We start from the raw sequence: 57,671 nt of genomic DNA, 5'->3' as shown, positions 1-57,671 counted from the left end.
CGCCGATGCCGTTAACTGTCGCCTGCGCGTCGCCGGAAATGGCGTCTGGTAAAGTCTGGATCCGCTATCCGATTGTGCGTCCTCAGGAAACGCAAGTTGAAGAGCAGCGCGAACCGGAGCTGGCGCTACCACAACCTGTCGTCGCTGAGCCGCAGGTTATTGCGGCGGCCGAGGCGTTCGAACCAGAAACGCCGGTACAGGAAGTAGAAAACGAAAGCGTTGCCGTTGAGCCGCAGGTCGCCGCCGAATCTCAGGCACCTGAGGCCGTCGACTTCGAGACAACGCATCCGGAAGTGATTGCCGCACCGGTTGATGAACAGCCGCAACTGATTGCCGAAAGCGATACGCCGATCGCGCAAGCGGTTATTGCTGATGCAGAACCGGTAGCAGAAACCGCCGATACGTCTATCACGGTTACTGAAAGCGTGGCTGATGTTGTCGTTGTCGAACCAGAAGAAGAGACAAAAACGGAAGCGACTGTTGTGGAGCACACGGCAGAAGAAACCGTTATCGCACCAGTCCAGGCAGATGAAAAGACGGAGGACGTTGTCTGCGTTGACGATCATAACCACGCCAGCGCGCCGATGACGCGTGCGCCAGCGCCGGAATATGTGCCTGAAGCCCCGCACCATAGCGACTGGCAGCGTCCTACCTTCCACTTTGAAGGTAAAGGCGCCGCAGGCGGACACAGCGCCACACGTCACGCCAGCGCCCCGGCGGCACGACCACAGCCGGTAGAATGATGTAACCGCTGATAAAAAGCCGACCGCCAGGTCGGCTTTTTTTATCCCCCCCACAGGGCGGCGCATCACTCCCATGGTGTTTTTGAGTAACCTCAGAGCGCTTATGAAATCGGCTGGATAATAAACCTTACGGATGGCATCGCTACGGGCGCGACAATACGACGACTAAAAAAATGCCCGCGCCGGGGTGGATGGCGCGGGCAGACAAAACATATCCAGTTTCATGATATGTTTCAAAAAGAGACATTACCGGTTCAACTGGAAAAGCGACATTCCCTGCATATCGGTAAACGTTTTATAGGAAGCCTGTAATGCCGCCTGTTGCATTACGTAGGAGGAGATGACCGAGTTCCAGTCAACATCCACCAGATTGCTCATCTGTAGCTTCTGTCCCAGCGCGCGGTCGCTTCCCAGCGCATCCAGCGTACTGAGTTCGCCCAGTTGCGTCCCCAGTTCCGCACGAACGGTCAGGACATTATTAAGCGAGTTTTTTAAGCCGCGATTCGTCTTATCAATGGCGGCGGCAGCTTTTTCTTTTTCCACATCATTGCCTTCCACCGGGGTGTTGAGCGCTGCAATCGCCGTATCGAGCATGACAAACAAATTCTTTTCAGAGTCCGTGCCATCAGGTTCCGGCACTGCATTGCTGGTAAGGCTATTAAAAATTTGCGCTCCCGTATGGCCAATCACCATCGTGCGTGCGGAATCCACCTGCTGGGTAACACTTTTCTCACCACCATGGTAATTCCCCGTCGCCTGATCGAAAGGTGCCGCTTCCGTTTTATACCCGGCGAAGATATAACGGCCATTTCCGTCAGTACTGTTTGCCAGGTTCATCAACTGATCGCGGATACCCTGTAAGTCCGTCGCCAGCGAAGCACGGTCATCATCGCTTAACGTGCCGTTTCCGGCATAGACGATTTTTTCCTGCGCGGTTTGAATCGCTGTCGTCACCTGACTGAGTACGCTTTCTTCCAGCGACACTTTTTGGGTGGCAAAAGTACGCGCCAGGGCGTACTGGCTATTCTGCGCCTGCGCCTGGGAGAGCACCACCGCCTGCGACGCGGCGATCGGATCGTCAGATGGGTTGGTAACGCGCTTACCGCTGGACATCTGCTCGCCCAGCTTCATCCATTCAGCCTGAGAGTTAGTGATGCCGCTCATATTTTGTTCATACATCATCTGGGTACTGATACGCATGTTATTCTTCTCCCTTAGCGAATACTCAGTAACGCATCAAACAGCGTGTTCGCGGTCTGTAATACTTGCGCATTCGCCAGATAATACTGCTGATAACGCTGCAAATTGCCGTACTCTTCGTCGAGGTTAACGCCGGAAACCGACTGTTGCTGCTTATAAAGCTGTTTCACCACATTCGCCTGCGTGGTGCTGCTGGTTTTCAGCGTTGAAGTTTTATTACCCACATCGCTGACCAGCGTGGCGTAGGCATCGTTAAAGGTTTTGTTGCCACCCACTACGTTGCTGTTTTGTAAGTCCAACAGCGCCTGGCCGTTGCGGTTATCGCTGTCGCCGGTATCCACATCAGGATCGAGTTTTGACTCGGCAGCCATCGCAATCTCAGCTTCATTCGTCACTTTAACTTTCATGTCGACGATAGCATTACTGACCGGCTTCAGAAGGAAACTGTCGTTCTTCTGTGCGCCGGTGCCCACCGTCACTTTCAGACCGTCAATCTCCAGTTTTCCGTCAACATCTTTTGTCGCCGTGAAGGTGGTGTTATCCGCCAGGCGAGTAACCTGCCAGTCTGTACCGTCAAAAACAATCTGATAATCCGTCGCCTGAACCTTTGTGCTGTCGACCACCTCAGCGGTTAACGATACCGTTTTATCCGCATTATTACTGTTGCTATAGACCACCGGCGAGCCAATGCCAAAGAAGTCTTTCCCTTTATTGCCGTCAGCGTCATAACCTTTTGTATGCTGCGCGTTGAATGCATCGGCAAACGCCAGCGCCAACTGGCCCAGTGTATTACGCGTCTGATCCAGATCCTGAGAACGGAAGGTCAGTAGCCCGCCGAGCGAGCCAGTATTCAGCAACTTTTCCGGAATTTCGATGTTACCTGCGGCCTCATCGACATAAGCGACAGTCGTTCGCGTCGGATCGGCGCTGGAGGGTACCGCCGCCAACTGACGCGCCGTCGCCCCTTGCACCAGCGTATAGCCATTGGCCATCGTCAGGTTATAGGTGCCGCCATCCTGTACGCTCACCTCGACGCCAACGATCTTGTTAAGCTCGCTGACCAACTGGTCACGTTGATCGAGCAGGTCGTTCGGCGATGCGCCCGCGCCTACGCCTGTCAAACGGGAGATTTGGTCGTTCAGGTTAGCGATCTGCTTAGCGTAATTGTTGATTTGCGCCACACTGGAGCCAATCGCGATATTAACCTGCTTATCCTGATCGCGCAGATACTGATCGGTGGTTTTGAACTGGTTTACCAGCCCTTCCGCTTTACCAATCAACGCCTGACGCGCCGCAGGATCTTCCGCGTTACTGACTAACGTTTGCAGACTGGTAAAAAAGCTCTGCAACGAGCCAGACAGCGAGCTGGATTTATCGGCCAGCAGGTTATCGATTTTCGACATTTGTTCATAGCGAGTGGTCAATCCACTGCTCTGGTTTTGCGCGCCACGTAGCTGATTGGTGATAAACGCATCATATTCGCGCTGTACGCCTGAAACGTAAACGCCATTACCTATCCAGCCGCCGGCCCCTAACGTACTGTTTGCCTGCGCCAGAATAGTTGTCTGCCGGGTATAACCCGCAACGTTATAATTGTTGATGTTATTACTGACCGTATTTAACGCGGACTGCGCGGCGTTAAGTCCGCTCATGGCGTGATTAATCAAGCTGGACATGATGGTTCCTTTTAATCCTTCAATACTCGTTGTTATCGGCAGCTACGACGTGGACTTGAGCAATTTAAAAGAGATTATCAAGATTCGCGCTGTAGGTTTTGCTGACCTTTTCACTCATCGCTTTCAGTTGCTGGATCATGCTGGTTAATTTACGCGCATAGTGGGGGTCGGTGGCGTATCCGGCGTTTTGCAGGGCGACGGCGCCCTGCTCCGCCGTGGCGGCGGTGGTCACGGCGGCGTAGCGTGGGTTACGCGTTAGCAGCTCGACATAATCCGATAACGCCTCCAGATACGAGTTATAAACGCGGAATTTCGCTTTCACTTTTTTCGCTTCGCCGTTTTCGTATTCGGTGGTGGTGATTTCCGTCACCGGTCCTTTCCAACTGGCGGTGGCTTTCACGCCAAACACGTTATAACTAGGTTCGCCATTTTCCCGCAGGATTTGCCGCTGTCCCCAGCCGGACTCCAGCGCCGCCTGCGCCAGAATAAGATGATGCGGCACCCCGCTTTGTTCGCTGGCCAGCCGCGCCGGGAGCGAAAGCCGGGCCAGAAAATCTTTACTGTCGCCGGAGAGCGGTTCGTCGCTGCTGTCCGGCGTTTTCGGCATCGCCTTACGCACCAATTGGGTCAGCGCCTGATTTTGATAGCTGTTTACCGTTTCCAGTGAGAATTTGAGCGGTACTTGCGGCGCGTCATCCGCAGGCATCGACTGCCCGCTGGTCATCTGTTTAACCATCATATCCGCCAGCCCCAGCCCCTTGCCGGCAGTCATCTGCTGGGCGATCTGCTGGTCATACATGCTGGTATAAAGACGCGTCTGATCGCTACTGAATAAGCCATCTTTGGGTAAAGCCTCGCGCATACTTTTCAGCATCATCTGGACAAACATCCCTTCCACCTGACGAGCCACCGGTCGGATATTCGCCGCCGGGTCCTGGCCCGCTTTCGCTTTCAGTTCGTTCAGAGATTGCGCATCCCAGGCCGCGCTGGCCAGCAATTTACCGTCACCGATCATCAGATAATTTCCAGTTTGGCGCGTAAACAGCCTGCGCTTTGCATGGACTGCAAAATCGACATCAGATCCATCGGCGTCGCGCCGAGCGCATTAAGCGCGCGCACTACGCTGTTCAGATTGGCGCTGGAACGAACGCTTTGTAGCGATCCGCCGCTCTGGCGCAAATCTATCTGAGTCTGTGGCGTCACCACGGTCTGGCCACCGCCAAATGGCGTATTAGGCTGATTAACGTTGAGCTGACGGTTGACCGTCACTGACAAATTGCCCTGTGCCACCGCGCAGCTATCCAGCGTCACCTCCCGATTCATGACTACCGAACCGGTACGCGAGTTGATCACGACTTTTGCATCCTGCGGCGTCACGTTGACTTCCATATTTTGAATGTCCGCCAGAAAACGCACCTGCGAGCTGTTGCCGCTGGGCACGCGTACTTGTACCGTTCGCGCATCAAGCGCAGTGGCGCTGCCGTAACCACGGGCGCGGTTGATGGCGTCGGTAATTTGCTGCGCCATCGTAAAATCTTCGTCGTTCAATTGCAGATTAATAGTGTTGCCAGCGCCGAACTGGCTTGGCAGTTCACGTTCGATAATCGCGCCATTAGTGATACGTCCGCCGTTAAGCTGGTTAACCTGCACACTACTGCCGCCTGCGGAAGCGCCCGCGCCGCCGACCAGAATATTTCCCTGCGCCAGAGCATATACCTGGCTGTCCACCCCTTTTAATGGCGTCATTAACAACGTTCCGCCACGCAGACTTTTGGCGTTCCCCATGGAGGAAACGACGACATCGATCGTTTGTCCCTGTCGCGCAAAAGGCGGATACGACGCCGTCACCATCACCGCCGCCACGTTTTTCAACTGCATGTTGGTGCCGGTGGGGACCGTAATCCCCAGTTGTGACAGCATGTTATTCAGCGTCTGGGTAGTAAATGGCGTCTGAGTCGTCTGGTCGCCCGTACCGTCCAGCCCAACCACCAGCCCATAGCCGATCAGCGAGTTTTCCCGCACGCCCTGGACACTGGTCAGATCCCGGATACGTTCGGCATGCGCCAGAGTGGCAACCAGTGCCAGAACGATTCCTGCAAGAGCTTTAAACACATACACCTCGCTTACATCGGCGACAAGTTAAGGAAGAAACGTTGCAGCCAGCCCATATTTTGCGCTTCGTTTATATAGCCGTTCCCGACATATTCAATCCGCGCATCCGCTACCTGTGTCGAGGGTACGGAGTTGCTGCCGCTGATAGTGCGTGGATTGACCACGCCGGAGAAGCGGATGAATTCCGTTCCCTGATTAATCGCGATCTGTTTTTCACCCACGACGTGTAAATTACCATTGGCCAGAACCTGATCGACGGTCACGGTCAGCGTGCCGCTAAAGGTATTGCTGGCATTCGCGCCGCCTTTACCGTTAAACGAGTTGCCGCCGGAGGCCTCCATATCCGCGCGGGAATTGCCGAATAGTCCCTGCAGATAACGCGGTACCGTATCAAACCCAAAGCTGGTTTTGCCGTCGCGGCTGGCGTTTGCCGACGAACTTTTACTGGCGCTGACATTTTCCTGTAACACAATCGTTAGCGTATCGCCGATATTACGTGGTCGACGATCTTCAAAAAGCGGCTGATAGCCATAATTAATCGGCTGTGCTGACTGAAATATGGAGCCATTCGCTACCGGCACCGGACCCGGTATCGGCTGCGCTGTGGTCGCTCCCTGCACAAGCGGTTTGGAGGGTATCCAGGCACATCCTGTCAGCGTCGCGACCACCAGGGCCATTAATGGGTAAGCGTGAAGCGCGTATTTTTGCATTACCTTCATCTTCAAAATCAGGGAGCCGGTGGCGACTTCACCCCACCGGCAGCCCCTTAGAGTTGCGTCAGTTTCTGCAGCATCTGATCGGTCGTCGACACTGCTTTACTGTTAATTTCATAGGCGCGTTGAACCTGAATCATATTCACCAGCTCTTCCGCCACGTTAACGTTAGACGTTTCGACATACCCTTGATACAACAGCCCCGCGCCGTTGAGCCCCGGCGTGCTTTCGTTCGGCGCGCCGGATGATTGCGTTTCGATATAAAGGTTCTCGCCAATGCTTTCCAGCCCGGTGTCGTTCATAAAGGTGGTCAGATTGAGCTGCCCGACCTGAACCGGCGCGGCCTGCCCCTGCTGGGTCACGCTTACCACGCCGTCGCGGCCAATCGTAATGCTTAACGCGTTGGCCGGAATGGTGATCGCAGGCTGAACCTGAAAACCGCCCGCCGTCACCAGTTGGCCGTTCTGGTCCACTTGGAAAGAGCCATCGCGGGTATAGGCTGACGTACCGTCCGGCAGCATAACCTGGAAAAAGCCCTGCCCTTTAATCGCCACATCTTTACTGTTGTTGGTCTGCGACAGATTACCCTGACTGTGCAGACGCTCCGTGGCGACCGGACGCACACCAGTACCGATTTGCAGCCCGGAAGGCAGTGTCGTCTGCTCGGACGACTGCGCGCCCGGCTGGCGGATGGTCTGATACAACAGATCTTCAAATACCGCGCGCTGACGCTTAAAACCATTGGTGCTGACGTTTGCCAGGTTATTGGCAATCACATCCATATTGGTTTGCTGCGCGTCCAGGCCGGTTTTGGCGATCCATAATGAACTGATCATAAAATGTCCTGTATTAACTCATCGACAGCAGTTGGTTAGCTCGCCCTTCGTTTTCATCAACGCTGGTGATAACCTTCATCTGCATTTCAAAACGGCGCGCGTTAGCGATCATGTCGGTCATGGCTTCGACCGGCTTGACGTTACTGCCTTCCAGCACGCCCGACATAATGCGAATCGACGGATCGGCGGCCAGTACCGCGCCGCGCGAAGCCTGTGCGTCGGCGGTGAGGCGGAATAAACCGTCATCGCCGCGCTGTACCTCATGGCCTTCCGCTTTAACCAGCTTCAGTTGCCCAACGGGCGCCACCGTATTCGGCGGGTCGCCTGGGTTGAGCGCAGAGATCGTGCCGTCTGCCGCAATGGTGATTACCGCCCCTTCAGGAACGGTAATCGGGCCGCCTTCGCCGATAACCGGATGCCCCTGAATGGTTAACTGTCCGGTCGGGCCCACCTGGATATTCCCGTTACGGGTATATCCTTCAGCGCCATCCGCAGCTTGCACTACCAGCCAGCCATCCTGCTGTAGAGCTACATCCAGCGGGCGGGAGGTATAGTCCAACTGGCCAGGGGTCATATCCGCCCCTGGCGTCGATGCCGTAACCAGCGTGCGCGTCGCTAAAGAGAGACCATCAACGGGCACCGCGCGTAGCGCATTGAGCTGCGCGCGAAAGCCTGGAGTCGAGGCGTTAGCCAGGTTGCTGGCCGTTACCGCCTGCTGGTTAAGCGTCTGGCTGGCCGCCCCCATGGCGGTATAAATTGCGTGATCCATTAAGCTATCCCGTCAGGCGCTTAGCGCAGGTTAACCAGTGTATTGAGGATCTGGTCCTGAGTTTTGATAGTCTGCGCATTCGACTGATAGTTACGCTGCGCGACGATCATATTCACCAGCTCTTTACTCAAATCCACGTTAGAAGCTTCCAGAGCGCCGTTCGTCAGCTTACCGAAGTTGCCGGAACCGGCGGTTCCCAGCAGCGCTACCCCGGAGGCCTGCGTCGCCGCCCAGACGTTATCGCCCTGGGATGCCAGACCTTCGTTATTGGCGAAGTTAGCCAGCACAATCTGCCCCAGCACCTGTTCCTGCTCGTTGGAGTAGTTACCTACCACAGTGCCGTCATTGTTAATCTGGTAGCTCACCAGGTCGCCAGGCTTATAGCCGTTCTGATTGGTGGCGACGATATTGTTAGCTCCGGTATTCTGCTGCATGGAGTTAAGGAAGTTCAGCGAGAACGTGGCCGCCGTCGCGCCATTAATCGTACCGGTGGTGATGTTCACCGTACCACCAGACTCCAGAATCCCGTTTTCATTGAATTTCAGCGTAGTGGACGCCGCCGTTGGCGCCGTGGCTGTCGGATCGCTGCTATCATGGGTGTACACGGCCCATTCATTATCTTTGGTTTTAACAAAATAGACGTTCATGTCATGGGCATTACCCTGGCTGTCATAAACAGTAACTGTCCCTTTTTTGTTGTACGAATCGGCATCCGCAGGGTTAAAGGCTTTCGTCGGCACAGGGTCCGTCGAATTTAGGTTTACCTGCATTGACGCGGTGGTGGTCGATTTTGCCGCCATCAGCGTGTTCGGAATGGTGATCGGCGCGGGATTCGCACCCTGCTGAATGGTCGGCGGTGTACCGGTGGCTGGATAGCCTGTCAACTGCATCCCCTGCATATTGACCAGATTACGGTTCTCGTCCAGTTTGAACTGGCCGTTGCGGCTATAGAAAACGGAACCGTTGCTGTCTACCAGGCGGAAAAAACCGTTCTGGCTAATCGCAACGTCCAGCCCGCGACCGGTGTTCGTTGTCGTACCGTCGGTAAAATCCTGGGTAATCCCCGCCACTTTTACGCCCAGCCCCACTTTTGAACCGGCGAACATATCGGCAAACGATGCCGTGCCAGATTTAAAGCCATAGGTGGCGGAGTTGGCGATGTTATTACCGATAACATCAAGGTTGGTGGCCGCAGCGTTCAGGCCGCTAACCGCTTGAGAAAAAGACATGACTGACTCCTGATAAGTGTAAGGGCTTAGATTATTTGCCGAACTTCGTCGAGTGTGGTGGTGCCGTAGGTACCGAGATCCAACAGATTACCGTTGCTGCCTTTCGTCACGCCCTGCACCAGGGCGAATTGCAGCGGCTGCGCCACCAGTTGCGTCCCGCCATTGCTGGCGGTAATTGCAATGTTGTAAGAACCATTAGGTACCGACGTTCCATCCGTTTGCTTACCATCCCAGGTAAAGGTATGTACCCCGGCTTTCAACTCGCCGATCTCCAGCGTGCGAACCACCCGGCCATCTTTATCGGTAATGGTTGCCGTCACTTTGTCCGCTGGTTGTTGCAATTCCACGCCAAACGGCGTTGTGGACGTAACGGCCCCTTCTTCCGCGCCTTTACCCGCCAGAATTGTGGTGCCAGGCACCATAACGCCATGTCCAATCAGCGTGGTCGCCTGTAGCGACTGACTATTGTCGATTTGCCCGGAAATAGCCCCCAGCGTCGTATTCAGTTTTTCAATGCCGCTCACGGTACTGATTTGCGCCAACTGCGTTGTTAACTCATTATTTTGTAATGGGTTAGTCGGGTCCTGATTCTTTAATTGCGCAACCAGCAAGGTCAGGAAACTGCTTTGCAGATCGGCAGCGTTGTTCCCGGTCATCGAACCGCTGCCGGTCGTCGTTTTGACGCCCGTGTTGGTCGGGTCATTCATATTTACGGCAATAGACATACGCGTCTCCTTTACTGGCCTAATGTCAGCGTTTTAAGCATCATGCTTTTTACGGTATTCAGGACTTCGACATTTGCCTGGTAACTGCGCGAGGCTGACATCGTATTAACCATTTCGCCGACCACATCGACGTTGGGCATTTTGACGTAACCGTTAGCGTCCGCCAGCGGGTTGCCTGGCTCATAGACCAGCTTTTCCGGCGCCTGGCTTTCAATCACGCTGGCTACCTTTACCCCGCCAGTGGCCTGCCCCGGCGCGGCATCCACCTGAAAAACCACCTGTTTGGCGCGATAAGGCTGCCCGTCAGGCCCGGTGACGCTGTCCGCATTCGCCAGATTACTGGCGGCAACGTTCAACCGTTTGGACTGTGCGGTAAGCGCCGATCCGGCAATATCAAAAATGTTTAACAGCGCCACGAATTAGTTTCCTCCCTGTAGTACATTCATCATGCCTTTGAGTTGGCTACCCAGAACGGTAAGCCCCATCTGATATTTGAGACTGTTATCCGCAAACTGCGCACGTTCCCTGTCCATGTCCACGGTGTTGCCATCCAGAGAAGGTTGATCGGGTACGCGGTAAAGCAGATCCACTGCGGGAGAAGAGACCGCCTGGGCAGGAATATGGTGAGAGGACGTCAACGTCAACGAGACGCCGCCGGTTTCTTCCCGTCCGCGCACCATCACTTTTTTTAACTCACTGGCAAAATCAATATCGCGCGCCTGATACCCCGGCGTATCGGCATTGGCGATATTCGCCGCTAATATTTCCTGACGTTGCGCGCGCAGATTTAGCGCTTCCTGCTGAAATCGTAAGGCGGCATCGAGCCTGTCGAGCATATCTCCTCCGCAAATGGCAAAATTCAGCCGACAGCTTAAATCCCTTCACGCGCGCGTTATCGCCGGAATAAGCGCAAAATGCGTCGCTATTTATTGCGTTGATGCTTGCCTCACACGAGTAGAATCCTGTCATTACAACAACCAGGGGGAAGTCACCATGCAAACGTTAAAACGAGGATTCGCCGTGGCGGCTTTGCTGTTCAGCCCCCTGACAATGGCGCAGGACATCAATGCCCAGTTGACGACGTGGTTTTCCCAGCGTCTGGCTGGCTTTAGCGATGAGGTTGTTGTGACGCTCCGTTCACCGCCCACTCTACTGCCGGGCTGCGAGCAGCCGGCCTTCAGCATGACAGGTAGCGCGAAGCTATGGGGCAACGTGAATGTGGTAGCGCGCTGCGCCAATGAAAAACGTTATTTGCAGGTGAATGTGCAGGCAACCGGCAATTATGTCGCCGTTGCCGCGCCCGTCGCGCGCGGCGGAAAGTTGACGCCGGCCAACGTCACGTTAAAACGTGGCAGGCTGGATCAGTTACCGCCGCGAACAGTACTGGATATTCGTCAGATTCAGGACGCCATCAGTTTGCGCGATCTCGCTCCCGGTCAGCCGGTGCAACTTACGATGATACGCCAGGCCTGGCGCGTCAAAGCGGGTCAACGAGTACAGGTCATCGCTAATGGCGAGGGTTTTAGCGTCAATGCGGAAGGTCAGGCTATGAATAATGCCGCCGTCGCGCAGAATGCGCGCGTGCGCATGACATCGGGTCAAATCGTAAGTGGGACCGTCGATCCTGATGGGAATATTCTTATTAACCTATAATTGTATAAAGATTTTGTCGCGACTGCCGATGAGATATTCAACCATGATGGTAGCTGGCCGCTACAACGTAACCCTCGATGAGGATAAATAAATGAGCATTGACCGTACCTCACCTTTGAAACCCGTTAGCACTGTCCAGACGCGTGAAACCAGCGACACGTCGGTACAAAAAACGCGTCAGGAAAAAACGTCCGCCGCGACGAGCGCCAGCGTAACGTTAAGCGACGCGCAAGCGAAGCTTATGCAACCAGGCGCCAGCGACATTAATATGGAACGCGTCGAAGCATTAAAAACGGCTATCCGTAACGGCGAGTTAAAAATGGATACTGGAAAAATAGCAGACTCGCTCATTCGCGAGGCACAGAGCTACTTACAGAGTAAATAAGCGTATGACTCGTTTGTCAGAAATACTTGACCAGATGACCGCCGTCCTGAATGACCTGAAGACGGTGATGGATGCAGAACAACAGCAGCTTTCCGTAGGCCAGATTAACGGCAGCCAACTGCAGCGAATTACAGAAGAAAAAAGCTCGTTGCTGGCGACGCTGGATTATCTGGAACAACAGCGCCGTCTGGAGCAGAACGCGCAGCGCAGCGCAAACGATAACATCGCGGAGCGCTGGCAGGAGATCACCGAAAAAACGCAGCATCTGCGCGACCTCAACCAGCACAACGGCTGGCTGCTGGAAGGGCAAATCGAACGTAATCAACAAGCGCTGGAAGTACTGAAACCTCACCACGAGCCTACCCTGTACGGGGCTAACGGCCAGACTGCCGTCTCTCACCGCGGCGGTAAAAAAATTTCTATCTAAGGATTGCCGGATGGCGGCGCTCCGCCTTTCCGGCCTGAATGCTTTATAGGCCTGATAAACGCAGCGCCATCAGGGACTGAATTTACGCTGTGCGGCGTACAAACTCTTTCACTTTAAAGCCCAGCACGGCAAGCGCGGCGAAATAGGCCGCGATACCCGCAATCACTACCGCCATCAAACGCAGCAAACGCCATAACATCGCCCCTTGCGACCACTCCGGCATAATATGCAGCACGCCGAACAGCACGGCGGCCATTACCAGTACGGAAATGATCAGACGCGCCAGGAACCACATCCAACCCGGTTGTGGCGTAAAAATATTCTGTTTACGTAACTGCCAGTACAGCAGCGACGCATTGAGACATGCCGCCAGACCAATAGAGAGCGACAGCCCGGCGTGTTTCAGCGGCCCGATAAACGCCAGGTTCATTAACTGGGTCATGATTAACGTCACTATGGCGATTTTCACCGGCGTTTTAATATCCTGGCGAGAATAGAAACCCGGGGCCAGCACTTTTACGACGATCAAGCCAATCAGTCCCACTGAATAGGCGATTAACGCCCGCTGCGTCATTGCCGCGTCAAAGGCGGTGAATTTACCGTACTGAAACAGCGAGACCGTCAGCGGCTTCGCCAGAACGCCTAACGCAACCGCGCTCGGCAACGCCAGTAGAAAGCACAGACGCAGCCCCCAGTCCATCAGGCGGCAGTATTCATCATGATTGCCGCTGGCAAAGCTTTTCGACAATGACGGCAACAGAATGGTCCCCAACGCCACGCCCAGCACGCCGGACGGGAACTCCATCAACCGGTCGGCATAGTACATCCATGAGACCGAGCCGGAGGCCAGAAACGAGGCAAAAATCGTATTGATGATAAGGGAGATCTGACTGACAGAGACACCTAAAATCGCCGGTCCCATCTGTTTGACAACCCGCATCGCCCCGGTATCGCGAAAGTTAATGCGCGGCAGCACCAGCATACCGATCTTTTTTAAATACGGAAGTTGATATACCAGTTGCAGCACGCCGCCAACGGTGACCGCCCAGGCTAACGCCAGCACGGGCGGATTAAAGTATGGCGCGGCGAACAACGCAAAACCGATCATACTGATATTGAGAAACGTCGGCGCAAAGGCGGGAATAGAGAAACGATTCCAGGTGTTGAGAATGGCGCCAACCAGCGAAGCCAGGGAGATCAGCAAAATATAGGGAAAAGTAATCCGCAGCAGTTGCGTCGTCAGCGCGAATTTATCAGCGGTATCGGCAAAACCCGGCGCGGTCACCATAATCACCCACGGGGCGGCCAGCATACCGGCTACCGTCACGACGGCTAACGCCAGCGTCAACAGGCCGGAAACGTAAGCGACAAAGACCCGCGTCGCCTCTTCCCCCTGCTTGCTCTTATATTCCGCCAGGATAGGTACAAAGGCCTGAGAAAAAGCGCCTTCAGCAAAGATTCGGCGTAGCAGATTAGGGAGTTTAAACGCCACAAAAAAGGCGTCGGTCGCCATCCCTGCGCCAAAAATTCTGGCGACAATCGCATCACGGGCAAAACCCAGCACGCGTGAAAACATAGTCATCGAGCTGACGGCTGCCAGCGATTTTAATAAATTCATTTCTTTTGTATTCCAGACCCTGGCGCAAAACTCCTGTATGGCCGATCCCCAGACCGGATAACGCATTTACGCCGCCATCCGGCTGTATCACCGCGCCTGACGGCGACGTCAGAACGTCTTGTCAGGCCTACAGACTCCCCACGGTTTGCCATTATTCACTGTGAAAAAGAGGTGTTATGTAGAGTGGGCATATATACCCTCATACTTCAAGTTGCATGTGCGTTGGCTTTCCTCGCTCACCCCAGGAGCTTATTTAAATACGCTCCTGGGAATTCACTACGTCGCCGCCTTCCTGCGACTCGAATTATTTAGGGTATAGTACCTGGATTACGATGAATTACTACCGCCAGATGTTACAGAGGGTTATTCGCTCATGGCGTCCCGCCACAGCGCCTCTACGACGCGCTGGGCCAGAATCGCCTGCTCCCCTGCCGTTTCCGGAACCGTCTGATTTTGCACGCAGTCAATGAAATGCCGCGCACATCCGACAAAACCACGCTGTTCAAGCGTCGTTTGCCAGCCCGGAATGGGTTTGATGAGAATACCCTGCCCGCGCTCTTCGCGCCATTCACGCATATCCGTCACGTCATACAGCCCGCCGTCGGTGACGGCCTGGACCGATTCACGCTGACTTCCGGCGCGCCGGTGCATACTGGTGGTAATTTGTAGTTTGTCGGCTGAAAAATGATGTTCCGCATAGCGCATTTCGCCAACCTCGCCGGTGAGCAACGTGCCACTGGCAAGATACGCCTCGCCGCCTGCCAGCCACAGCGCGGTATCCACGACGTGCAGATAGTCATCGAGCAAAGTAAAACGTAGGTCGTGCGGCCCGACGCTATCAGTACGATGTTTATCCATACGCAGTGACGCCGCGGCGCCGAGGCGCGTTTTCAGTTCGCGGTACAGCGGCGCGAAACGGCGATTAAAGCCAACCATCAGCGTCAATTTTTTTTGCGCCGCCAGCGCCACCAGCCGTTCGGCATCACGTAGATTTTCCGCCAGCGGTTTATCCACGCAGACATGGACGCCGGCGTTGAGAAGTTCGCTGACCACGGCATAATGGCTTGCGGTACTGGAGTGGACGAAGACCGCATCGCAGCCGGACGCTAAATTCGCCAGCGAATCCACATACGGTATGCGCCAGCTTTCGCAGATACGTAAGGCTTTATCCCGCGAAGGAGACCAGGCGCCCTGTAGCGTCCATCCGGCGGTGTGGGTTAATACCGGCAGCCAGGCCTTCTGCGCAATACCGCCTAACCCGACAATGCCAATCCGTAATGTTCTCACATTACTCTCCCAGGTGAGCTAACAAAGAATCCAGCCGCTGCTTTAACTCCGCCACTTCGCTTTCCAGCGCTTCGACGCGCGACTGAAGATCGCCCGACGCGCTGTCCGGCACAGACGTCTGGAGAGACAGTTCATCGACGTCGCCGCAAAAAAGGTGCATATAGCGGCTTTCGCGCTTACCCGGTTCACGCGCCAGACGGATGACATAGGGGCCGTCCTCACGGCTGGCAAGCCGCTCCAGCGTGGATTCAACTTCCGCCATATCGCTGAATTCATACATCCGCGACGCCCGGCTACGCAACTCACCGGGCGTTTGCGCGCCGCGCAACAGCAATGTGGTGACAATCGCCACTTCCGCCGCGCTAAGTTTCAGGTCGCCAAACTCGGAATTACAGAAACGCTGTTCATATTTTGTGACGCGATTGCCAAACCCGCTGACCGTACGTAAAAAGTGGCGTTTCACCAAATTATCGAGCTGTTCCTGCACCGCCTGTTCCGTCAGGTTCATCACCGGTTCACGGTTCGTTTTCTGGTTGCAGGCCGTCACCACGCCGTGAACGGAGAGCGGATATTGTTCCGGCGTTGTGACCTGCTTTTCCAGCAGACAGCCAATCACTCGCGCTTCAGTGGCGGTTAATTCATATTTCATCGTTTTCTCCCTTTGCCTCTCACTCCGTAAGCCGCTCAACGCCCCGGCGTCCATGACGGCGTGGTTAACGCCGTCAGTACATGGTCACGCCATTGTCCATCAATCAACAGGTAATCTTTCGCATAGCCTTCTTTCTCAAAGCCGAGCCGTGCCAGCAGCGCGCCGCTACGTTTATTGTGCGGCATATAGTTCGCCATGATACGGTGGATATGCTGAGTGCGCTGCATATAACGAATCGCAGCGGTTAAGGCTTCAAACATCAGCCCCTGCCCCTGCCACTTCTGCGCAATGGAATAGCCCAGATAGCAGGCATGAAAAGAACCGCGCACCACATTGGAAAAATTCGCCACGCCGATAATTTCTTTTTCTTCCGGATCAAGCAGCGCGAAATAGAAGGCGGAGCCCTGTTTGTGAAATTCACCGATCATTCCCAGACGCGCCTGCCACCCTGAAGGATAACAATGACTTTCATCACGGACCGGCTCCCAGGGTTTTAAAAAATGACGATTTTCCGCGTAATAATCGGCCAGACGCCAGGCATCACGCTCATGCACTAAACGCACCACCAGACGGTCGGTGGTTAAGCGCACTTTTGGCACGTTACTGCGATAGCCAAACATTCTATACCTACTCCTTCCTGTAACGTCTTCAGCACGCCAGTAACATTACTATACCTGCGCAACCAGGCTCTGTGAAAAGCGCAAATCGTCATTTTTTGAATTGCTGCCACATTTTGATGAAAACTCTCGATTAAAAAGGACTTTTGATAAAAAAATATTGTCCCGCTAACGGTAGGAAAAAACGAAACGCCACCGCAGAATAGAAGACGCTCATCTTTTATTTCCCGGGAGGGGAAATGTCGCGCGTCTCGCAGGCGAGGAACCTGGGTAAATATTTTCTTCTCATCGATAACATGTTAGTGGTGCTGGGTTTTTTCGTCGTCTTCCCGCTCATCTCGATTCGCTTTGTCGATCAAATGGGATGGGCTGCCGTAATGGTAGGGATCGCGCTCGGCCTGCGCCAGTTTATTCAACAAGGGCTGGGCATTTTTGGCGGCGCCATCGCCGATCGCTTTGGCGCGAAACCGATGATCGTCACCGGTATGCTGATGCGCGCCGCAGGCTTTGCCACCATGGGCATCGCGCATGAGCCCTGGCTGTTGTGGTTTTCCTGCTTTCTTTCCGGTCTTGGCGGTACGCTTTTCGACCCGCCGCGCTCAGCGCTGGTGGTCAAATTAATCCGTCCGGAGCAACGGGGCCGCTTCTTTTCTCTGTTGATGATGCAGGATAGCGCGGGCGCGGTGATTGGCGCGCTGCTGGGAAGCTGGTTGCTACAATACGATTTTCGCCTGGTCTGCGCGATGGGCGCTATTTTGTTCATATTATGCGCCATATTCAACGCCTGGCTGCTTCCGGCCTGGAAGCTATCAACGGTCAGAACACCAGTGCGTGAAGGAATGCGCCGCGTCATAAGCGATAAACGGTTTGTCACCTACGTGCTAACGCTGGCGGGCTACTACATGCTGGCAGTACAGGTCATGTTAATGCTGCCGATTATGGTAAACGACGTCGCCGGTTCGCCTGCCGCCGTGAAGTGGATGTATGCTATCGAAGCCTGTCTCTCGCTGACGTTGCTCTACCCGATTGCCCGCTGGAGTGAAAAACGCTTTCGGCTGGAGCATCGGCTGATGGCCGGTTTGCTCGTCATGTCGTTGAGCATGATCCCCATCGGGATGGTGGGCAATTTACAGCAGCTTTTTACGCTTATTTGCGCTTTCTACATCGGCTCGGTTATCGCCGAACCGGCGCGCGAAACGCTCAGCGCGTCGCTGGCGGACGCGCGGGCGCGGGGAAGCTATATGGGCTTTAGCCGTCTGGGATTAGCCATTGGCGGCGCGATTGGTTATATCGGCGGCGGCTGGTTGTTTGATATGGGTAAAGCGCTTGCGCAGCCTGAACTACCGTGGATGATGCTCGGTATTATCGGCTTCATCACCTTTTTGGCTTTAGGCTGGCAATTTAGTCACAAACGCACGCCGCGCCAGTATACTGGAGCCCGGCGCCTGATTTGATACCTGTCGCTATCTCCTCCATACTGGTCAGGAACCGACAGTCAAATGGAGGAGAAACGTGAAGCTTTATATTTACGATCATTGCCCTTTCTGCGTTAAAGCCCGCATGATTTTTGGCCTGAAGAACATCCCCGTTGAACTTAACGTGTTACAGAATGACGACGAGGCGACGCCCACCCGGATGATTGGTCAAAAGATGGTGCCCATCCTGCAAAAAGATGATAGCCGTTATCTTCCTGAAAGTATGGATATTGTACATTATGTCGACAACTCCGACGGCACACCGCTGTTAACCGGGAAACGCAGTCCTGCCATTGAAGAGTGGTTGCGCAAAGTTAACGGTTACGTTAATCAGTTACTGCTGCCGCGATTTGCAAAATCCGCTTTCGATGAATTTTCTACCCCTGCGGCGCGCCAGTATTTTATCCGCAAAAAAGAAGCCTCATCCGGCAGTTTTGACAACCATCTGGCGCACTCTGCCGGACTGATTAAAAAGATCGGCGATGATTTACGCTCGCTGGATAAACTTATCGTACAGCCTAACGCGGTTAACGGCGAATTATCAGAAGATGATATTCATCTGTTTCCGCTTCTGCGTAATCTGACGCTGGTCGCCGGTATCCACTGGCCGACGAAAGTCGCAGACTATCGCGATAATATGGCGAAGCAGACGCAAATTAATTTACTCTCCTCAATGGCTATCTAACGCCCGCCTGGCGGCAACCCTCTCTTGCCGCCTTTTTCAGCTTTTTCTACTGGCGTCATGTCCACTGGCGCGACATGCTGCTTTATGTCAGGATTAGGGCACAGGCAACATGTTGAGGAACGCCATGAAAAAGTTTTTTTTTGCCGCTGCGCTGGTAGTTAGCGGCCTGTTAGTGGGTTGTAATCAACTTACGCAATACACCATTAGTGAACAAGAAATCAATCAAGCGCTTGAAAAACGGAATAATTTCTCAAAAGATATTGGTCTGCCCGGCATTGCCGATGCGCATATCGTACTGACTAACCTTGCCAGTCAGATTGGTCGGGAAGAGCCGAATAAAGTCACCCTCACTGGCGATGCCAGGCTGGATATGAATTCTCTCTTCGGCAGCCAAAAAGCGACAATGAAGCTCAAGCTAAAAGCTCTGCCGGTCTTTAATAAAGAAAAAGGCGCCATCTATCTTCAGGAGATGGAGGTGGTAGACGCTACCGTAACGCCGGAGAAGATGCAATCTGTCCTACAAACGCTCCTGCCCTATTTAAATCAGTCTTTACGTAATTACTTTAACCAGCAACCGGCTTACGTGTTGCGCGAAGATAGCAGTAAAGGCGAAGCCTTAGCGAAGAGATTCGCGAAAGGCATTGAAGTTAAACCCGGTGAAATCGTTATTCCTTTCACCAATTAATATTTGAGGGCGCACTCGCGCCTTTTTTACGTGCAAACGAAAACGTTTCCGCTTATCCTTTGTTTCCGGCAAAAGATTATCCCTCAGCCGGAGCTTATTAATGACTGCACCATCCCAGGTTTTAAAGATCCACCGCCCGGACGACTGGCACGTTCACCTTCGCGATGGCGACATGTTAAAAACGGTCGTACCCTATACTAGCGAAATTTATGGCCGCGCCATCGTGATGCCGAACCTGGCGTCCCCCATCACGACTGTTGATGCGGCGATCGCCTACCGCCAGCGTATTCTCGATGCGGTGCCCGCCGGGCATGATTTCACGCCGTTAATGACCTGCTATTTAACGGATTCGCTTGATGCCGATGAACTGGAGCGCGGTTTTCATGAAGGCGTGTTTACTGCGGCTAAGCTTTATCCAGCCAACGCCACCACTAACTCCAGTCATGGCGTAACGTCAATCGACGCTATCATGCCAGTGCTGGAGCGGATGGAAAAACTCGGAATGCCATTGCTGGTCCACGGTGAGGTGACCCATGCGGATGTTGATATCTTCGATCGTGAAGCGCGTTTTATCGACACCGTAATGGAACCGCTACGCCAGCGTCTGACCGCGCTTAAAGTGGTCTTTGAACATATCACGACCAAAGATGCCGCGCAGTATGTACGTGACGGCAACGACTACCTGGCGGCTACCATTACGCCTCAACATTTAATGTTTAACCGTAATCATATGCTGGTCGGCGGCATTCGTCCTCACCTGTACTGCCTGCCGATTCTGAAACGCAATATTCACCAGCAGGCGTTACGCGAACTGGTCGCCAGCGGTTTTACGCGCGCCTTCCTGGGGACGGATTCAGCGCCGCATTCGCGTCATCGTAAAGAGACCAGTTGCGGATGCGCCGGTTGTTTCAACGCCCCCTCCGCCCTTGGCAGTTATGCCGTCGTGTTTGAGGAAATGAACGCGCTGGCGCACTTTGAGGCGTTCTGTTCACTGAATGGCCCGCAATTCTATGGTCTGCCGGTGAATAAGGGGTGGGTGGAACTGGTTCGCGATGAACAACAGATACCGGAAAATATCGCGCTGGCTGATGATTCACTGGTACCTTTTTTAGCGGGTGAAACAGTACGCTGGTCAGTAAAAAAATAAAAAATGCGCTTACCTGTTGCTATATACTGGATTTAACTGTATATATATACAGTATATTCAACAGGGGGCCATTATGCGTATTGAAGTCACTATAGCCAAAACGTCACCTCTGCCTGCTGGCGCGATTGATGCGCTGGCGGGCGAACTCTCTCGCCGTATTAGCCATCATTTTCCTGAGAATTTAGATAACGTCACTGTGCGTTACGCTGCCGCCAACAACCTGTCCGTTATTGGCGCGTCAAAAGAGGATAAAGAACGCGTTAGCGAAATTCTCCAGGAGACCTGGGAGAGCGCTGATGACTGGTTCATCAATGAATAAAAAACGATATGCAGTGATGTAAGTTTTGCCGGGTCGCCCCGGCTTTTTTATTTGCGCAACTGATGAATATTCCGCCTGATCCGCAAAATAATTGCACAACATCCTGAAAATCATGAATGAACTGCCGCTTTATTGCTCACATAATTCTTAAAAAGAGAAATTTATCCTCCTGTCCCTTTAAAAATGCAGTGAATGGCCTTATTAATTGGTATACTAAAGTTGCTTCAGAAGAAAAACACGCATTGAACCTCGAGAACCGTTGTCTTATAACACGTACCAGGGGGGCATGATGGAAAAGAATAATGAAGTCATTCAGCCCCATCCGCTTGTAGGATGGGACATCAGTACTGTCGATAGCTATGATGCGCTGATGCTGCGTTTACACTACCAGACCCCAAATCGTCCGGAACCGGAAGGGACTGAAGTTGGACAAACGCTCTGGTTAACGACAGATGTAGCCAGGCAATTTATTTCAATATTAGAAGCCGGCATCGCCAAAATAGAATCAGGCGATTACCAGGAAAACGAGTATCGTCGCCATTAACGTGACGCGCTCCCCTCTCTCAGGCACCGTAAGGTGCCTCATTTATTTCTGGCTTGTATATCTCAGCGCAGTTATTTACCCTGAAATCATCGCGATAGCAGAGAGAAGCTGATGAAATACGACCTTATTATTATCGGCAGCGGTTCGGTTGGCGCCGCCGCTGGTTATTACGCTACCCGCGCCGGGCTAAAGGTACTGATGACCGATGCGCATATGCCGCCTCACCAACAGGGTAGCCATCACGGCGATACCCGTCTTATCCGACACGCTTATGGTGAAGGCGAAAAATATGTCCCACTGGTGCTTCGCGCCCAGGCGCTTTGGGATGAACTATCCGCGCACAATGAAGAGCCTATTTTTGTCCGCTCCGGCGTCGTTAACCTCGGTCCGGCCGATTCTGCGTTCTTAGCCAACGTCGCGCGAAGCGCGCAACAGCGGCAATTGAACGTCGAGCGCCTGGACGCGACTGCCCTAATGACGCGCTGGCCGGAAATTCGCGTACCCGATAATTATATCGGGCTGTTTGAAGCTGATTCCGGTTTCCTGCGCAGCGAATTAGCCATTACCACATGGCTTCGTCTGGCCAGAGAGGCAGGCTGCGCGCAGTTGTTCAACTGCCCGGTAACCCGTATTCACCATGATGATAACGGTGTGACAATAGAAACGGGTGAAGGCCGCTACCACGCCAGCAGAGCGCTGCTTAGCGCAGGCACATGGGTAAAAGCGCTGGTGCCGGAACTGCCAGTTCAGCCCATACGCAAAGTCTTTACCTGGTTTCAGGCCGATGGACGTTACAGCGTAAAAAATCGCTTTCCGGCCTTTACTGGCGAAATGCCCAACGGCGATCAATATTACGGTTTCCCGGCGGAGAACAACGAGTTAAAAATCGGCAAACACAATGGCGGACAGCTAATACAGTCTCAGGAGGAGCGCAAACCCTTTGCCGCCGTCGCCAGCGATGGCGCGGAAGCATTTCCTTTCCTGCGTAACGTACTGCCGGGTATCGGCGGTTGTTTACATGGGGCGGCATGTACCTATGATAATTCGCCGGACGAGGATTTTATTATCGATACGCTGCCTGGTCATGAGAATACGCTTGTCATCACTGGACTCAGCGGACATGGTTTTAAATTCGCCCCGGTGTTAGGAGAAATCGCCGCAGATTTTGCGTTGGAAAAAACGCCCTCCTTTGATCTGACACCGTTCCGGCTTTCCCGTTTTAGCCAATAATTTGTCGGCCCCGTAAAGGGGTCATTGATTAAGGTAAGCTATGCGTCGTCTCTTTCTTTTTCTGGTTAATAATATTCGCGAACATTTCATGCTTTACGTTATTCTTTAGTCGATACTGGCGATTATGGATATCGTTTATCTCTTTTTCTTCTAATCTCTTTGCGTTGACATTAACTGACATTTCCTGAAACTTCCTCACTTTTTATTTCATAAAGTAAAGCATAAAAATGATAACAATCCCCCCTTAGTGCGGTTATCGGGTCGAAACATTTCGAAACTTCTGAAGCTGAATCGCAAACAACATCAAAATTATTGAAATAAAAATAAATATCATTCAAATTCTTATTTATCAGTTGCATTCAGCGCTTTTCCACGCCATTTTCATTCTTTCGTGAAATATTCATTGGTGTGTTTATGCAATTTAAAAATACTCCACAACGTTATGGCATGGTTTCCGCCGCGCTCCACTGGCTGACCGCCCTGGTGGTCTATGGCATGTTTGCGTTGGGTTTATGGATGGTCACGCTCAGTTATTACGACGGCTGGTATCACCAGGCGCCGGAATTACATAAAAGCATTGGCATTTTACTGATGATGGCGTTGATCTTACGTATTATCTGGCGGCTTTATTCTCCACCGCCCGTTGCGTTGACCAGCTATTCCCGCTTAACGCGCGCTGCCGCCGCCGCAGGTCATTTCCTCCTGTATCTCCTGCTTTTTGCGATCGTCATTAGCGGCTACCTGATTTCCACCGCCGATGGTAAACCGATTAGCGTCTTTGGCTGGTTTGAGGTTCCTGCAACACTTGCAGATGCGGGCACGCAGGCTGATGTCGCCGGAACACTACATCGGTGGTTTGCGTGGTCACTGGTTATTATCTCGCTCTCTCATGGCGTAATGGCGCTAAAACACCATTTCATCGATAAAGACGACACTCTGAAACGTATGACAGGAACGTCGTCATCTGACTATGGAGCTCAAAAATGAAAAAAAGCCTGCTGGGATTCACCCTCGCATCCTTGCTGTTCACGACTGGTTCCGCCGTGGCGGCGGAGTATAAAATTGATAAAGAAGGCCAACATGCGTTCGTCAATTTCCGCATCCAGCATCTGGGCTACAGCTGGCTGTACGGCACCTTTAAAGATTTCGACGGCACGTTCACTTTTGATGAAAAAAATCCGTCGGCAGACAAAGTGAACGTGACCATTAACACCAATAGCGTCGACACTAACCATGCCGAACGTGACAAACACCTGCGTAGCGCGGAATTTCTTAATGTTGCGAAATTCCCGCAGGCAAACTTCACCTCTACCAGCGTGAAAAAAGAGGGCGATGAACTGGATATTACCGGCAATCTGACGCTCAATGGCGTAACTAAACCGGTGACGCTGGAAGCGAAGCTGATGGGCCAAGGCGACGATCCGTGGGGCGGTAAGCGCGCGGGCTTCGAAGCCGAAGGAAAAATTAAGCTGAAAGATTTCAATATTACTACCGATCTCGGCCCAGCGTCGCAGGAGGTGGAGCTTATCATCTCAGTAGAAGGCGTTCAGCAGAAGTAACCCCCTGGCGAAATGCCGGATAGCGACCTTTACGCCGCTATCCGGCAAAACCTCACTCTATCGGATCGGGAATGCCCAGTTTGCTGTTAAGCCGACCACGCGATTTATTAAAGATTTTATTGCCCTTTTCGCGGCCCGCGCGACGTCGGCGCTGTTCATCCTCCGGCAAGGCCAACTCTTCACAGCATTGTTCGCTACAGCAGCCGTTAAATTTACTGGCGCACAGCGGACACTGGATAAACAGCAGATGGCACCCCGCGTTTTTGCAGTTGGTATGGCTATCGCAGAGCGCGCCGCACTGATGACAGTGCGCGATAACCTCATCCGAAATACGTTCGCCCATGCGCTCATCAAACACAAAGTTTTTGCCAATAAAGCGAACGGGAAGTCCCTGCTCCCGTGCGCGGCGGGCGTACTCAATGATGCCGCCCTCAATATGCCAGACTTTATTAAAACCGTTGTGTTTCATCCAGGCGCTGGCTTTCTCACAACGAATACCGCCGGTACAGTACATCACTATCTTTTTATCTGCATGTTCCCGCAGCATTTCCACCGCTTTTGGTAACTGTTCGCGAAACGTATCCGCCGGGATTTCCAGGGCATTCTCGAAATGGCCGACTTCATATTCATAGTGGTTGCGCATATCAATAAAGATAGCGTCAGGATCGTCCAGCATCGCATTAACTTCTGCCGCCTTCAGATAAGCGCCGACATTACTGGCGTCAAAACTCGGATCGTCAATGCCGTCAGCCACAATACGGTCGCGGACTTTCATACGCAGCACCCAAAATGACTTCCCGTCGTCCTCCAGCGCAATATTCAGACGCAGCCCGTCCAACGCGGGATCGAACGCATAGAGCTGTTGACGAAACGTCTCTACCTTACTTTGCGGCACGCTGATTTGCGCATTGATACCTTCATGCGCCAGGTAAACGCGGCCAAAAATGCCCAACGCCGTAAACATCTGGTACAACGCATCCCGTGTTTGCTGCGGCGAGACGATAGTAAAATATTTATAAAAAGAAATTGTTGTACGCGGTTCGCTTTCCGCCAGCATTCTGGCTTTCAGCTCGTCATTAGAAATGCGATTGTGTAACACTGGCATGGTGTACGTATCCTGCAAATCAGAAAAAAATTAAAATGGGCAGGCATCATAAAGCAAGCCTCGCCAATTTACATCCACACATTTTGCGCTACATTTCTTGCTTCGCACTAAATAATTAACAACAATTGTCGATTTAATCGGCACTCCCCTGATACATATTTTTGCTCAACGCAAAAAGATGCGAGAATACGGGGAATTGTTCGTTGAAATACAGGATCGAAATGACGAATTTGCCTAAATTCTCTTTGGCCTTACTGCATCCACGTTATTGGTTAACCTGGTTGGGTATAGGCACGCTTTGGTTGGTCGTGCAACTCCCCTACCCGGTCATCTATAAATTGGGTTGCACATTGGGCCACCTGGCGCGACGCGTAATGAAGCGCCGCGCGAAAATCGCCTATCGCAACCTTGAATTATGCTTTCCGGAAATGAGCGCGCAGGAACGCCACACCATGGTGGTCAAAAACTTTGAATCCGTCGGCATGGGCGTGATGGAAACCGGCATGGCCTGGTTCTGGCCCGATCGGCGAGTGACCCGCTGGATGGAAGCGAGTGGTCTAGAGTATATCCGTGAAGTTAAGGCGCAGGGGCTCGGGTTCATTCTGGTAGGAATACATTTCCTTACCCTTGAATTCGGCGCACGTATGTTTGGTATGCATAATCCGGGTATCGGGGTTTATCGCCCGAATGATAATCCGTTGCTCGACTGGTTACAGACCTGGGGACGTTTACGCTCCAATAAGTCAATGTTGGATCGCAAAGATCTGAAAGGCATGGTTAAGGCATTGAAAAGCGGCGAATTGATCTGGTATGCGCCGGATCACGATTATGGCCCACGCGCCAGCGTCTTTGTACCGTTATTTGCCGTCGATCAGGCCGCCACGACCTCCGGTACCTGGATGCTCGCGCGCATGTCTAAAGCCTGTATTATCCCCTTCGTGCCTCGCCGTAAACCCGATGGGAAAGGCTACGAACTGATCATTCTTCCTGCGGAATATTCGCCTCCTCTGGAGAGCGCAGAAGCGACTGCCGCTTGGATGAATAAGATTGTTGAGCAGTGCATTATGATGGCGCCAGAGCAGTATATGTGGCTGCATCGCCGCTTTAAAACTCGCCCTGAAGGCGTACCGTCGCGCTATTGACAGGATTGCAGCCGTCAGGCTGCACTCTCTCCCCTTTTTTGCTTTAAAAGCTCCCCACATTGCGAGGCTGGTAAGGTCGGCGCATAATTAGCGTGCTCATAATTAAATTAATGATAGCGCCAACAGCGCATCATACCGTGGAACGCTATGTCACCTTCTGATGTCCCTATAAACTGGAAACGCAATCTTACCGTTACCTGGCTGGGCTGCTTTTTAACTGGCGCGGCATTCAGCCTGGTCATGCCTTTTCTCCCCCTCTACGTTGAACAACTCGGCGTAACAGGCCATAGCGCGCTGAATATGTGGTCAGGACTGGTCTTTAGCATTACGTTCCTCTTTTCAGCTATCGCGTCCCCGTTTTGGGGCGGACTGGCGGATCGTAAGGGGCGTAAAATCATGCTGTTGCGCTCCGCTCTCGGCATGGCCATTGTGATGCTGTTAATGGGCATGGCGCAAAATATCTGGCAGTTTCTGATCCTCCGCGCGTTATTAGGCCTGCTGGGCGGATTTATTCCCAACGCCAATGCGCTGATCGCCACTCAGGTACCGCGCAACAAAAGCGGCTGGGCGTTAGGGACGCTCTCTACTGGCGGCGTCAGCGGCGCTCTGCTTGGCCCGCTTGCGGGTGGTCTGCTCGCCGACCATTACGGCCTTCGCCCGGTCTTTTTTATTACCGCCAGCGTTTTGTTTATCTGTTTTCTGCTCACCTTCTTTTTTATTCGCGAGAATTTCCAGCCGGTGAGCAAAAAAGAGATGCTTCACGTTCGGGAAGTGGTCACCTCGCTAAAAAATCCCCGCCTGGTGTTAAGCCTGTTTGTCACCACGCTGATTATTCAGGTGGCGACCGGCTCTATAGCGCCCATCCTGACGCTCTATGTGCGTGAACTCGCGGGAAATGTCAGTAATATTGCGTTCATTAGCGGGATGATAGCGTCCGTTCCCGGCGTGGCGGCATTACTTAGCGCTCCCCGACTCGGTAAGCTCGGCGACAGAATTGGCCCGGAAAAAATCCTTATCGTCGCGCTGATTATTTCCGTACTGCTGCTGATTCCAATGTCTTTTGTGCAAACGCCGTGGCAGCTCGCGCTATTGCGGTTTCTGCTTGGCGCGGCAGATGGCGCGTTACTGCCAGCCGTACAAACCCTGCTGGTTTACAACTCTACCAACCAAATAGCCGGGCGCATATTCAGTTACAACCAATCTTTCCGCGATATCGGCAACGTCACCGGCCCTTTAATGGGCGCCGCAATTTCCGCGAGCTATGGCTTCCGCGCCGTATTCTGCGTCACGGCAGGCGTCGTGTTGTTCAATGCTATCTATTCATGGAATAGCTTACAACGGCGCAGACTGGCAACAGAATGATTTTTGCGCTTTCATACTTGCAATATCGCAGAATCAGCTATTCTTTCCCTCAATACCTCATCAAATCAAAGGGAGACACTGATGACCATGTATGCCACGCTGGAAGAAGCTATTGACGCAGCCCGTGAAGAATTTCTGGCTGATAATCCTGGCCTCGAACAAGATGAAGCGAATGTGCAGCAGTTCAACGTTCAGAAATATGTACTACAGGATGGGGACATCATGTGGCAGGTCGAATTTTTCGCCGATGAAGGTGAGGATGGAGAATGTCTGCCGATGCTGAGTGGTGAAGCCGCGCAAAGCGTGTTTGACGGTGATTATGATGAGATAGAAATCCGCCAGGAATGGCAGGAAGAGAATACATTACATGAATGGGATGAAGGGGAATTCCAGCTTGAACCCCCACTCGATACCGAGGAAGGTCGTACCGCGGCGGACGAATGGGATGAGCGTTAATTACTTATAAGGCCCGTGCTGGATATCCAGCGGTAGTAGCAGCGTATCGAAAAGCAGTGAAAAGGGCAGATCGAGGATAGTGATATAGCGCCACGCGGAATCACGCATATCCCACTGTACGCCAGGATAATACTGGTTGCCGTGTCCCTGTCCGGGAACCGTTCTGCTGATAATACTGCCGCAGCCGCTCAGGGTAATCACCATTATGCTCACCATGAATATACGCATCAGATACCTCATTTCTGTATAAAAATACCGGCGCCAGGCCGGTATTTTTCACATTACTCCACATCTGATAAGCGCAGTGCCATCAGACCTGAATACCTTATCCCGCTGACGATGTTCGCCCCTGCAACGCCTGCGGATTCAGGACAAGAGACTGATAATGGTTTACCCAGGAAGAGTATCTCTCTGGCGCATTCCAGACCCGATAATGTAAACGCGCCATCGTCACCGGATCGCTGAGCAGAACCAGGCGACGATCGCGGTTTAGTTTCTCCGGAGTTTCGTTTAGCGCCTGCTCCACATGACGATCGCGGGCTATTTCCAGCACCTTACTGGCGCGGTGACGCGCGGTGGCCATAGCGGTGGCCAGCGAGTTAAGCGACGGGTTAAATACCGCATGCATAAAGCCATCGTCCAGAATACGGCGGCGATTCATCTCCAGATATTTATCGGTATCGACCAACACCTGAGGCGGCGAATACTCTTCCGGGATCAGGAACAGTTTCCAGCGTTTGGTGCGCAATCCTACCGTTGAACGACTGGAGATCACCGAGACGAATGGCGACAGAATCAGCGAAAAAACAATCGGCGCCAGCCAGAACAGAAAGCGTAAATCCAGCCACGCCATACCTACCGCCCAGACCAGCCCCAGCAGCAGTTGAGAGCCGTGACGCATAAAGGCTTCTCCCCACGGCGTAGAATCGTCGTCACGTTGCGGTGAGTTCCAGACCACTTCCCAGCCGAGAAACGCGCTGACTACAAATACCGTATGAAACAGCATACGCACCGGCGCCAGCAACACGGAGAACAATACTTCCAGCAATAGCGACAGCGTGACGCGCCAGAAACCGCCGTATTCTTTAGTGCCTTTGCACCAGATCAGCATAATACTGAGCAGCTTCGGCAGGAACAGCAGCACCATCGTTGATGCGAATAGCGCGATTGCCAGTTCCGGACGCCACTGCGGCCAGACAGGAAAAAGCTGGCGCGGCTGAAGGAAATATTGCGGCTCCGTTAACGCATGAACGATTTGCAGAGCGGTAGAAAGCGCGAGAAACATAAACCATAACGGCGCGGACAGATATGACATCACCCCCGTCAGGAACACAGCGCGATGCACCGGATGCATCCCTTTCACCAGGAACAGACGGAAATTCATCAGGTTGCCATGACACCAGCGACGGTCGCGCTTAAGCTCATCAAGCAGGTTTGGCGGCAACTCTTCATAGGAACCGGGCAGATCGTAGGCGATCCAGACGCCCCACCCTGCCCGACGCATCAACGCAGCCTCTACAAAGTCGTGGGAAAGAATCGATCCGGCGAACGCCCCCTCTCCCGGCAGCGGCGCCAGAGCGCAGTGCTCAATAAACGGCTTTACGCGGATAATGGCATTGTGCCCCCAGTAGTGCGACTCTCCCAACTGCCAGAAGTGCAGCCCGGCGGTAAACAGCGGCCCATAGACACGGGTCGCAAACTGCTGGCAACGGGCATACAATGTATCCATCCCCGATGCTTTCGGCGAGGACTGGATAATCCCGGCGTTTGGGTTCGCCTCCATCAGGCGCACCAAGCCGCTCAGACACTCGCCGCTCATCACCGAGTCCGCATCCAGCACCACCATATAGCTGTACTGATTGCCCCAGCGACGGCAAAAATCGTCAATATTACCGCTTTTGCGTTTCATGCGACGACGACGGCGGCGGTAAAAAATTTGACCTTCGCCCTGCACTTCCGCGATAAGCTCCATCCACGCCTTTTGCTCCGCTACGCAGATATCCGGGTTATAACTGTCGCTGAGGATATAGACGTCGAAATGCGCGGCGTTGCCCGTCGCCTTAACGGACTCCCAGGTCGCTCGCAGACCGGCGAAAACGCGGCTAACATCTTCATTACAGATAGGCATGATCAGCGCCGTCCGGTGTTCCGGATTGAGGGGTTCATCGCCTACCGTAGACGCGGAGATACTGTACTTATCGCGCCCGATAAGCAGTTGCAAGAATCCCATCAACGCCGTCCAGAATCCGGCTGACACCCAGCAAAACAGCACGGCAAACAAGATGAGGATACCGGTTTGCAACACGTAGGGCAGGAGCTGCATAAAGGAGACCCAAATATCCTGCCCCACCATATCCATAGGATTGATCAGCGCCCATCCCTGATAAGGCAGAATGGTTTTCATATACCATGTCGCGATGACCGTTTGCGCCAGCGTCAGAATCAACAGAATATAGCGGCGTATCGTGCCGACAGTACGCCATTTTTGCTCGTTCGCCTGCTCTTCTTTTGTCAAACGAGAAACATAGCGCGGCGTGACATCCCGTCCGCGCAGGCGATCCCAGAAACGGCCAATCGGGTTGGTTCGCCAGGGATCGGGAAACATCGAAGAGCGTGTCGCTTTTGGCATCGCCTGCAGATGATCGCGCCCTTCACCATCTTTAATTAACTGCCCCTGCGCCAATGAATCTGGCCAGGCGTGTTCAAGGCGGGCTTTTACGGAACCCAGCGGTGAATCGTCTTCTCGCGAGTAAGTCCGATGCTCAGCATCCAGCGCCTGATGCACGGCGCGGATGTCAGTTTTCGGCAACGCCGCTTTCTCACGTTCAGAAAGCAGCAGTGCGTCAATGTACTCAGTTGTTTTATTCATTGGCAGGTAACTGGTAGCTCCAGGTTTCACTTAGCGTCTGATCGGCATTCACCAATGCGGCACGCATTTCCGTGGTTTTCTTCGCGTCTTTGACTTTCACGCGCAGCATTAAACGCCAGCCTTTAGTGACCGGGTTATAGCGTACATTACTGTCAACGATTTCGCCGTTATCGCCAATGCTGGTTTGCGCAGCGACAGGCGTATCCGGCGGCAGTTTTTTCATGTCGGTGCCGACGAAATCCACCACGAAGGCGATAGTGCCGTCAGGCTGGCGAATCAGGTTCGACTGTTTAACATCGCCGGTTGAGCGGCGCGTCTGCAGTACCCAGGCATTATCCGGCGCATGGAGTTTATCTTCATCGCGGCTGAAGGTCAGAGTGTATTTGAAGTTCATCTCTTTACCCGGTTCCGGCAACTGATCCGGAGTCCAGTAAGCGACGATGTTATCGTTTGTTTCATCATTAGTCGGAATTTCAACCAGCTCCACCTTACCTTTGCCCCAGTCGCCTTTCGGGGTAATCCAGGCGCTTGGCCGCAGGTCGTAGCGATCGTCTAAATCCTCAAAGCGCGAAAACTCTCGGCCACGCTGCAACAGACCGAATCCCTGAGGATTCTCCATCGCATAACTGCTCACGGCGAGGTGTTTTGGATTATTCAGCGGACGCCAAATCCACTCCCCATTACCCGCATGAATTGACAAGCCATTGGAGTCATGCAGTTCCGGACGATAGTTGGTCGTCGGCGACGGCTGATTTGGCCCAAACAGGAACATACTGGTTAATGGCGCAACGCCTAGCTTGCCCACTTTGTCACGCAGATAGACTTTTGACTGCACGTCCACTACGGTATCGCGGCCAGGAATGATCACAAAACGGTAGGCGCCAGTCGCGCGCGGAGAATCCAGTAATGCATAGACGGTCAAACGCTTATCTGTTGGTTTTGGACGCTCAATCCAGAACTCGCGAAAGCGGGGAAACTCTTCACCAGACGGCAGGGCGGTATCAATCGCCAGGCCGCGTGCAGATAAGCCATAAACCTGGCCTGCGCCGATAACGCGGAAATAACTGGCACCAAGCATACTGACGATTTCGTCGTTCTTATCTTTACTGTTGATGGGGTACAGGATTTTGAACCCGGCGAAGCCCAGATCTTTTACCGTGTCTTTATCATGCTGGACATTGCCGAAATTGAAGTAATCCGGGCTGTATTTGATTCTTTTGACTGTCGTCGCCGTCACTTCGTTGATCTTAACCGGCGTATCGAAGTACATCCCCTGATGGTAAAATTCGAGCTTGAATGGGGTCTTTAAGTTGTTCCAGTAGGCTTTGTCGCTGTTAAACTGGATCTGCTGATAATCCGCATATTTCATGTCGCGGAAAACGGAGGGCAAGTTGCTTTTAGGCGCCTCATAGCCTTTCCCGGCTAAAGATTGAGCTTTTTTTGCCACATCATCAATACTGAACGCCCAGCTTGATGATGCGTAGAGCGTTAACATAACAGCTGCGCCCAACCAACGCATTTTCATCATTTGTCGTTTATGTTTCATAATAAGTAAGCACTTCCCCCTTTGTGTGCTTATATCGATCCGATCCATTTTAATGGATAATCAGGCATTACGACAACTGAATACAGGCTTTGTTCAGCGCGCTGGCTCATGGATTAAGCACCTCCCACGCCTGTTTTCACTTTGCGTGCTTATCCTGGAGACAGGTTGTCGGAGTTGGTGTAGGGTTGCCACCGAATGTAACCATAATTCGCCTTATGGATAAGGTGAAAAATCTGAGAATACGTGACCTTATATGAGCTCTGTACCCGCGCCGCGTGAATATTTTCTTGACTCTATCCGCGCATGGCTGATGTTGTTAGGGATTCCCTTTCATATCTCGTTGATCTATTCCACTCACAGTTGGCATGTCAATAGCGCCGCGCCATCGTGGTGGCTAACCCTGTTTAACGATTTTATCCACGCTTTTCGAATGCAGGTGTTTTTTGTTATTTCCGGTTATTTTTCGTACATGCTATTTTTGCGTTACCCGTTAAAACGTTGGTGGAAAGTACGAGTAGAACGTGTGGGTATCCCCATGCTTACCGCGATCCCTTTGCTTACCTTGCCGCAATTTATCATGTTGCAATTTGTCAAAGGAAAAACAGAGAACTGGCATATGCTCTCTGCCTATGAAAAATACAATACGCTAGCGTGGGAGCTCATTTCACATCTATGGTTTTTACTGGTACTGGTGATATTAACCACAGTCAGTATCGGAATTTTTACCTGGTTCCAAAAAAGGCAGAAAACAAGCAAACCTCGTCCCGCCGCTATTTCACTGGCCAAACTTTCGCTTATTTTTTTCCTGCTGGGGATGGCTTACGCCGCTATCAGGCGCATTATTTTCATCGTATATCCGGCAATCCTCAGTGACGGCATGTTCAATTTTGTTGTGATGCAAACGCTATTTTATGCGCCTTTTTTTATTCTCGGCGCGTTAGCCTTCATTCACCCCGAGTTGAAAGCGCGCTTCACCACGCCCTCACGCGGATGCACTTTAGGCGCTGCCGTTGCGTTTATCGCGTATCTGCTGAATCAACGTTATGGGAGCGGCGACGCCTGGATGTACGAAACCGAATCCGTGATTACGATGGTAATGGGGCTGTGGATGGTGAACGTAGTATTTTCACTGGGGCATCGCTTGTTAAACTTCCAGTCCGCGCGTGTCACCTATTTCGTTAATGCTTCGCTGTTTATCTATCTGGTGCATCACCCCTTAACGCTTTTCTTTGGCGCCTATATTACACCGCTTATCTCTTCCAACCTGATCGGTTTTTTATGCGGGCTAATATTTGTCATTGGTATTGCGTTAATTCTGTACGAAATTCATTTACGCATACCGCTCCTGAAATTTCTCTTTTCAGGTAAACCGCCGGTAAAACGAGAAAATCGCGCCGCGATCGGGTAGTTTTCCGCGCGCGGGTTCAAAGCAGCCATTCAACAGGCAAAATTGCCGCCAACCGAACCAGAACTCGCTGCCAGAAACGCGTAGCGGGTTCTTTCTTTAACACCTTTTCCTCTTCTTGCTGACGATCGATCCAGTTAATTCGGCCCCAGCGATCCAGTCGCAGTTGCCAGGCCGCATCGCGTTGGCTCTGCGTGAAGCGCTTATGGATGAGCGTCGCCAGCGTTTCACTTTCAATCACAAAGCCCATTTCGGTATTTAAAAGCGTTGAACGGGGATCAAAATTAAGCGACCCGATAAACACCTTACTACCATCAATACTGAACGTTTTAGCATGTAAGCTGGAACCTGAGTTCCCGGTGAGTCCGCGATCATGTACGGCGGTTTCATGTTCGCGGGTCGGTTTTAGTTCGTAGAGCTCCACGCCATAGCGCAGTAATTTCTTTCGCCAGCGCGCGTACCCTGCGTGAACGACCGCCACATCGTTGGCCGCCAGAGAGTTAGTTAAGATGGCGATCTTCACGCCCTTCCTGACCAGATTAAGCAACTGCGCCACGCCTGCGCGCGTAGGGACAAAGTAAGCGGAAATAATGTCGATACGCTCCGTCGGCGACCCCATCACGTCAAATAATCGCTGCGGAAGAAGCGAATGGCGCTGCGCCTTCCCCTCGCCTTTAGAAGGGTCATCGCTAAGTAAGCGTGTTTTTGCCCAAATCAGCGGCAATGTTCCGCGATCGAGATCCGCCATAAACTGGCTGGTTTCCAGCTTATGCAGATAGCGGCGGGTGATCTCATCGTTATACCAAGAGTCGGGAAGTTCGATACGCTGCGTCAGTTCCTGCTCAGAAAGGGATAACACTTGCTGCAATGTTGACACTGAACTACAGCGCCAGTACCTTTCAAAATCATTGGCGACATCGTTGACCACAGGACCAATCGCCATCACGTCCAGATCGGAAAATAGCGGCTCCTCGCCAGCGCCGAAATAAGCATCGCCGATGTTACGCCCGCCGACCAGCGTCACAACGCCGTCGGCAGTGTAACTTTTATTGTGCATTCGCCGATTAAGCCGCGCAAAATCCGTCAAATACCCCAGTGCGCGTAGCGTACGAAAAGAGAAAGGATTAAACAGACGAACTTCGATGTTGGGATGGCTGTCCAACAACCGCAACGTATCATCCAGACCGGGGGTGTTGTTATCATCCAGCAACAAACGAACATGAACGCCGCGTTTCGCCGCCGACAGCAGCACCGCAAAGAGCAGCCGCCCGGACATATCGTCTTCCCAGATATAATACTGGACGTCCAGCGTCCGCTCCGCCATTTCGGTCAGACGGTAGCGAGCGGCAAAAGCGTCCAGACTGTTATCCAGAGCGAGAATGCCGCACTCGCCGGGATGACGCGCGCATAACGGTTCAACGGCACGCTGCAGGCGTGTTTTATCAGGCGGGGTCGTCGCCTTGCTGAGTAAGTAATCGTGCGTAAAGCCGGGCAGTTTCTTCATCATAACAGACAAAGTATACCTGTTCAGGCAGAGCGTAACGGGTAATAAAATCTGAAACCGTCCTGACGGCGATTTCAGCGGCCTGGGCGCGTGGATAACCATAAACGCCACAACTGATTGCCGGAAAAGCGATAGAACGGTAGCGATTCGCCTCGGCAAGCAGCAAACAATTCCGGTATGCCTCTTCGAGTAACTCGGCCTCCTGGTGCTCGCCGCCTCGCCAGACGGGCCCCACTGTATGAATAACCGCCTTTGCAGAAAGCTTGCCAGCAGGCGTGATAACAGCATGTCCTGTCGGACATTCACCCTGTTGCCGGCGGATTTTTTTACAGGCGTCCAGCAATGCCGGGCCTGCAGCGCGATGAATAGCGCCGTCTACGCCGCCGCCTCCCATTAATGACGCGTTAGCGGCATTCACAATCGCATCGACGCTAAGTTGAGTAATATCACCCTGTATGACCTGAAGACGTGATGTCATAATCCCCCCTTTGTCTCACCTTATCTGCAAAGTGTACAGCAGGGGTTTAAACATAAACGCTTTTTTTAATACCGGCAGGCTATACCTATATCGCAGCCGTTAACGGTATTCAATATTCATAACGGCCAGGTTTTTTTGCGCATTGAGATAATGAAGCCGTACTGTCGCAATGGACTGAATATCCCGCGGTAATGCAGGGGTCTGCCGAAGGTCAATCCTGTGCACATGCTTTTTACCTTCACGTAAACAGGTTAAGTCAATATTTTCGCCGTGAGTATAAATATCGCACAGTGGCTCAACAATAGCGCCGCGAAAGTGAATAACGCCGCCCTGTACCGTTTGTTGCCCCATCGCAGAATGGATAAAAAAAGCGCAGATGCACAGGCTTACTCCAGGGATATTTTTCTTTGTTACGACCATGTTAACTCCTCAATAATTAATCATCCTCAAGGGGGTGGCGTTACCCTTTAGCATCATGCCGGGACGATGAAATGCTTTTGTCGCCTCTTTATACATAGGCCAGCCAATCTATTTTCGCCAATATCAAAAAACTATCGTGCAGAAGACGGCCATTGTTGTGATAAATGCAGCGATTGTCCGTTCGAAACAGTGAGAATAATTTTAACCGAGTCCTCTGAAGATATATTTACACTAAGGCGGGACAACTCAATCGGTTGATTAGCGGGTAACGATAGCGTTTGTTTTTGCTGTGTATGGCTTTGCCCCCCGGTCCCGTTACGCACAGAGAGAATTTGTACCTGACAGACGCAGGGCTCACTTAGTATTACCTGAGGGATCACCGTGTAAATATCGCCTTGCTGGGTCGTGATAAAAGTAATCTGATTTGAAAGTGCGGCAAGGAGCAATAAGGTATGCATAATTTCCTCCCGAAAAAAACAGGGCTTACGCCCTGTTTTTATTAGCGCAGACGCTAAATTAATACTGGTGAGCCGTGGCGTTGTTGCCAAAGCCAACCTGACGTACCATTACGTCGGAGTCAGATGCGGTCTGATTAAGCAGCGCGGCGTTATTACCGCCGTACTGGCTGACAGTGATATCAGAGTTTTTAGCGTTCCACTGGTCGATGGTGGCGTTGTTTCTGAAACCATTCTGCGTCAGTTCAATGGTACTATTATCTGCTCCCTGGCCTACATCAGCGCCGTTGCCATAACCGCTTTGGCTAATGGTCGTTTCAGATTTACGGACATCGCTTTGCAGAGCAAGCGCAGCGTTAGCAGAGCCGTACTGATAGATGCTCAATGTGGAGTCCGGGCCGGAACTATTGCCGCCGCCCCATTGTGGAACTACACCTGCTAGAGCACTGCCAGAAACCACGATTGCTGCGAATGCTGCCACTTTTAAAAGTTTCATGGTACCCCCATCGGATTGATTTAAAAGTCGTCAAGGTATTAGCGTTGAGTTACGCGAATAGCCATATGCGACTGTTTCTGCACTACAACAGCTGTTTTCTGCGTACCATGTTGGGTAATATTGGCTTTATTTCCAGAACCTTTCTGGATAATAGCCGCACTATAACCGTAAGCGCTTTGCGATATACTGGCATCGTTGGCATTGCCCGTTCGTTCAATATATGCAAAGTTATCATTCCCTGCCTGGTCGACTCTCGCCCGGTTATTTCTCCCTTCTTGTGAAATAACGGACAATAGCTTTGAACCGTCCTGGCGTACGCTGGCACTATTATCCGCGCCGACCTGGCCAATAATAGCTGCCTGATTAAATGAAGTCTTACTTAATTCATTTACCGCAAAATTATATTCTGAGCGAGCCAGATCATAATTTGTTGCGATTGCAATCCCTGGCGCCCCCAGTATTGTCAACATTATAAATAATAATTTGTTTTTCATGCTGTCTCCCTGGACCTGGTCGTATATAGCAAAAATTATTTATTGCACTACAAATTGTTATCGGTATGCGTTTTTTGCTAACGCATCGCCACGATAAAGAGTATGCCCGTGGAAACATTTTTAATAACTCACACACGAGTGGTATTTTGTTATTTAAGCTTATACCAAAGTGCTAATAAAACGATATTTACGTGATTATTTACCATTAATTTCTGTCCACAGAAGCTAGCTTGTCGCGAAGCAAAAAATGAGGTGCTGTTGTGCGTTACATCGCCATGAAAGTGTTCTTACGCTTTCCCATGAGGGAAATACGTACAAGACGTGACACAATTCGTTTTTTCGTTTTTATTGTCCTGGTTAATGCGGCATCTCAAAATTTAAGAAAAAAAAGCAAGGACATGGTTTAAAACAATAAAAATCATTTAAATCAATAAATTATTATAATTCGTATGATTTTTTAAATTTATGCAATAACAGCAAAGTGTACAACTTTACTATCTAATCTAAACTTCAATAAAACTCAAAACAACATCTCAATATATATTTTTACATTTTATTATATATTTAACAGTTGCTTTAAGATTTGTAATGACTAGATTGAAAACAGTTAAAAGTATTTTCTCTTCTTGATGATGGGCTATTTCAACCCACAGCAGTGCAACATCTGCCAGTACTTCTGTAGCCTTTATTTTATGGGGCAACTGTCAGATGTGCGATTAAAAAAAGTGGAGTTTAATCATGTTTAATGAAGTCCATAGTAGTCATGGTCATACTCTATTATGATCACAAAGCCATCTCTGCAAGCCACGGCATTATTGCAACATTTAAAACAATCGCTGACCTTAACCGGAAAACTGCATAATATTCAACGTACTCTGGAAGATATCTCTGCTGGTTGCATTGTTTTAATGGATATGATGGAAGCGGATAAGAAGCTTATCCACTATTGGCAGGATAATTTGAGACAAAAAACAATAACATAAAAACATTATTGTTAAATACCTCTGACGATTATCCCTACCGCGAAATTGAAAACTGGCCTCATATTAACGGCGTGTTTACGCCGCCGAAGACCATGAACACTTCATCACCGGATTACAGGGTATCCTATGGGGTGAAGGCTATTTTTCACAATAATTAGCCAGTTACCTGATTACACATTCTGGAAATTACCGCCACACAAGTGCCGAGTCAATGTTACTGACCCATCGCGAAAAAGAGATCCTCAACAAGTTACGTATTGGCGCGTCTAATAATGAAATCGTCAGATCGCTATTTATTAACGAGAATACGGTTAAGACACATCTTTATAATCTTTTCAAAAAGATAGCTGTCAAGAATCGTACTCAGGCAGTTTCATGGGCAAACGATAATCTCAGGCGATAAGGCCATGAAACGCTATCTGACCTGGATTGTAGCAGCAGAGTTACTGTTCGCTACCGGACACCTGTATGCCAATAACGTTGAGGTTCCCGGATTGTTAACCGACCATACCGTCTCTTCGGTAGGGCATGATTTCTATCGTGCATTCAGCGACAAATGGGAAAGCGAATATACCGGTAATCTGACCATAAATGAAAGACCCAGCGCGCGTTGGGGAAACTGGATCACCATAACGGTAAATCAGGACGTTATTTTCCAGACCTTTTTATTTCCAATGAAAAGAGACTTCGAGAAAACCGTGGTCTTCGCATTAGCGAAAACAGAGGAAGCATTAAATCGCCGACAAATAGATCAAACACTATTAAGTACGAGTGATTTAGCGCGTGATGAATTCTAAAACATGATTTTTATCCGGAGGCTGTCATGCGTGTTAAACATGCAGTAGTTCTGCTCATGCTTTTTTCGCCATTAACCTGGGCCGGAAATATGACGTTCCAGTTCCGTAATCCTAACTTTGGCGGTAATCCCAACAACGCGTCCTTTTTATTGAATAGCGCCAAGGCACAAAATTCATATAAAGATCCAATTATGACGGCGATTTTGGTATCGAAGCGCCCTCAGCGTTGGATAACTTTACGCAGGCTATTCAATCACAAATTCTGGGCGGCCTGTTAACCAATATTAATACCGGAAAACCAGGACGTATGGTGACCAACGATTTTACTATCGATATCGCGAATCGCGACGGACAGCTCCAGCTCAATGTCACGGACAGAAAAACGGGAAGAACCTCGACTATCGAAGTGTCAGGTTTACAAACTCAGTCAACCGATTTTTAAGGTACCAGTCACTAAAGGATATAAAGCATGCCGCGCTTACTTATTTTGGTTGTCGTTTTATTGTTGAGCTGATGCTTAACTGCTCCGCCGAAAAAAGCGGCTAAACCGACATTAATGCTCCGCGCACAAAGTTACAAAGATTTGACGCACTTACCTGTACCGTCCGGTAAGATTTTTGTTTCGGTATATAACATTCAGGATGAAACGGGCCAATTTAAACCTTACCCGGCAAGTAACTTTTCCACGACTGTGCCGCAAAGCGCAACAGCTATGTTGGTTACCGCGCTGAAAGATTCGCGCTGATTTATCCCACTGGAACGACAGGGCTTACAGAATCTTTTGAATGAACGAAAAATCATTCGCGCAGCTCAGTAAAACGGCACCGTGGCGATGAATAATCGTATTCCGCTTCAGTCGCTGACGGCGGCAAATATCATGGTGGGAGGCTCTATTATTGGTTATGAAAGCAACGTCAAATCCAGCGGGGTTGGCGCGAGATATTTCGGTATCGGCTGGATCAGATTGCTGTCAACCTGCGCGTGGTTAACGTCAGCACGGGAGAGATCCTTTCTTCTGTGAATACCAGTAAAACCATCCTTTCCTATGAAGTACAGGCAGGCGTGTTCCGTTTTATTGATTACCAGCGCTTACTGGAAAGCGAAATTGGCTACACCTCGAACGAACCGGTGATGCTGTGTCTAATGTCAGCCATTGAAACCGGCGTTATCTTCCTCATTAACGATGGTATCGATCGCGGACTGTGGGATTTGCAGAATAAAGCGGACAGGCAAAATGATATTCTGGTGAAATACCGTGAGCTGTCAGTGCCGCCAGAATCCTGATGAATACGAAAAAGCGTGGGGAAGAACCCCTCGCTTTTTTATTTTGTGACCGCCGTATGCGCTGAATGTTGCTCGCGACGTGATGCCAGCCATAGCCCACTATTTTTCATGGCATAGCCAAAGATTAGCCCCAGCGCCAGCGACGGTAACACCAACCGCCAGTCACCCTGTCCTGCAAATGTCGCACAGGCGCCGATAAATGTTCCCGGTACAAAAGAAAGCAATAGATGCTTTGCCTGGATACACATCAGGAATGCCACGATCCCCGTCAACACGTAACTGACAATTTCCAGATGCGGCGCCAGCGCGCTGCCGTGAATAATGACCAGCGCCCACACCATACCGCTTAACAGCGTACAGGCGGAAATCAACAATCCCTTAAAGCCGCCCTGCGGACAGGCGAAATAAGCCGTACAGCCTAAAAAACCGGCCCAGCTTAGCAAGCTCAGGGAGACGGCCACCCATCCCCATATTCCAGAAAGGATGCCCGTCGTGATAGCAATAGAAAGAAGTATGTTCATGGTGCGCATCATAGCAGAAAAGCGCCAAATTAATGAGATCGCGCACACATTTTATGCAATTTAATAAAACGAGTTACAGTTAAAGGTGATTAAAATCACATTATTCTTCATCTTCTTCCTGAAGTTCATCCCACATGGCCCCTATCGCATCACGCGTTAGTGGCGCCAGGGTGCGCCAGAATGGCGTAACGGCATGAGCTTCAACTTTACCAAGGAAGGTATTGCACCAGGGAAGCAAATAATCGGCAAATAAGGTTTCCAGCGCTTCACTTTCATCTTCGGCAGACTGATCTTCCAGCCAGGAGGCAGCGAGCAATAAAGTGCCAATGTGATCGGCAGGCGTATCGCCCAGCGGCATCCCTCGCGACGTTAAAAAAGCGCGCACCTCAGACTCTTCCGCGCCTTCGATCCACGCGCTGCGGTATGGCGGTACCGCGCACTCTCCCCCGACAAATAACGCGTTGTAATCGGTGGAAATCTGCGTGATATCACAGCTTTTCTGTAAACGCGCCAGCATGTCATCCTGCTCCAGCGGCCAGTTTGCCGCCAGCTTACCTTCGCGGATTAATGTAAACAGCGGAACCAGTAAAGGATCCTGTGGTTGGCGGTAATACAACGATCCCAGCGCACGGCACAGGATTGAAAACTCATTCATTGATATCTTCCCGTAAATAACGATTAAAGTTCGGCAAATTCCGGTACAGGCGCCATACCGCACGATTCGAGAAAGCTCAGTAAGCGCTGCGGCGAGACGTTCAGGATTCGATCTTCCGGGAAGTCCACCGCATCCAGAATTTTCCGACACTCGGTAAAATCGCCAAGCGTAAAGGCCGTATGGGAATCAGATCCTAACGCGACCCAACCTCCCGCATCGCGCACGGCGGCAGCGACTGCGCGGCAATTATCCTCGCTTCCTTTACGCGAGTGCAGAAAAGAAGAGTTGTTGATTTCCAGCGCTACATGATGCTTCGCCGCTGCCTGCGCAACGGCCTTAACCTCCACGGGATACTTTGGATTTCCCGGATGGCTAATAATATGCACCTTGCCGCTGGCGATTGTCGCGATCATCGCCTGGGTATTGGTTTCTTTATCATGCGGCGCAAAAACGGGCTCATGAAAGCCGGCGATAATCAGATCCAGCGAATCGAACATCTTTCCGGAACAATCAATTTCACCGTTAATATTCTTGATATTCGCCTCGATGCCACGCAATATCCCCACGCCGTCAACCAAACGCGGCCAGATACGCATGTTAATAAAATGCCAGTGATGCGGCGCATCTTCCATGTCCGGACCATGATCGGTAATCGCAAAAAGTTTAATGCCTTTGCGTTTGGCTTCTGCGATATAATCGCTCAGCGTACTGTAGGCATGAGTGCTGGCGACGGTATGCATATGCAGGTCAACGGGATACATTGCTCTCTCCTGTAGTCATTTCCGACAAGAATAGCAGGTATCGCCAGCCTTTTTTAGTGAAACCCGGCCCGCGCCGGGTTGATGTCAATACCCTCTCGCCCGATCTACTTGCCCTGTCACCGGCTCCCCCCTCTCCAGTTGGTTAATGGTGCGGGAAATATACTCGATGGCCTCCGCCGGACGGGTTACTGCCGCAATATGCGGCGTCATGGCGACTCGCGAGTGGCGCCATAATGGGCTTTCCTGCGGCAACGGCTCCTGGCTAAAGACATCCAACATCGCGCCTTTTAGCTTGCCGCTCTCAAGCGCGGCAAGCAGATCCGCCTCATTAACATGAACGCCGCGCGCAAGATTCAGCACGTAAGCGCCATCCGGCAATTTGTTCAGCAATTCTCTATTGATAATTCCCACCGTTTGGGCCGTATTCGGCAGCAGATTAATCAGCACACGGGTCTGGTTCAGGAAGGCGTCCAGTTCTTCACGCCCCGCATAACTTTCCACGCCAGGCCAGGATTTGCGGCTACGACTCCAGCAGCGTAGCGGAAATCCCCATGCCTGTAGACTTTCTGCCACTTTTGAGCCCAGTATCCCTGCGCCCATAATACCGACGCTAAATTCCTCGCGAGTATATTCCGGTAACGGTTTCCATATCGCCTGATTTTTCAACGCCTGATAATCATCGAAACGACGGAACCAGTGTAATACCTGGCTAACGGCATATTCCTGCATTTGCAGGCCCATTCCGGTATCTTCCAGACGGAATAGAGGAATGGAGGCGTCCAGCATTTCCGGATGCGTATTTAGTTCACTCAGAATTGAATCTACCCCTGCCCCCAGTGCAAAAACAGCTTTTAGCCGTCTTCCGGCCAGCATTTCAACCGGAGGCTGCCACACAAGCGCATAGTCTGCGGGGTTATTATCACCAGCTTTCCATTCACGAACACGCACATGTGGGAGGGCCTTCTCCAGCGCATTCACCCACCAGGCGGCGTTAAATGTCGGGTGATAAAAAATTATCTCCATGTTGTCTCCTGAGCAATATTGTGCAGAATATGATTGCGCCTATTATCAGCGTTTTCAACGGGATGTTCAGCATAGCAAATTTCCCGGCGCGGGCAAAAAAAGCAGTTTTCGCTTATTAAAGCCACAGATTGGTGGAAGTTTGTATAAACGCGCTTTTTTTTAAAAAAGTTGATTGACGTAGAAAGGATATTTCCCTACATTAGCGCCCGTTCCAGCAATGCTGGAGCGACAATTTGGTGAGGTGTCCGAGTGGCTGAAGGAGCACGCCTGGAAAGTGTGTATACGGCAACGTATCGGGGGTTCGAATCCCCCCCTCACCGCCATATTCAAGAAAGAGCTCGTACGAAAGTACGGGCTTTTTGCTTATATGTATCCCCCAAACCAAGGGGGGATGAGAACCACCGACCGGGGTTCGACAACTGGCGCAGCCAGTTGGACAGACGACGAGCCTGCGAGGAGACTGCCCGCAGGGCGAGCGCAGCGAGTCAATCCCCCCTCACCGCCATCTTCAAAGAAGAGCTCGTATGAAAGTACGGGCTTTTTTTTCGCATTACGCCACCGACTATTGCCGGATGGTGCCGCAGGAGCCTCATCCGGCACTACCGTGCAACCAGACCTGATAAGCGCAACGTCATCAAACAATAACACCACCATCCGGGCTTATATTTTTTAGCCAAGAATTTCAGAGAGTTTAACTTTGCGCCCCTCGTTTGAGGAAAGCGTCGCAGCATCAGCGGTAGCAATAGCATTTGTCGCCGCTTCTCCCGTTAGCAATTTAGCAAACTCCTCGCCAGGCTCCAGACCGTTTATCACATCATGCAAGTACTGCATCTCCAGTTTCATAATTGATGAGAGCCACATCGGAGTACGTTTACCGGGTTTTCCATAAGCAATTGCGCCATCCATTTCACTGGATATGTTACCGTTGCGACGATCATCATCCTCCGCCTGGCTTTCATGTACAAGAAAGTGTGTTTTCTTGCCCGCTTTTATTAGGTAACCAGCCGTGTTTTGCATATCTATGAGAATCGCGCCTGTCGTTCCCTCAATTAACACATAGTGCTCAGGGTAGTGGAACGATGATCCCCACTGAAGTGTCGCGAAACGGCCGCTTTCAAACTCAAGGGTGATCAGAACAACGTCATCTTCATCGCCAAATTTTTCGCCTTTGTGCGCAACGTTCCCCGCCGCCATTGAAACCAGAGAGGGGGTCTCATCCATGATGAACAAAGTACAATCTAGCTCGTGAATGTGATGGTACAGATGCCCGCCTGACTTTGCGCGAATCTTCTTCCATGAGATCTCATCCTGCACATCTTCAAAACCATTACGTTTAGTGTGAACTTGTGTAACTTCACCAATTTCACCGGCTTTGATGAGCGCTTTAGCGTGACGGACCCCGTTGAAAAAGTTCATAACGTGACCCGCCATAAAAGTCACACCGGCCTCTTTGCAGGTATCAACCATTTCCTTACAGTCCTGGTAATTTAAAGCGATAGGTTTTTCACAAAACACGTGTTTACCCGCTTTGGCTGCCGCAATGACCGGCGCTTTATGTAAGTAATTTGGTGAAGCAATGATTACGCAATCCACATCAGGATGGGTACAAAGCGCCTCCATCGTTACTGTGGCTACGCAGTTAAGCTCTTTCGCTATCGGAGCTGCATTCGCCGGATCATAAATTGCGGTGATTTGCGCCCCTTCAACCTTAGACATAAATCGCGCCAGTTCAGCGCCAAAATAGCCCGTACCTACAACACCGTATTTCGTCATCATTTATCCTCAATTAAAGTTCTTTTGTTGACAGGAATCTTTCACGACGTGCTTTTAGTTTGTCCGGAATAGATAAGCCAATAATGAGCAGAATTGTTGCGGTCCAGAAAGCAACAATGAACGTTAACGCAGCCCCCAACCCCATTGTTATTCCAAGCCAGGTCGCAGCCATAGAATTGAATGTGCCAGATGTCGCAGCAAGATTGTAAATCAGCCCGGTCCCCAGACCGCGAACCTCAAGAGGGAAGTAATCGTAGAGAAATTTAGGAACCAGTCCGCCAACGCCCACGTTAGTCGCCATTAAGCCGAATAAACATGCTCCCAGCAGTAAATAATTATCTTGCGGAATTCTGAATAACGGGAAAATAAATAAAAAGGACATCAGAAGGCCAATACTAAACGTTTTCTTCAAACCAATTCTATCGGCGCATAATCCCCAAACGATATTTCCCAGTACAGTGCCGAATGCCGCCGCGGTCATTAAATTAGAGACTACTCCCGTATCAAAACCCTCTCCCGCCAAATAAGTAGGCAGCAGACCAAATATCGGCCAGTTTGCACCAAAAATAGAAAACAGAACAATAAACACACAGAGTGTCAGTGGGAACTGAGCACGATTAAAGAGCCCTTTCATTGACCAAGAGAAAACTAACCAGGCGCTTTGTGAATGCTTTCCGGGGCTACTGAGTTTGGCCTCTTCCCATTCCTTAGATTCAGGTGCCCTGGCCCGGATGTAAATCACTAAAAGAACAGGTAGTAAACCGACAAAAAAAGCAGCACGCCAACCATACGCTTCGGCAAATGACGGCATAAAGTAGGCTGCTAAGATATTACCAATACCGAAACCTGAAACCAGAAATGCGCTTGCTTTAGATTTTAAATGCTTTGGCCAACTTTCCACGGCATATGTAGAAGCGCAAGCATACTCTCCCGCCATCCCCATACCGACAATGAAGCGGCTAAGCGTCAGCATAATTACGCCAGTAGCCAGGCCACTTAGCCCTGTTCCAACGGAATAAGCTACTATCGACCACATCATTAACGGCTTACGACCAAATTTATCTGCCAGCAGACCAAATAACGCGCCTCCAAATGGTCGCCCAATAAAAGCCGCCGTGGCAAGAAATGCGCCCTCCATATCTGTCAATCCTAAGTCAACCTTGATCAGATACATAATGTAGAAGATCAGCATAAAGTCGAAGCCATCAAAAACGTAACCCAGCCATGCTGAAAATAAAGCATTTTTTTGTGGGCGTGTTATCTCGCTATACCACGGGAAGAATTTTGCTATCACAATAAAACCCTTATTTGCTGTTACCGTTTAAAATGCTTACGGAATTACTTTTTAAGTCATGGTCATTACTGAATAAGGCGCTATCAACCGGTACTTTCCGACGACCACCTGATATCGTGATTATATAAGGCATATCTTCATTGTTTGTTATCCTTATTTGTAGCTACGTCAAAAACGGGAATACTCAACACAATGTCTAACGTTCTGTAACGTAGCCACGGGTTATAGGATTATCGTCATTGATACTAAACAAAGATTAGCACAGTGACTATTTAACCTTCATCAGAAGTGGTATTGTAATCCAACGCGATAACGAGTTTGTCTCTCATCGCTATTATTTCTCACCGCTACATTTCCAACTTCAACGTATGGTGTAAACGACTTATTCAGTTTCCAGGCTAGAGCCACATTATGTTCATAGTTTGTTTTCTTATTATCAAATTTAATTTGATCACTATCCATCCAGGTAAAGTCATATTCTAACTTTAACTCATCAAAAACATATCCTATATAAGCATCAAATCTATTCGTTTTTTCGTCATCATTGTAGTTAGCTGTTTTCCTTGCATAGTCATAACGATAACGACCAGCCATATAAACACCCGAATCAAAGTTATATTGCATTCTTAAATAAGGTTTATAAATTGAAGTATCCGGACCACTTTCAAATATAAACCCAGGTTGCAAAACAACATGATCCGTAACTTTATAATTATAACTTACGCCCAGTTCTATGGCATTTGCAACGAGATCGCTTAAATGCTTATCCTGCTCACCGTCTACTCCCCCAGATTTAACACTGGCATCAACATAAAAACCAATTCCGTTAGGAAGCTTTTCAATTATAGCAATACGGTCTTTATTAATTCTTATTCTATCAGCATATTCATGTCGGTAATCAAGAGTTGCCGCCTGTAAATATGATGAAAAGGCTATAAAAGAAGCCATACCCAGAAGATATCTGTTGATTTTCATAAAACACTCCAATTATCAATTAACTTTATTTTTGTATTTAAACGATTATTCTATTAATAATTTACCATCATGCATGGCAAAGGATATTACAGATGAAACAGGTTTCCCTTTAGCATTTTCACCACCTATAAGGAAAATCTCATCACCATAACTTACTGATACACCATAGCCGAGAGGTTGTTTCATTTTACCCACATATTGCCAATGGCCATTAATTAAACCATAGACTTCATCTCGCCATTTTTTATTTATTCCTTCGTGAGCATAAAATTTTCCATCGGTATAGTTTTGTTTTGCTCCCGGAAAATTCGCGCCGCCACCAACAAGCAGAACACCCTGGCTGTATCCAGAAAATGCTCCGGCCAAACCTTCCTGATGTTGTTCCCCAGGCGATGGCGGTAACTGACTGTTCTTCAACCACGTTAGTTTATCGTTATCCCAAATGGCACGGTAAATTACATCGGTACGTAAACCTGGTTTAAGCTCGCCATTGATCAACGTCAGAGAATTATTTTCCATCGCCGATGACGATCCCGCCGTCCCCGCTCCAGGTAGCTCACCAGCATTTTCCCATGTATTTTCTTTAGCGTTATAGATGAATACGATTTTATTAAAAAAATAATCTTTAGACGGTTTATTGAAATAATTATAAATAACTCTATTTTTTTCACTATCGTCGCCAGCCGCAGCCGCTATATCAATAAAATACTTATCAAAGATATGCTCATTAACTCCTCCGGTAATGAGCGCCATCGTTTCGTTTAATTTTACTCCCGTATGTCCTGTCAACCCAACTGGAGATATAGTATTAACTTTCTGCCATGTGTTTTTTGCTGGTGTGTATTTGTACACATCGCTATAAACCTGCAATGGTGCTTCATTGCTTTCTTTTCCTACACCACCAAAAACATATAACTCACCATTTAAAAATACCGACACTGATTGTTCGCGAGCTCCGCCAGGAAACGACTTTATACGCTCCCAGTTTTTATGTTGCTTTTTAAGATCAATTTTATACCAGGATGTCCCTGCGGAACCTAAGCCGACATAAATCACGCCATTATTATCAATAGCACCTGTACCATTTTTCAGTGGTTCTGGAATATCAGGAAGCGTCGTTGCATACCCTGAGGTGGTGATAGCAACTGATAAACATAGCGCCATTAGCGTCATCATTTTCTTAGAATTTTTCATCTGCATCCCCATGCGAAGAAATACTATTGGAGTAAAGCTTCATCATTAGTGATCTTATGGTGCATAATTTCAATAACGATAATTACAAAATGTGACCAAGCGCTAAAAATAATTACATGAGGTTATCATCTACGAGATAAATGCACACATTGGCGGCGTTAGAAGTGATTATGGGTGATCAGCCATCACCAATTCCTTCGCTATGATTTTCTGAATAAATACCGCAACAATAATGTGATGCATTTCATACTGGCTATCCCGTAACGTATAGGCTCCTTCTGAGTACTTTATCTTTAGTAGGAAGCAGTTAATAAATAATCCAGCATACTACTGTCACGGTTAGTTGTATTGTTCCTGGGGCTTCAGTCCATAACCCTAAATCCACTGGCGCTGTGATTAAATGACAAACGTACCTTATGACTGTGTTCACATTTTTCTATTTTCTTGCTTGATGCAGCCATACTCCACGCCATAACATAAAACGGAGCAAAACTTCATAAAGTGTAAGGCGGAACTGAATGTCACTATTAGCCAGGCTGGAACAAAGTGTACGCGAAAACGGTGGGCTGATTGTCTCATGCCAACCGGTACCTGGCAGCCCTATGGATAAACCTGAAATCGTGGCTGCAATGACACAGGCTGCGGCTTCGGCGGGCGCTGTCGCTGTGCGCGTTGAAGGTATTGAGAACCTGCAGGCCGTTCGTCCCCATCTTTTTGTTCCTGTTATCGGGATAATCAAACGTGACCTTACAGAGTCGCCAGTACGTATCACTCCATATTTACAGGACGTTGACGCTCTTGCGCAGGCAGGCGCCGATATTATTGCTTTTGATGCCTCATTTCGTTCTCGCCCGGTTGATATTGATAGTTTATTGTCACGTATTCGCCTGCATGGATTACTGGCGATGGCAGACTGTTCAACCGTGAGCGAAGGAGTAGATTGCCATCAGAAAGGAGTCGAATTCATTGGTACAACGCTGTCGGGCTATACCGGCCCCGCCACGCCTGTTGAGCCTGATTTGGCAATGGTGAGACAACTGAGCCATGCCGGCTGTCGCGTTATTGCCGAGGGGCGCTATAACGCTCCTGCTTTGGCGGCCAATGCTATTAAGCATGGCGCCTGGGCAGTTACCGTCGGTTCCGCTATTACCCGTATCGAGCATATTTGTCAGTGGTTCAGTCACGCAGTAAAACGCTGATCAGAGAAAATAAATGAACATGCTTACTATTGATATTCATGCCTCAACGAATAACCCGACGTTAATACTGCTCTCGGCAAATACGCTATCTCAGTGTGAAGCCTACTTGAAAACAATATCGCATATCCGTTATTTCTGGTATCCGGCAGAACGAGCGTCCGGGCATCACCGTTGGCGAAAAAACAGTACTGCGCCTTTTACATCCCATGATGAGCGTCATTGGGTTTAACAGAAACTATTACTTGATCTGAATATCGTGTCGTCTGAATGATGGAAAGACAAAAATACACAGACGATGACCACAACTCTACTCAAAACTATAAGCAGGAAAGAACTATGATCACGCATTCTTTCGGCATCGTTAACTATCTTGTATTATTTGGCTATCTCCTGGCCATGATGTTAGTCGGTGTCTATTTTTCCAGACGGCAAAAAACAGCAGACGATTATTTTCGCGGTGGTGGCCGGGTTCCTGGCTGGGCGGCTGGAGTCAGTGTATTTGCCACTACGTTAAGCTCAATTACATTTATGTCGATACCTGCCAAAGCGTTTACTTCCGACTGGACGTTTATCATCGGTCAGTATCTGGCTATCGCCATTTTACCGCTGGTATTTTATTTCTATATTCCATTTTTTCGGAAATTGAAAGTCACATCAGCCTATGAATATCTTGAAGCACGGTTTGATGTGCGTTGCCGTCTGTTCGCCAGCATGTCATTTATGTTGTTTCATATTGGACGTATCGCCATTATCACTTTCCTGACCGTTTTAGCATTGCGCCCGTTCATCGCTATAGACCCGGTGATTCTGGTACTGTTGATTAGCGTGATGTGTATCATTTATACCTGGATGGGCGGAATTGAAGGGGTAATATGGACTGATGTCATTCAAGGTCTCTTACTTTCTGGCAGCGCAATACTGATTTTTATTGTGATTTGTCTCAAAGTACAGGGCGGCATTGGTGAAATTTTTACGGTGGCGCAACAGGCAGATAAATTCTTTCCGGCTACACAGTTCCACTGGAGCTGGACGGAAAGCACAGTACCAGTATTAATGATAGGTTTTCTGTTCGCCAATATCCAGCAATTTACTGCCAGTCAGGATGTGGTTCAGCGCTATATCGTGACTGACTCCATAGAAGAAACAAAGAAAACATTACTTACAAATGCCAAACTGGTTGCCGTGATCCCTGTTTTCTTTTTTGCTATCGGCTCGGCGCTATTTGTCTACTATCAGCAACATCCACAGTTATTACCGGCGGGATTCAACACTGGCGGCATTTTACCCTTATTCGTCGTCACTGAAATGCCAGTCGGCATTGCAGGGTTGATAATCGCCGCTATTTTCGCTGCTGCGCAATCCAGTATCTCCAGCAGCTTAAACAGCATTTCCAGTTGTTTTAATTCCGATATCTATCAGCGCCTGAGTCATAAAAAAAGAACGCCAGAAAACCGTATGAAAATAGCTAAATTAGTTATTCTGGTCGCGGGCCTGATAAGTAGCGCGGCCTCGGTATGGCTGGTCATGGCTGATGAGTCAGAAATCTGGGATGCATTTAATAGTTTGATAGGCCTGATGGGAGGGCCAATGACTGGTCTGTTCATGCTGGGTATTTTCTTTAAGCGAGCAAATGCCGGGAGCGCGGTTTTGGGAATTATTATTAGCGTCATTACCGTGCTGGGCGCACGTTATGCCACAGATCTTAACTTCTTCTTTTATGGGGTGATTGGCTCGCTAAGTGTGGTGATCAGCGGCGTTATCTTCGCCCCGTTATTTGCCTCAGCCCCGCCATTGGTTCTGGATGAAAAACCTTCACCAAAGGTGACATTATGAGTTCAGATGATACCACGCTACACCGACACAGCACACGGTGACGACGACGCCCGGGGCGGCAATACCGGGCCAAGTATAAGCTATCAGTCAGATGACGCTCTATAAACACCGTAAGCGCAAATAAATTACTCTCCAGTGATGTTCTGTCATCAGTTGGCAACGCGATGTAAATATTCCCCCTCCTTTACTTACATCGCGCTTTTTTTCATGCCGCAGACTTGATAGGCTCTGCACTGTTCGATATTGCAGGCTTTTTGCCGTAATCAGCCCTCAAGAGCAGGAACTATATGGAGTCTCAACCCCCACGTCTTAAACCCGGAAAAATTCTTGACACTCTGGGCGCCATGCAAAAAAGCCTGACACGCGCCTCCCAGCGGATTGCGCATTTTATCTTAGCCTTTCCCAGGCAGGTGACCCAGTTATCTATTGCAGATTTGTCGCGCGAAACACAGGCCGGAGAAGCCACTGTTATTCGCTTTTGTCGCACCCTGGGTTATAAAGGCTTTCAGGACTTTAAAATGGACCTGGCCATTGAACTTGCCACCACCGAGTTTGATGACAGTAGTCCCCTGCTGGATGCCGCAGTCAGTGAATCCGATGATGCCCACGCCATTGGTTTAAAACTGCAGAACACTATTAGTAATGTATTATCTGAAACACTAAATCTGCTTGACATGCAACAGGTTCTTGGTGTCGTGGACGCCCTACGTCACTGTCACTCGGTTTATATATTTGGTGTGGGCTCATCGGGGATCACAGCGCTGGATATGAAACACAAGCTGATGCGTATTGGTTTGCGGGGCGATGCGGTAAGCAATAACCATTTTATGTATATGCAGGCTACGCTATTAAAAGCAGGAGATGTCGCGATCGGCGTCAGTCACTCAGGTACTTCGCCAGAAACGGTGCATTCACTCAGGTTGGCCAGGCTGGCTGGCGCCACCACAGTCGCCATTACCCATAATCTGGGTTCTCCATTATGTGAAGAGGCTGATTTTTGCCTGATCAATGGTAATCGGCAAGGAATGTTACAGGGTGACTCGATCGGTACGAAAGCCGCACAGCTTTTCGTCTTTGATCTGCTCTATACCCTTCTTGTACAGTCCTCGCCAGAACAGGCGCGAGAGAGTAAATTACGGACAATGAATGCTCTGGATATGACAAAATAATTCCATTCTCGTACCGGCGTCATTACGCTTTTTGTCCCCAGACCTGGCAGGACATTCTATAGACAACAAAGCCCGGTCTCCCAGGCTCTGAAAGTCAACGTTATATTAGCTGTATGCGTGAAGCGTTCGCTGACAAAGCGCCGAGCGCACACAGTCGTCTTTGTTGAATCGCACTATCCCTACCATCTCATCTTCGTTAAAGCGAGCTAAGGCATCGCTTAAACCTGACTGAACATGTGCCGGCAAATCGCACTGGGTGATATCACCATTTACAATAACCGTTACGTTTTCTCCCAATCGCGTCAAAAACATTTTCATTTGCGCCGCAGTCACATTTTGCGCCTCGTCGAGGATCACGACCGCATTTTCAAAAGTACGCCCTCGCATATAGGCGAACGGCGCAATTTCTACCTTACCGATCTCCGGACGCAAGCAATATTGCATAAAGGAAGCGCCCAGCCGTTTAAGCAGTACGTCATAGACAGGACGAAAATAAGGCGCGAATTTTTCAGCAATATCACCGGGCAAAAAACCGAGATCTTCATCAGCCTGTAATACCGGACGCGTCACAATGATCCTCTCAACATCCTTATGAATCAATGCTTCCGCCGCCTTTGCCGCACTAATCCATGTTTTTCCGCATCCGGCTTCGCCGGTCGCAAAAATAAGCTGTTTACTGTCGATAGCATTCAGATAATGCGCCTGGGCCTCATTTCGCGCCTTAATCGGCGAGGTATCGCGACTATCGCGCGCCATGCCAATAGCTTCTACTCCGCCCATCTGTACCAGTGACGTGACTGATTCTTCTTCACGTTGCTTGTGACTACGCGAATCTCGTCTCAATACACGCTTTGCTTCACGACGTGCTTTTATCACTGCTTTTTGTCTTCCCATGGATGGCACCTTGAGTTGTAGGTATACATCACCCGCGTTCTGTTGAACGCGATTATGCGCACACACATCTGAGGGTTGGCTTCCTTGTAAGCCTTAGCTTGCTTTTTGAAACGACGCCACGCACGGCTACGCGCACCAAACATGACGTCATGGATACGGGGAGTAACGGAAAAGATGAGAGATTTTACGATGGCAAGATGATCGCCGGAGAGAGAACGTCCGTATAGAGTGTTGTAACTACTGCAAACAATGTGTCCAGTTGCAGACATTACCATTCGCGATCTCCATAGTGAGTTGCCATCACTGCCGGGGAACTACCGCTGTTACTACTAAGTACAACACAAATCATCAAAATTGCAACAACATCATTACCAAAAACAAACAAAAATTTCATTGCGTCACCGCCAGCCTCTTACAGAAAGATTACACGACCATTTCATAGGCAGAACACTAAAAAATATAATAATCAGACTCTTGGTATTAATTCCGAAAATACCCACAACATATTGAATATGCTATATGCCTAAGGTTCAAATGGAATAATTAACGTGCCCTGCTATATTGTCACTAAAATTGCATTTATTGAGCAAAGCTTTGTGCAGGCACATTTACGCTAGGGGCGCTGAATCGTTTTAATTTTTGTCATTATGATATAGCGTTAAGGCTGTTAGTACCGTTAACAGGAGATTTCATATGTGGCCAGTTGGTGATTACTCGGGGCGTATTGTCCCCACAGCATCAGAAGCATTCCCCGCAGCAAATACAAGCTATTATACCTTATGGCAAATTTGGGCTAGTGAAGCAGTTGTTGGAGCTGGGGAACAACGAGATATAGCGGTTGAAAGATTATGTGCCTGCCTTTGCAATAAGGAGAGTATGCTTGATTTAGCGGGACTTAACTTGCGTACCTTACCTGTATTGCCTGAGTGTGTTTCAACGCTGAATGTCAGCAATAATCATTTATCTGCCTTGCCAAATCTCCCCGAAGGATTAACAGATCTTAATTGCGCTGGCAATACATTGACTTCACTTTCCGCGCTCCCCCCGTCGTTGCAACTACTTGATTGTTCACAAAACAGTTTACCCGAACTACAAAACTTACCTCCTTCACTAACGGCGCTTAATTGTTCAATAAATAAATTGAAGGATCTTCCTTATTTACCTTATACGCTTAAATCATTAGATTGTTCTGGTAATGCTATTATTGCACTTCCAGAATTACCAGACAGTTTAGAAATGCTCGATTGTTCAGGAAACTTACTCGAAATCCTACCAGATCTTCCCACTTCATTACAATCACTTAATTGTTCTGTAAATAAATTAATAGGCTTTCCATTTATGCCTTTTTCACTGAGAACACTCAATTGCTCATACAATGAATTAACCGGTCTCCCCCCATTTCCTGATTCACTCATAAATCTCGATATCTCCTATAATGAATTTAAGTCTCTACCACAACTCCCTCCTTCATTGGCTACATTTATATGTACAGGCAATCCACTTTATGAACTTCCGGCATTACCTTCTTCATTGCAAATACTTACCTGCGCCAGCACGTCACTAACAGCACTCCCGCCGCTGCCATCTACACTGCAAGAACTTTATTGCCAGAATAATGATATTATCTTACTGCCTGAGTTGCCTGCTTCATTAACCGATTTGAATTGCTCAAATAATTATGTGGTGAGAATGCCTGCGCTACCTGACTCGCTCATTTCTCTTGATTGCTCATACAATCGTTTAGAAACGCTTGCTGTCTTACCCCATTCACTTCAATTGATGATTGTCATTCACAATCGATTAATAGTTCTTCCTCAATTACCTGAATCGCTGAGATTTCTCAACTGTTCGAGCAATAGGCTTACCGCACTCCCAGCTTTGCCTGATGCGTTAGATAGTCTTTATTGCCACACCAACGAACTGGAAATACTTCCTACTTTGCCAAACGGCCTGCAAGAGCTTGGCTACAATGGTAATCCTCTGGCAACGTTACCCGTATTGCCAGCCTCACTCATAAACCTGAATAACGATCCATTTGCCGGAGGCGCTACTGCGCCTCTTCAGCTCATTCAAAGTATTGAATATTGGTTTCCGTTATCGCAGCGCGCTGAAATGCTCACTCGTTTTGAGAGTATAGCCAGCGAAGAGAATGCCGACATATTCAGCGGTTTTCTTAACAGGCTTCGACATCGTTACAGAGAACCACAGTATGAAGGTTTCAGATCCCAGGTTAAGGAGTGCCTTATCCGACTGGTTGACAATCCTGAATTGAGAGAAAGATTATTTATGTGTGCCTATGAATCAACCCAAACCTGTGACGATCGCATTTCTCTCACATGGAATATGATGCGGGTCGCTGAAATGGTTTTTACCGTAGAACAAGAGGGTCATGAGGGCAATCTCCCGGAAATGGTCGATATAGCTCGTCAAGTATTTCGAATAGAGATGTTGACGGATATTGCCACTAGAAAAATCCAGCAGCTCCAGAGAGTACACAATACATTCGATGAAGATTTAGAGGTAATGTTAGGCCTACAAACCCAACTGCGCGACACGCTTTGCTTAACGCATGTCGCCCCAGACATGTATTTCTTCCGTTTTTCTCAACTTACTGAAATAGATGTAAAAACCGCAGAGCGTCAGGTGCGAATAGCGGAAAACAGGCAGTTTGAATCATGGCTCAACAATTGGGAACCGTGGCAAATGTTGCTAAAACGTATCGATCCACTGTGGTATGAAAAGGCTATGGATGAAAAATACGCTTTTGTTAATGGCCCGGATTTCCAAAACCGACTGGACGAAAAATTCCAGTTACATCAGGTTCCTCCTGAGATCCGTGATGATACCAGCCATATTTTAGGGAAGATCGTTATCGCAGAAAAGACACAAGAAATTTTTGCAAATCAGACACGTAAAATTTTGGAAGCGAAGGAGCAATCATCATTGTTGGAACCAACATGGACCGAATAAAAAGATACTCCAATACCTCAGCAAGAAAAAGCAGATAGTTAGCTAATCTAATACAGTCCCTATAAGATGTCACTGGCATCGATATATCAACGATATTGATGCCATTAGCAGGAGAGTTATTATGCTGCCAATGAATAATTCCGGGCGTATTCCGATAGTGACACCAGAAATACTGCCGGCTACAGGTAAAGACTATCCTGCTATTGACCCTGGCCCAAATTCAGTACAGTGCTAAATCAGAGATCTTCGTCTTTCCGGAGACTTCGGATAAATTCAGCCGGAGTCATGTCATTTAATGATGAATGCGTTCTCTCATGATTGTATTCCCTGC

The 57,671-nt window shown here is 49.9% G+C and carries 55 protein-coding genes, 1 tRNA gene, 1 other RNA gene and 5 pseudogenes (1 of these 62 running past the window's edge); 28 read left to right on the top strand and 34 right to left on the bottom strand.

What is annotated here, in order from left to right; translation table 11 throughout:
* A protein-coding gene (rne, locus tag F4V61_RS00320) for a ribonuclease E (protein WP_038396183.1) crosses the window boundary here: on the top strand, nt 1-743 show its end. It extends 2,467 nt beyond the left edge of the window; 743 of the gene's 3,210 nt are visible here — the last part of the coding sequence; its start codon lies beyond the left edge, outside the window; its stop codon occupies nt 741-743.
* Between the two features lie 246 nt (nt 744-989).
* Here the strand turns inward: rne and flgL are convergent, their stop codons facing one another.
* The 11 genes from flgL to flgB form a co-directional block, all read right to left on the bottom strand.
* Nucleotides 990-1,943 (bottom strand): flagellar hook-associated protein FlgL, encoded by a 954-nt coding sequence (gene flgL / locus F4V61_RS00315; RefSeq protein ID WP_079799196.1) that lies wholly within the window; start codon nt 1,941-1,943, stop codon nt 990-992.
* A gap of 14 nt (nt 1,944-1,957) precedes the next feature.
* The gene (flgK, locus tag F4V61_RS00310) at nt 1,958-3,619 is read right to left on the bottom strand and encodes a flagellar hook-associated protein FlgK (protein WP_000096428.1); all 1,662 of its coding nucleotides are present in this window, start codon (nt 3,617-3,619) and stop codon (nt 1,958-1,960) included.
* A gap of 64 nt (nt 3,620-3,683) precedes the next feature.
* Nucleotides 3,684-4,634, bottom strand: a complete 951-nt coding sequence (gene flgJ / locus F4V61_RS00305; protein ID WP_000578691.1) for a flagellar assembly peptidoglycan hydrolase FlgJ — start codon at nt 4,632-4,634, stop codon at nt 3,684-3,686.
* Nucleotides 4,634-5,731: a flagellar basal body P-ring protein FlgI gene (locus F4V61_RS00300; protein ID WP_000471455.1), complete on the bottom strand. Its 1,098-nt coding sequence runs from the start codon at nt 5,729-5,731 to the stop codon at nt 4,634-4,636. The genes flgJ and F4V61_RS00300 overlap by 1 nt, the downstream gene beginning before the upstream one ends.
* Nucleotides 5,732-5,742: 11 nt before the next feature.
* A complete protein-coding gene (flgH, locus tag F4V61_RS00295; protein WP_001174894.1) occupies nt 5,743-6,441 on the bottom strand; it encodes a flagellar basal body L-ring protein FlgH in 699 nt (232 codons plus the stop codon).
* Nucleotides 6,442-6,497: 56 nt separating this feature from the next.
* Nucleotides 6,498-7,280 carry a flagellar basal-body rod protein FlgG gene (gene flgG, locus F4V61_RS00290; RefSeq protein ID WP_000625851.1) on the bottom strand — a complete coding sequence of 261 codons (783 nt, stop codon included), beginning with the start codon at nt 7,278-7,280 and terminating at the stop codon, nt 6,498-6,500.
* Nucleotides 7,281-7,293: 13 nt separating this feature from the next.
* Nucleotides 7,294-8,049: a flagellar basal body rod protein FlgF gene (locus tag F4V61_RS00285; RefSeq protein WP_038396185.1), complete on the bottom strand. Its 756-nt coding sequence runs from the start codon at nt 8,047-8,049 to the stop codon at nt 7,294-7,296.
* Nucleotides 8,050-8,069: 20 nt separating this feature from the next.
* On the bottom strand, nt 8,070-9,278 hold the full coding sequence (gene flgE, locus F4V61_RS00280; protein WP_000010571.1) for a flagellar hook protein FlgE: 1,209 nt from the start codon (nt 9,276-9,278) through the stop codon (nt 8,070-8,072).
* A 26-nt stretch (nt 9,279-9,304) separates the two neighbouring features.
* Nucleotides 9,305-10,003 carry a flagellar hook assembly protein FlgD gene (gene flgD, locus F4V61_RS00275; RefSeq protein WP_000020445.1) on the bottom strand — a complete coding sequence of 233 codons (699 nt, stop codon included), beginning with the start codon at nt 10,001-10,003 and terminating at the stop codon, nt 9,305-9,307.
* 11 nt (nt 10,004-10,014) lie between these two features.
* Complete coding sequence (flgC, locus tag F4V61_RS00270) at nt 10,015-10,419, bottom strand: flagellar basal body rod protein FlgC (protein ID WP_001196450.1); 405 nt, start codon at nt 10,417-10,419, stop codon at nt 10,015-10,017.
* A 3-nt stretch (nt 10,420-10,422) separates the two neighbouring features.
* Entirely contained in the window at nt 10,423-10,839 is a 417-nt protein-coding gene (gene flgB / locus F4V61_RS00265; protein ID WP_000887045.1) for a flagellar basal body rod protein FlgB, read from the bottom strand.
* A gap of 157 nt (nt 10,840-10,996) precedes the next feature.
* Between flgB and flgA the strand changes: the two genes are divergently transcribed.
* From flgA to flgN, 3 genes are all read left to right on the top strand, one after another.
* The gene (gene flgA, locus F4V61_RS00260; RefSeq protein ID WP_001194078.1) at nt 10,997-11,656 is read left to right on the top strand and encodes a flagellar basal body P-ring formation chaperone FlgA; all 660 of its coding nucleotides are present in this window, start codon (nt 10,997-10,999) and stop codon (nt 11,654-11,656) included.
* Between the two features lie 91 nt (nt 11,657-11,747).
* On the top strand, nt 11,748-12,041 hold the full coding sequence (gene flgM, locus F4V61_RS00255; protein WP_000020895.1) for a flagellar biosynthesis anti-sigma factor FlgM: 294 nt from the start codon (nt 11,748-11,750) through the stop codon (nt 12,039-12,041).
* A gap of 4 nt (nt 12,042-12,045) precedes the next feature.
* Nucleotides 12,046-12,468: a flagella biosynthesis chaperone FlgN gene (gene flgN, locus F4V61_RS00250; RefSeq protein WP_079781889.1), complete on the top strand. Its 423-nt coding sequence runs from the start codon at nt 12,046-12,048 to the stop codon at nt 12,466-12,468.
* Between the two features lie 82 nt (nt 12,469-12,550).
* On the opposite strand, the gene murJ is transcribed toward flgN, so the two are convergent.
* From murJ to rimJ, 4 genes are all read right to left on the bottom strand, one after another.
* Complete coding sequence (gene murJ, locus F4V61_RS00245) at nt 12,551-14,086, bottom strand: murein biosynthesis integral membrane protein MurJ (protein ID WP_048908602.1); 1,536 nt, start codon at nt 14,084-14,086, stop codon at nt 12,551-12,553.
* A gap of 363 nt (nt 14,087-14,449) precedes the next feature.
* Nucleotides 14,450-15,373: a Gfo/Idh/MocA family protein gene (locus F4V61_RS00240; RefSeq protein WP_001259718.1), complete on the bottom strand. Its 924-nt coding sequence runs from the start codon at nt 15,371-15,373 to the stop codon at nt 14,450-14,452.
* Nucleotide 15,374: 1 nt separating this feature from the next.
* Entirely contained in the window at nt 15,375-16,022 is a 648-nt protein-coding gene (locus tag F4V61_RS00235; protein ID WP_058345809.1) for a YceH family protein, read from the bottom strand.
* A 35-nt stretch (nt 16,023-16,057) separates the two neighbouring features.
* Complete coding sequence (gene rimJ / locus F4V61_RS00230; protein ID WP_000468205.1) at nt 16,058-16,642, bottom strand: ribosomal protein S5-alanine N-acetyltransferase; 585 nt, start codon at nt 16,640-16,642, stop codon at nt 16,058-16,060.
* A gap of 236 nt (nt 16,643-16,878) precedes the next feature.
* Here rimJ and mdtH point away from each other — a divergent pair.
* From mdtH to F4V61_RS00180, 10 genes and pseudogenes are all read left to right on the top strand, one after another.
* A pseudogene (gene mdtH, locus F4V61_RS00225) lies at nt 16,879-18,088 on the top strand (multidrug efflux MFS transporter MdtH).
* 63 nt (nt 18,089-18,151) lie between these two features.
* Nucleotides 18,152-18,799: a glutaredoxin 2 gene (gene grxB / locus F4V61_RS00220; RefSeq protein ID WP_000780897.1), complete on the top strand. Its 648-nt coding sequence runs from the start codon at nt 18,152-18,154 to the stop codon at nt 18,797-18,799.
* Between the two features lie 124 nt (nt 18,800-18,923).
* Complete coding sequence (locus F4V61_RS00215) at nt 18,924-19,484, top strand: lipoprotein (protein WP_000713056.1); 561 nt, start codon at nt 18,924-18,926, stop codon at nt 19,482-19,484.
* A gap of 100 nt (nt 19,485-19,584) precedes the next feature.
* Nucleotides 19,585-20,631 (top strand): dihydroorotase, encoded by a 1,047-nt coding sequence (gene pyrC / locus F4V61_RS00210; protein ID WP_000126517.1) that lies wholly within the window; start codon nt 19,585-19,587, stop codon nt 20,629-20,631.
* Between the two features lie 73 nt (nt 20,632-20,704).
* A complete protein-coding gene (dinI, locus tag F4V61_RS00205) occupies nt 20,705-20,950 on the top strand; it encodes a DNA damage-inducible protein I (protein ID WP_001217759.1) in 246 nt (81 codons plus the stop codon).
* 289 nt (nt 20,951-21,239) lie between these two features.
* Nucleotides 21,240-21,494: a biofilm formation regulator BssS gene (bssS, locus tag F4V61_RS00200; protein ID WP_000414429.1), complete on the top strand. Its 255-nt coding sequence runs from the start codon at nt 21,240-21,242 to the stop codon at nt 21,492-21,494.
* 111 nt (nt 21,495-21,605) lie between these two features.
* Nucleotides 21,606-22,724: an N-methyl-L-tryptophan oxidase gene (gene solA, locus F4V61_RS00195; protein WP_080161054.1), complete on the top strand. Its 1,119-nt coding sequence runs from the start codon at nt 21,606-21,608 to the stop codon at nt 22,722-22,724.
* Nucleotides 22,725-22,764: 40 nt separating this feature from the next.
* Nucleotides 22,765-22,830: pseudogene (locus tag F4V61_RS00190) on the top strand (DUF2770 family protein); the annotation flags it as partial.
* Between the two features lie 308 nt (nt 22,831-23,138).
* Nucleotides 23,139-23,711 (top strand): cytochrome b, encoded by a 573-nt coding sequence (locus F4V61_RS00185; protein WP_001159775.1) that lies wholly within the window; start codon nt 23,139-23,141, stop codon nt 23,709-23,711.
* On the top strand, nt 23,708-24,283 hold the full coding sequence (locus tag F4V61_RS00180) for a YceI family protein (protein ID WP_080161055.1): 576 nt from the start codon (nt 23,708-23,710) through the stop codon (nt 24,281-24,283). Before F4V61_RS00185 ends, F4V61_RS00180 begins: the two co-directional genes overlap by 4 nt.
* A 52-nt stretch (nt 24,284-24,335) precedes the next feature.
* On the opposite strand, the gene F4V61_RS00175 is transcribed toward F4V61_RS00180, so the two are convergent.
* On the bottom strand, nt 24,336-25,388 hold the full coding sequence (locus F4V61_RS00175; RefSeq protein ID WP_080161056.1) for a rhodanese-related sulfurtransferase: 1,053 nt from the start codon (nt 25,386-25,388) through the stop codon (nt 24,336-24,338).
* A 221-nt stretch (nt 25,389-25,609) separates the two neighbouring features.
* Here F4V61_RS00175 and F4V61_RS00170 point away from each other — a divergent pair, with 221 nt between their 5' ends.
* The 3 genes from F4V61_RS00170 to F4V61_RS00160 all read left to right on the top strand — a co-directional run bounded on the left by F4V61_RS00170 (nt 25,610) and on the right by F4V61_RS00160 (nt 28,348).
* The gene (locus tag F4V61_RS00170) at nt 25,610-26,530 is read left to right on the top strand and encodes a Kdo(2)-lipid IV(A) acyltransferase (RefSeq protein ID WP_058345806.1); all 921 of its coding nucleotides are present in this window, start codon (nt 25,610-25,612) and stop codon (nt 26,528-26,530) included.
* A 147-nt stretch (nt 26,531-26,677) separates the two neighbouring features.
* A complete protein-coding gene (gene mdtG / locus F4V61_RS00165; RefSeq protein ID WP_080161057.1) occupies nt 26,678-27,892 on the top strand; it encodes a multidrug efflux MFS transporter MdtG in 1,215 nt (404 codons plus the stop codon).
* A gap of 81 nt (nt 27,893-27,973) precedes the next feature.
* Nucleotides 27,974-28,348: a MysB family protein gene (locus F4V61_RS00160; protein ID WP_000180067.1), complete on the top strand. Its 375-nt coding sequence runs from the start codon at nt 27,974-27,976 to the stop codon at nt 28,346-28,348.
* Here the strand turns inward: F4V61_RS00160 and F4V61_RS00155 are convergent, their stop codons facing one another.
* The 3 genes from F4V61_RS00155 to mdoG form a co-directional block, all read right to left on the bottom strand.
* Nucleotides 28,349-28,576: a YceK/YidQ family lipoprotein gene (locus F4V61_RS00155; protein WP_024131935.1), complete on the bottom strand. Its 228-nt coding sequence runs from the start codon at nt 28,574-28,576 to the stop codon at nt 28,349-28,351.
* A 97-nt stretch (nt 28,577-28,673) separates the two neighbouring features.
* A complete protein-coding gene (mdoH, locus tag F4V61_RS00150) occupies nt 28,674-31,217 on the bottom strand; it encodes a glucans biosynthesis glucosyltransferase MdoH (RefSeq protein ID WP_080161058.1) in 2,544 nt (847 codons plus the stop codon).
* Nucleotides 31,210-32,745: a glucans biosynthesis protein MdoG gene (gene mdoG, locus F4V61_RS00145; RefSeq protein WP_072159317.1), complete on the bottom strand. Its 1,536-nt coding sequence runs from the start codon at nt 32,743-32,745 to the stop codon at nt 31,210-31,212. The genes mdoH and mdoG overlap by 8 nt, the downstream gene beginning before the upstream one ends.
* Before the next feature lie 271 nt (nt 32,746-33,016).
* On the opposite strand from mdoG, the gene mdoC reads away from it, so the two are divergent.
* Entirely contained in the window at nt 33,017-34,171 is a 1,155-nt protein-coding gene (gene mdoC / locus F4V61_RS00140; protein WP_038396192.1) for a glucans biosynthesis protein MdoC, read from the top strand.
* A gap of 16 nt (nt 34,172-34,187) precedes the next feature.
* On the opposite strand, the gene F4V61_RS00135 is transcribed toward mdoC, so the two are convergent.
* From F4V61_RS00135 to csgB, 6 genes are all read right to left on the bottom strand, one after another.
* A complete protein-coding gene (locus tag F4V61_RS00135) occupies nt 34,188-35,675 on the bottom strand; it encodes a phospholipase D family protein (protein WP_080161059.1) in 1,488 nt (495 codons plus the stop codon).
* Entirely contained in the window at nt 35,611-36,150 is a 540-nt protein-coding gene (gene ymdB / locus F4V61_RS00130; protein ID WP_000203937.1) for an O-acetyl-ADP-ribose deacetylase, read from the bottom strand. The genes F4V61_RS00135 and ymdB overlap by 65 nt, the downstream gene beginning before the upstream one ends.
* 99 nt (nt 36,151-36,249) lie before the next feature.
* On the bottom strand, nt 36,250-36,570 hold the full coding sequence (locus tag F4V61_RS00125; RefSeq protein WP_000261820.1) for a hypothetical protein: 321 nt from the start codon (nt 36,568-36,570) through the stop codon (nt 36,250-36,252).
* Between the two features lie 131 nt (nt 36,571-36,701).
* Nucleotides 36,702-37,028 (bottom strand): curli assembly chaperone CsgC, encoded by a 327-nt coding sequence (csgC, locus tag F4V61_RS00120; protein ID WP_058345799.1) that lies wholly within the window; start codon nt 37,026-37,028, stop codon nt 36,702-36,704.
* Between the two features lie 58 nt (nt 37,029-37,086).
* Nucleotides 37,087-37,521, bottom strand: coding sequence for a curli major subunit CsgA (csgA, locus tag F4V61_RS00115; protein ID WP_079799207.1), 435 nt, complete (start codon nt 37,519-37,521; stop codon nt 37,087-37,089).
* Between the two features lie 38 nt (nt 37,522-37,559).
* Nucleotides 37,560-38,015: a curli minor subunit CsgB gene (gene csgB, locus F4V61_RS00110; RefSeq protein ID WP_079799208.1), complete on the bottom strand. Its 456-nt coding sequence runs from the start codon at nt 38,013-38,015 to the stop codon at nt 37,560-37,562.
* Nucleotides 38,016-38,753: 738 nt separating this feature from the next.
* Between csgB and csgD the strand changes: the two are divergent.
* The 4 genes and pseudogenes from csgD (at nt 38,754) to csgG (ending at nt 41,079) form a co-directional block, all read left to right on the top strand.
* Nucleotides 38,754-39,401, top strand: a pseudogene (csgD, locus tag F4V61_RS00105) (biofilm master transcriptional regulator CsgD).
* A 4-nt stretch (nt 39,402-39,405) separates the two neighbouring features.
* Entirely contained in the window at nt 39,406-39,795 is a 390-nt protein-coding gene (csgE, locus tag F4V61_RS00100) for a curli production assembly/transport protein CsgE (RefSeq protein ID WP_079827559.1), read from the top strand.
* Between the two features lie 26 nt (nt 39,796-39,821).
* Nucleotides 39,822-40,237 (top strand): annotated as a pseudogene (csgF, locus tag F4V61_RS00095) (curli production assembly/transport protein CsgF).
* A 27-nt stretch (nt 40,238-40,264) separates the two neighbouring features.
* A pseudogene (gene csgG / locus F4V61_RS00090) lies at nt 40,265-41,079 on the top strand (curli production assembly/transport protein CsgG).
* A 38-nt stretch (nt 41,080-41,117) separates the two neighbouring features.
* Here csgG and F4V61_RS00085 read toward each other — a convergent pair.
* The 4 genes from F4V61_RS00085 to ghrA all read right to left on the bottom strand — a co-directional run bounded on the left by F4V61_RS00085 (nt 41,118) and on the right by ghrA (nt 44,039).
* Entirely contained in the window at nt 41,118-41,600 is a 483-nt protein-coding gene (locus F4V61_RS00085; protein WP_052043299.1) for a DUF1097 domain-containing protein, read from the bottom strand.
* 100 nt (nt 41,601-41,700) lie between these two features.
* A complete protein-coding gene (locus F4V61_RS00080; RefSeq protein ID WP_038396201.1) occupies nt 41,701-42,255 on the bottom strand; it encodes a TorD/DmsD family molecular chaperone in 555 nt (184 codons plus the stop codon).
* Between the two features lie 23 nt (nt 42,256-42,278).
* A complete protein-coding gene (locus F4V61_RS00075) occupies nt 42,279-43,016 on the bottom strand; it encodes a phosphatase (RefSeq protein ID WP_058819388.1) in 738 nt (245 codons plus the stop codon).
* 84 nt (nt 43,017-43,100) lie between these two features.
* Nucleotides 43,101-44,039 carry a glyoxylate/hydroxypyruvate reductase GhrA gene (ghrA, locus tag F4V61_RS00070; RefSeq protein ID WP_038396203.1) on the bottom strand — a complete coding sequence of 313 codons (939 nt, stop codon included), beginning with the start codon at nt 44,037-44,039 and terminating at the stop codon, nt 43,101-43,103.
* 235 nt (nt 44,040-44,274) lie between these two features.
* Between ghrA and F4V61_RS00060 the strand changes: the two genes are divergently transcribed.
* Nucleotides 44,275-44,362 (top strand) — tRNA-Ser (locus F4V61_RS00060).
* Between the two features lie 48 nt (nt 44,363-44,410).
* Nucleotides 44,411-44,544, top strand: a non-coding RNA gene (locus tag F4V61_RS00055) — RtT sRNA.
* A 164-nt stretch (nt 44,545-44,708) separates the two neighbouring features.
* Here F4V61_RS00055 and F4V61_RS00050 read toward each other — a convergent pair.
* From F4V61_RS00050 to F4V61_RS00035, 4 genes are all read right to left on the bottom strand, one after another.
* Entirely contained in the window at nt 44,709-45,815 is a 1,107-nt protein-coding gene (locus F4V61_RS00050) for a Gfo/Idh/MocA family protein (RefSeq protein WP_012210277.1), read from the bottom strand.
* A 10-nt stretch (nt 45,816-45,825) separates the two neighbouring features.
* Nucleotides 45,826-47,106: an MFS transporter gene (locus tag F4V61_RS00045; protein ID WP_038396204.1), complete on the bottom strand. Its 1,281-nt coding sequence runs from the start codon at nt 47,104-47,106 to the stop codon at nt 45,826-45,828.
* Nucleotides 47,107-47,388: 282 nt separating this feature from the next.
* A complete protein-coding gene (locus F4V61_RS00040) occupies nt 47,389-48,081 on the bottom strand; it encodes an oligogalacturonate-specific porin KdgM family protein (RefSeq protein ID WP_080161328.1) in 693 nt (230 codons plus the stop codon).
* Nucleotides 48,082-48,126: 45 nt separating this feature from the next.
* The gene (locus F4V61_RS00035; RefSeq protein ID WP_058345492.1) at nt 48,127-49,287 is read right to left on the bottom strand and encodes an N-acetylneuraminate epimerase; all 1,161 of its coding nucleotides are present in this window, start codon (nt 49,285-49,287) and stop codon (nt 48,127-48,129) included.
* 506 nt (nt 49,288-49,793) lie between these two features.
* On the opposite strand from F4V61_RS00035, the gene F4V61_RS00030 reads away from it, so the two are divergent.
* The 3 genes from F4V61_RS00030 (at nt 49,794) to F4V61_RS00020 (ending at nt 53,476) form a co-directional block, all read left to right on the top strand.
* The gene (locus F4V61_RS00030; protein ID WP_000054245.1) at nt 49,794-50,474 is read left to right on the top strand and encodes an N-acetylmannosamine-6-phosphate 2-epimerase; all 681 of its coding nucleotides are present in this window, start codon (nt 49,794-49,796) and stop codon (nt 50,472-50,474) included.
* A gap of 336 nt (nt 50,475-50,810) precedes the next feature.
* Nucleotides 50,811-52,307, top strand: a complete 1,497-nt coding sequence (locus F4V61_RS00025) for a sodium:solute symporter (protein ID WP_038396206.1) — start codon at nt 50,811-50,813, stop codon at nt 52,305-52,307.
* Nucleotides 52,308-52,594: 287 nt separating this feature from the next.
* The gene (locus F4V61_RS00020; protein WP_038396207.1) at nt 52,595-53,476 is read left to right on the top strand and encodes a MurR/RpiR family transcriptional regulator; all 882 of its coding nucleotides are present in this window, start codon (nt 52,595-52,597) and stop codon (nt 53,474-53,476) included.
* A 105-nt stretch (nt 53,477-53,581) separates the two neighbouring features.
* On the opposite strand, the gene phoH is transcribed toward F4V61_RS00020, so the two are convergent.
* Nucleotides 53,582-54,370, bottom strand: a complete 789-nt coding sequence (phoH, locus tag F4V61_RS00015; RefSeq protein ID WP_000533520.1) for a phosphate starvation-inducible protein PhoH — start codon at nt 54,368-54,370, stop codon at nt 53,582-53,584.
* A 693-nt stretch (nt 54,371-55,063) separates the two neighbouring features.
* On the opposite strand from phoH, the gene F4V61_RS22185 reads away from it, so the two are divergent.
* Entirely contained in the window at nt 55,064-57,340 is a 2,277-nt protein-coding gene (locus tag F4V61_RS22185; protein ID WP_232081966.1) for an NEL-type E3 ubiquitin ligase domain-containing protein, read from the top strand.
* The last annotated feature ends 331 nt before the right edge of the window (nt 57,341-57,671 follow it).

This window comes from Salmonella enterica subsp. arizonae (genome assembly GCF_008692845.1).
Classification (GTDB): Bacteria; Pseudomonadota; Gammaproteobacteria; order Enterobacterales; family Enterobacteriaceae; genus Salmonella; species Salmonella arizonae.
Note: the sequence above shows the minus strand (reverse complement) of the source record. Positions and strands in the feature narration are given on the sequence as shown.

Excerpts from the sequence above, each read along its gene's own strand:
- flgL (WP_079799196.1), bottom strand. The coding sequence starts at position 1,943 with ATGCGTATCAGTACCCAGATGATGTATGAACAAAATATGAGCGGCATC.
- flgK (WP_000096428.1), bottom strand. The coding sequence starts at position 3,619 with ATGTCCAGCTTGATTAATCACGCCATGAGCGGACTTAACGCCGCGCAG.
- flgJ (WP_000578691.1), bottom strand. The coding sequence starts at position 4,634 with ATGATCGGTGACGGTAAATTGCTGGCCAGCGCGGCCTGGGATGCGCAA.
- flgH (WP_001174894.1), bottom strand. The coding sequence starts at position 6,441 with ATGCAAAAATACGCGCTTCACGCTTACCCATTAATGGCCCTGGTGGTC.
- flgG (WP_000625851.1), bottom strand. The coding sequence starts at position 7,280 with ATGATCAGTTCATTATGGATCGCCAAAACCGGCCTGGACGCGCAGCAA.
- F4V61_RS00285 (WP_038396185.1), bottom strand. The coding sequence starts at position 8,049 with ATGGATCACGCAATTTATACCGCCATGGGGGCGGCCAGCCAGACGCTT.
- flgE (WP_000010571.1), bottom strand. The coding sequence starts at position 9,278 with ATGTCTTTTTCTCAAGCGGTTAGCGGCCTGAACGCTGCGGCCACCAAC.
- flgD (WP_000020445.1), bottom strand. The coding sequence starts at position 10,003 with ATGTCTATTGCCGTAAATATGAATGACCCGACCAACACGGGCGTCAAA.
- flgB (WP_000887045.1), bottom strand. The coding sequence starts at position 10,839 with ATGCTCGACAGGCTCGATGCCGCCTTACGATTTCAGCAGGAAGCGCTA.
- flgA (WP_001194078.1), top strand. The coding sequence starts at position 10,997 with ATGCAAACGTTAAAACGAGGATTCGCCGTGGCGGCTTTGCTGTTCAGC.
- flgM (WP_000020895.1), top strand. The coding sequence starts at position 11,748 with ATGAGCATTGACCGTACCTCACCTTTGAAACCCGTTAGCACTGTCCAG.
- flgN (WP_079781889.1), top strand. The coding sequence starts at position 12,046 with ATGACTCGTTTGTCAGAAATACTTGACCAGATGACCGCCGTCCTGAAT.
- murJ (WP_048908602.1), bottom strand. The coding sequence starts at position 14,086 with ATGAATTTATTAAAATCGCTGGCAGCCGTCAGCTCGATGACTATGTTT.
- F4V61_RS00235 (WP_058345809.1), bottom strand. The coding sequence starts at position 16,022 with ATGAAATATGAATTAACCGCCACTGAAGCGCGAGTGATTGGCTGTCTG.
- rimJ (WP_000468205.1), bottom strand. The coding sequence starts at position 16,642 with ATGTTTGGCTATCGCAGTAACGTGCCAAAAGTGCGCTTAACCACCGAC.
- F4V61_RS00215 (WP_000713056.1), top strand. The coding sequence starts at position 18,924 with ATGAAAAAGTTTTTTTTTGCCGCTGCGCTGGTAGTTAGCGGCCTGTTA.
- pyrC (WP_000126517.1), top strand. The coding sequence starts at position 19,585 with ATGACTGCACCATCCCAGGTTTTAAAGATCCACCGCCCGGACGACTGG.
- dinI (WP_001217759.1), top strand. The coding sequence starts at position 20,705 with ATGCGTATTGAAGTCACTATAGCCAAAACGTCACCTCTGCCTGCTGGC.
- bssS (WP_000414429.1), top strand. The coding sequence starts at position 21,240 with ATGGAAAAGAATAATGAAGTCATTCAGCCCCATCCGCTTGTAGGATGG.
- solA (WP_080161054.1), top strand. The coding sequence starts at position 21,606 with ATGAAATACGACCTTATTATTATCGGCAGCGGTTCGGTTGGCGCCGCC.
- F4V61_RS00185 (WP_001159775.1), top strand. The coding sequence starts at position 23,139 with ATGCAATTTAAAAATACTCCACAACGTTATGGCATGGTTTCCGCCGCG.
- F4V61_RS00180 (WP_080161055.1), top strand. The coding sequence starts at position 23,708 with ATGAAAAAAAGCCTGCTGGGATTCACCCTCGCATCCTTGCTGTTCACG.
- F4V61_RS00175 (WP_080161056.1), bottom strand. The coding sequence starts at position 25,388 with ATGCCAGTGTTACACAATCGCATTTCTAATGACGAGCTGAAAGCCAGA.
- F4V61_RS00170 (WP_058345806.1), top strand. The coding sequence starts at position 25,610 with ATGACGAATTTGCCTAAATTCTCTTTGGCCTTACTGCATCCACGTTAT.
- mdtG (WP_080161057.1), top strand. The coding sequence starts at position 26,678 with ATGTCACCTTCTGATGTCCCTATAAACTGGAAACGCAATCTTACCGTT.
- F4V61_RS00160 (WP_000180067.1), top strand. The coding sequence starts at position 27,974 with ATGACCATGTATGCCACGCTGGAAGAAGCTATTGACGCAGCCCGTGAA.
- F4V61_RS00155 (WP_024131935.1), bottom strand. The coding sequence starts at position 28,576 with ATGCGTATATTCATGGTGAGCATAATGGTGATTACCCTGAGCGGCTGC.
- mdoH (WP_080161058.1), bottom strand. The coding sequence starts at position 31,217 with ATGAATAAAACAACTGAGTACATTGACGCACTGCTGCTTTCTGAACGT.
- mdoG (WP_072159317.1), bottom strand. The coding sequence starts at position 32,745 with ATGATGAAAATGCGTTGGTTGGGCGCAGCTGTTATGTTAACGCTCTAC.
- mdoC (WP_038396192.1), top strand. The coding sequence starts at position 33,017 with ATGAGCTCTGTACCCGCGCCGCGTGAATATTTTCTTGACTCTATCCGC.
- F4V61_RS00135 (WP_080161059.1), bottom strand. The coding sequence starts at position 35,675 with ATGATGAAGAAACTGCCCGGCTTTACGCACGATTACTTACTCAGCAAG.
- ymdB (WP_000203937.1), bottom strand. The coding sequence starts at position 36,150 with ATGACATCACGTCTTCAGGTCATACAGGGTGATATTACTCAACTTAGC.
- F4V61_RS00125 (WP_000261820.1), bottom strand. The coding sequence starts at position 36,570 with ATGGTCGTAACAAAGAAAAATATCCCTGGAGTAAGCCTGTGCATCTGC.
- csgC (WP_058345799.1), bottom strand. The coding sequence starts at position 37,028 with ATGCATACCTTATTGCTCCTTGCCGCACTTTCAAATCAGATTACTTTT.
- csgA (WP_079799207.1), bottom strand. The coding sequence starts at position 37,521 with ATGAAACTTTTAAAAGTGGCAGCATTCGCAGCAATCGTGGTTTCTGGC.
- csgB (WP_079799208.1), bottom strand. The coding sequence starts at position 38,015 with ATGAAAAACAAATTATTATTTATAATGTTGACAATACTGGGGGCGCCA.
- csgE (WP_079827559.1), top strand. The coding sequence starts at position 39,406 with ATGAAACGCTATCTGACCTGGATTGTAGCAGCAGAGTTACTGTTCGCT.
- F4V61_RS00085 (WP_052043299.1), bottom strand. The coding sequence starts at position 41,600 with ATGAACATACTTCTTTCTATTGCTATCACGACGGGCATCCTTTCTGGA.
- F4V61_RS00080 (WP_038396201.1), bottom strand. The coding sequence starts at position 42,255 with ATGAATGAGTTTTCAATCCTGTGCCGTGCGCTGGGATCGTTGTATTAC.
- F4V61_RS00075 (WP_058819388.1), bottom strand. The coding sequence starts at position 43,016 with ATGTATCCCGTTGACCTGCATATGCATACCGTCGCCAGCACTCATGCC.
- ghrA (WP_038396203.1), bottom strand. The coding sequence starts at position 44,039 with ATGGAGATAATTTTTTATCACCCGACATTTAACGCCGCCTGGTGGGTG.
- F4V61_RS00050 (WP_012210277.1), bottom strand. The coding sequence starts at position 45,815 with ATGATGACGAAATACGGTGTTGTAGGTACGGGCTATTTTGGCGCTGAA.
- F4V61_RS00040 (WP_080161328.1), bottom strand. The coding sequence starts at position 48,081 with ATGAAAATCAACAGATATCTTCTGGGTATGGCTTCTTTTATAGCCTTT.
- F4V61_RS00035 (WP_058345492.1), bottom strand. The coding sequence starts at position 49,287 with ATGGGGATGCAGATGAAAAATTCTAAGAAAATGATGACGCTAATGGCG.
- F4V61_RS00030 (WP_000054245.1), top strand. The coding sequence starts at position 49,794 with ATGTCACTATTAGCCAGGCTGGAACAAAGTGTACGCGAAAACGGTGGG.
- F4V61_RS00025 (WP_038396206.1), top strand. The coding sequence starts at position 50,811 with ATGATCACGCATTCTTTCGGCATCGTTAACTATCTTGTATTATTTGGC.
- F4V61_RS00020 (WP_038396207.1), top strand. The coding sequence starts at position 52,595 with ATGGAGTCTCAACCCCCACGTCTTAAACCCGGAAAAATTCTTGACACT.
- phoH (WP_000533520.1), bottom strand. The coding sequence starts at position 54,370 with ATGGGAAGACAAAAAGCAGTGATAAAAGCACGTCGTGAAGCAAAGCGT.
- F4V61_RS22185 (WP_232081966.1), top strand. The coding sequence starts at position 55,064 with ATGTGGCCAGTTGGTGATTACTCGGGGCGTATTGTCCCCACAGCATCA.